48 protein-coding genes and 4 tRNA genes (1 of these 52 running past the window's edge) are annotated in these 57,671 nt (G+C 53.9%); 23 read left to right on the top strand and 29 right to left on the bottom strand.

All coding sequences use genetic code 11. The annotated features are described in order from the left end of the window. The 16 genes from rpsG to INT21_RS18440 all read right to left on the bottom strand — a co-directional run. Nucleotides 1-217: the beginning of a 30S ribosomal protein S7 gene (gene rpsG / locus INT21_RS18515; protein ID WP_018917738.1), read on the bottom strand. 254 nt of this gene lie to the left of the window's left edge; the window shows 217 of its 471 coding nt (coding positions 1-217); its start codon is at nucleotides 215-217; its stop codon lies off the left edge, out of view. 141 nt (nucleotides 218-358) lie between these two features. After that, nucleotides 359-733, bottom strand: coding sequence for a 30S ribosomal protein S12 (rpsL, locus tag INT21_RS18510; RefSeq protein WP_009098973.1), 375 nt, complete (start codon nucleotides 731-733; stop codon nucleotides 359-361). 198 nt (nucleotides 734-931) lie between these two features. Further along, the gene (rpoC, locus tag INT21_RS18505) at nucleotides 932-5,146 is read right to left on the bottom strand and encodes a DNA-directed RNA polymerase subunit beta' (RefSeq protein ID WP_095604371.1); all 4,215 of its coding nucleotides are present in this window, start codon (nucleotides 5,144-5,146) and stop codon (nucleotides 932-934) included. A 10-nt stretch (nucleotides 5,147-5,156) separates the two neighbouring features. Next, complete coding sequence (gene rpoB, locus INT21_RS18500) at nucleotides 5,157-9,233, bottom strand: DNA-directed RNA polymerase subunit beta (protein WP_089040013.1); 4,077 nt, start codon at nucleotides 9,231-9,233, stop codon at nucleotides 5,157-5,159. 351 nt (nucleotides 9,234-9,584) lie between these two features. Continuing rightward, entirely contained in the window at nucleotides 9,585-9,956 is a 372-nt protein-coding gene (gene rplL, locus INT21_RS18495; protein ID WP_038480362.1) for a 50S ribosomal protein L7/L12, read from the bottom strand. 112 nt (nucleotides 9,957-10,068) lie between these two features. Beyond that, nucleotides 10,069-10,572: a 50S ribosomal protein L10 gene (rplJ, locus tag INT21_RS18490; protein ID WP_009723910.1), complete on the bottom strand. Its 504-nt coding sequence runs from the start codon at nucleotides 10,570-10,572 to the stop codon at nucleotides 10,069-10,071. A 298-nt stretch (nucleotides 10,573-10,870) separates the two neighbouring features. Continuing rightward, a complete protein-coding gene (gene rplA, locus INT21_RS18485) occupies nucleotides 10,871-11,563 on the bottom strand; it encodes a 50S ribosomal protein L1 (RefSeq protein WP_030074217.1) in 693 nt (230 codons plus the stop codon). Between the two features lie 2 nt (nucleotides 11,564-11,565). After that, nucleotides 11,566-11,997, bottom strand: a complete 432-nt coding sequence (rplK, locus tag INT21_RS18480; RefSeq protein WP_009098963.1) for a 50S ribosomal protein L11 — start codon at nucleotides 11,995-11,997, stop codon at nucleotides 11,566-11,568. A gap of 123 nt (nucleotides 11,998-12,120) precedes the next feature. Next, nucleotides 12,121-12,654 carry a transcription termination/antitermination protein NusG gene (gene nusG, locus INT21_RS18475; protein ID WP_089040014.1) on the bottom strand — a complete coding sequence of 178 codons (534 nt, stop codon included), beginning with the start codon at nucleotides 12,652-12,654 and terminating at the stop codon, nucleotides 12,121-12,123. An 8-nt stretch (nucleotides 12,655-12,662) separates the two neighbouring features. Next, nucleotides 12,663-13,046 (bottom strand): preprotein translocase subunit SecE, encoded by a 384-nt coding sequence (gene secE / locus INT21_RS18470; RefSeq protein WP_125744928.1) that lies wholly within the window; start codon nucleotides 13,044-13,046, stop codon nucleotides 12,663-12,665. A 73-nt stretch (nucleotides 13,047-13,119) separates the two neighbouring features. After that, nucleotides 13,120-13,195: transfer RNA gene (locus INT21_RS18465), tRNA-Trp, on the bottom strand. 141 nt (nucleotides 13,196-13,336) lie between these two features. Continuing rightward, nucleotides 13,337-13,411, bottom strand: a tRNA-Thr gene (locus INT21_RS18460). Between the two features lie 14 nt (nucleotides 13,412-13,425). Next, nucleotides 13,426-13,499, bottom strand: a tRNA-Gly gene (locus INT21_RS18455). A 105-nt stretch (nucleotides 13,500-13,604) separates the two neighbouring features. Next, a tRNA-Tyr gene (locus INT21_RS18450) sits at nucleotides 13,605-13,688 on the bottom strand. A 138-nt stretch (nucleotides 13,689-13,826) separates the two neighbouring features. Next, on the bottom strand, nucleotides 13,827-14,666 hold the full coding sequence (locus tag INT21_RS18445; protein WP_089040016.1) for a type III pantothenate kinase: 840 nt from the start codon (nucleotides 14,664-14,666) through the stop codon (nucleotides 13,827-13,829). Next, nucleotides 14,663-15,646, bottom strand: a complete 984-nt coding sequence (locus tag INT21_RS18440; protein WP_120385937.1) for a biotin--[acetyl-CoA-carboxylase] ligase — start codon at nucleotides 15,644-15,646, stop codon at nucleotides 14,663-14,665. The genes INT21_RS18445 and INT21_RS18440 overlap by 4 nt, the downstream gene beginning before the upstream one ends. Before the next feature lie 163 nt (nucleotides 15,647-15,809). On the opposite strand from INT21_RS18440, the gene typA reads away from it, so the two are divergent. From typA to INT21_RS18410, 6 genes are all read left to right on the top strand, one after another. After that, nucleotides 15,810-17,636: a translational GTPase TypA gene (gene typA / locus INT21_RS18435; protein ID WP_193061467.1), complete on the top strand. Its 1,827-nt coding sequence runs from the start codon at nucleotides 15,810-15,812 to the stop codon at nucleotides 17,634-17,636. Between the two features lie 306 nt (nucleotides 17,637-17,942). Then, a complete protein-coding gene (locus INT21_RS18430; protein WP_193061466.1) occupies nucleotides 17,943-19,376 on the top strand; it encodes a sodium-dependent transporter in 1,434 nt (477 codons plus the stop codon). 52 nt (nucleotides 19,377-19,428) lie between these two features. After that, the gene (locus INT21_RS18425; RefSeq protein WP_083000439.1) at nucleotides 19,429-20,199 is read left to right on the top strand and encodes an ABC transporter ATP-binding protein; all 771 of its coding nucleotides are present in this window, start codon (nucleotides 19,429-19,431) and stop codon (nucleotides 20,197-20,199) included. An 85-nt stretch (nucleotides 20,200-20,284) separates the two neighbouring features. Then, entirely contained in the window at nucleotides 20,285-21,013 is a 729-nt protein-coding gene (locus INT21_RS18420) for an ABC transporter ATP-binding protein (RefSeq protein ID WP_193067725.1), read from the top strand. Between the two features lie 16 nt (nucleotides 21,014-21,029). Next, the gene (locus INT21_RS18415; protein ID WP_120385940.1) at nucleotides 21,030-22,034 is read left to right on the top strand and encodes a branched-chain amino acid ABC transporter permease; all 1,005 of its coding nucleotides are present in this window, start codon (nucleotides 21,030-21,032) and stop codon (nucleotides 22,032-22,034) included. Beyond that, nucleotides 22,034-23,359: an ABC transporter permease subunit gene (locus INT21_RS18410; protein ID WP_193061464.1), complete on the top strand. Its 1,326-nt coding sequence runs from the start codon at nucleotides 22,034-22,036 to the stop codon at nucleotides 23,357-23,359. The genes INT21_RS18415 and INT21_RS18410 overlap by 1 nt, the downstream gene beginning before the upstream one ends. Before the next feature lie 108 nt (nucleotides 23,360-23,467). On the opposite strand, the gene INT21_RS18405 is transcribed toward INT21_RS18410, so the two are convergent. Continuing rightward, entirely contained in the window at nucleotides 23,468-24,676 is a 1,209-nt protein-coding gene (locus tag INT21_RS18405; protein ID WP_089040022.1) for an ABC transporter substrate-binding protein, read from the bottom strand. 97 nt (nucleotides 24,677-24,773) lie between these two features. Continuing rightward, the gene (locus INT21_RS18400) at nucleotides 24,774-25,019 is read right to left on the bottom strand and encodes a hypothetical protein (protein ID WP_089040023.1); all 246 of its coding nucleotides are present in this window, start codon (nucleotides 25,017-25,019) and stop codon (nucleotides 24,774-24,776) included. Between the two features lie 66 nt (nucleotides 25,020-25,085). On the opposite strand from INT21_RS18400, the gene INT21_RS18395 reads away from it, so the two are divergent. Next, the gene (locus INT21_RS18395) at nucleotides 25,086-25,889 is read left to right on the top strand and encodes a TlpA family protein disulfide reductase (protein ID WP_193061463.1); all 804 of its coding nucleotides are present in this window, start codon (nucleotides 25,086-25,088) and stop codon (nucleotides 25,887-25,889) included. Between the two features lie 114 nt (nucleotides 25,890-26,003). Then, on the top strand, nucleotides 26,004-28,949 hold the full coding sequence (gene rapA, locus INT21_RS18390; protein WP_193061462.1) for an RNA polymerase-associated protein RapA: 2,946 nt from the start codon (nucleotides 26,004-26,006) through the stop codon (nucleotides 28,947-28,949). 10 nt (nucleotides 28,950-28,959) lie between these two features. On the opposite strand, the gene INT21_RS18385 is transcribed toward rapA, so the two are convergent. Then, nucleotides 28,960-29,862, bottom strand: a complete 903-nt coding sequence (locus INT21_RS18385; protein WP_193061461.1) for a TIGR01777 family oxidoreductase — start codon at nucleotides 29,860-29,862, stop codon at nucleotides 28,960-28,962. Here INT21_RS18385 and INT21_RS18380 point away from each other — a divergent pair. The 10 genes from INT21_RS18380 (at nucleotide 29,861) to INT21_RS18335 (ending at nucleotide 38,712) form a co-directional block, all read left to right on the top strand. After that, nucleotides 29,861-30,238, top strand: coding sequence for a hypothetical protein (locus INT21_RS18380; RefSeq protein WP_193061460.1), 378 nt, complete (start codon nucleotides 29,861-29,863; stop codon nucleotides 30,236-30,238). The two genes, INT21_RS18385 and INT21_RS18380, sit on opposite strands and share 2 nt — an antisense overlap. Nucleotides 30,239-30,470: 232 nt before the next feature. Continuing rightward, nucleotides 30,471-30,836, top strand: a complete 366-nt coding sequence (locus tag INT21_RS18375) for a hypothetical protein (protein WP_193061459.1) — start codon at nucleotides 30,471-30,473, stop codon at nucleotides 30,834-30,836. A gap of 221 nt (nucleotides 30,837-31,057) precedes the next feature. Further along, nucleotides 31,058-31,978, top strand: coding sequence for a MerR family transcriptional regulator (locus INT21_RS18370; protein ID WP_193061458.1), 921 nt, complete (start codon nucleotides 31,058-31,060; stop codon nucleotides 31,976-31,978). A gap of 43 nt (nucleotides 31,979-32,021) precedes the next feature. Beyond that, on the top strand, nucleotides 32,022-33,434 hold the full coding sequence (phrB, locus tag INT21_RS18365) for a deoxyribodipyrimidine photo-lyase (protein WP_193061457.1): 1,413 nt from the start codon (nucleotides 32,022-32,024) through the stop codon (nucleotides 33,432-33,434). 105 nt (nucleotides 33,435-33,539) lie between these two features. Next, complete coding sequence (locus tag INT21_RS18360; protein WP_193061456.1) at nucleotides 33,540-33,971, top strand: nuclear transport factor 2 family protein; 432 nt, start codon at nucleotides 33,540-33,542, stop codon at nucleotides 33,969-33,971. Between the two features lie 58 nt (nucleotides 33,972-34,029). Beyond that, nucleotides 34,030-34,815 (top strand): SDR family NAD(P)-dependent oxidoreductase, encoded by a 786-nt coding sequence (locus INT21_RS18355; RefSeq protein ID WP_193061455.1) that lies wholly within the window; start codon nucleotides 34,030-34,032, stop codon nucleotides 34,813-34,815. Next, a complete protein-coding gene (locus INT21_RS18350) occupies nucleotides 34,812-36,167 on the top strand; it encodes an NAD(P)/FAD-dependent oxidoreductase (protein ID WP_193061454.1) in 1,356 nt (451 codons plus the stop codon). The genes INT21_RS18355 and INT21_RS18350 overlap by 4 nt, the downstream gene beginning before the upstream one ends. Beyond that, nucleotides 36,164-36,928 carry a DUF1365 domain-containing protein gene (locus INT21_RS18345; protein ID WP_193061453.1) on the top strand — a complete coding sequence of 255 codons (765 nt, stop codon included), beginning with the start codon at nucleotides 36,164-36,166 and terminating at the stop codon, nucleotides 36,926-36,928. The genes INT21_RS18350 and INT21_RS18345 overlap by 4 nt, the downstream gene beginning before the upstream one ends. Then, nucleotides 36,925-38,193 carry a class I SAM-dependent methyltransferase gene (locus tag INT21_RS18340; RefSeq protein ID WP_193061452.1) on the top strand — a complete coding sequence of 423 codons (1,269 nt, stop codon included), beginning with the start codon at nucleotides 36,925-36,927 and terminating at the stop codon, nucleotides 38,191-38,193. Before INT21_RS18345 ends, INT21_RS18340 begins: the two co-directional genes overlap by 4 nt. Next, entirely contained in the window at nucleotides 38,194-38,712 is a 519-nt protein-coding gene (locus INT21_RS18335; protein ID WP_193061451.1) for a DUF2878 family protein, read from the top strand. A gap of 28 nt (nucleotides 38,713-38,740) precedes the next feature. Here INT21_RS18335 and INT21_RS18330 read toward each other — a convergent pair whose 3' ends face one another. Beyond that, on the bottom strand, nucleotides 38,741-40,582 hold the full coding sequence (locus INT21_RS18330; protein WP_193061450.1) for a putative bifunctional diguanylate cyclase/phosphodiesterase: 1,842 nt from the start codon (nucleotides 40,580-40,582) through the stop codon (nucleotides 38,741-38,743). Nucleotides 40,583-40,858: 276 nt separating this feature from the next. Here INT21_RS18330 and fabA point away from each other — a divergent pair, with 276 nt between their 5' ends. Both fabA and fabB read left to right on the top strand, forming a co-directional pair. After that, nucleotides 40,859-41,374, top strand: coding sequence for a 3-hydroxyacyl-[acyl-carrier-protein] dehydratase FabA (fabA, locus tag INT21_RS18325; protein ID WP_038480285.1), 516 nt, complete (start codon nucleotides 40,859-40,861; stop codon nucleotides 41,372-41,374). Between the two features lie 12 nt (nucleotides 41,375-41,386). Further along, nucleotides 41,387-42,604, top strand: coding sequence for a beta-ketoacyl-ACP synthase I (fabB, locus tag INT21_RS18320; RefSeq protein ID WP_193061449.1), 1,218 nt, complete (start codon nucleotides 41,387-41,389; stop codon nucleotides 42,602-42,604). Between the two features lie 88 nt (nucleotides 42,605-42,692). On the opposite strand, the gene INT21_RS18315 is transcribed toward fabB, so the two are convergent. From INT21_RS18315 to INT21_RS18300, 4 genes are all read right to left on the bottom strand, one after another. Next, nucleotides 42,693-43,427: a lysophospholipid acyltransferase family protein gene (locus INT21_RS18315; RefSeq protein ID WP_193061448.1), complete on the bottom strand. Its 735-nt coding sequence runs from the start codon at nucleotides 43,425-43,427 to the stop codon at nucleotides 42,693-42,695. Continuing rightward, a complete protein-coding gene (locus INT21_RS18310) occupies nucleotides 43,424-44,314 on the bottom strand; it encodes a sugar nucleotide-binding protein (protein ID WP_125744877.1) in 891 nt (296 codons plus the stop codon). Before INT21_RS18310 ends, INT21_RS18315 begins: the two co-directional genes overlap by 4 nt. A gap of 57 nt (nucleotides 44,315-44,371) precedes the next feature. Next, on the bottom strand, nucleotides 44,372-45,031 hold the full coding sequence (ssb, locus tag INT21_RS18305; protein WP_125744875.1) for a single-stranded DNA-binding protein: 660 nt from the start codon (nucleotides 45,029-45,031) through the stop codon (nucleotides 44,372-44,374). A gap of 169 nt (nucleotides 45,032-45,200) precedes the next feature. After that, nucleotides 45,201-46,580: an MFS transporter gene (locus INT21_RS18300; protein ID WP_193061481.1), complete on the bottom strand. Its 1,380-nt coding sequence runs from the start codon at nucleotides 46,578-46,580 to the stop codon at nucleotides 45,201-45,203. A gap of 171 nt (nucleotides 46,581-46,751) precedes the next feature. On the opposite strand from INT21_RS18300, the gene uvrA reads away from it, so the two are divergent. Beyond that, nucleotides 46,752-49,601: an excinuclease ABC subunit UvrA gene (gene uvrA, locus INT21_RS18295; protein ID WP_193061447.1), complete on the top strand. Its 2,850-nt coding sequence runs from the start codon at nucleotides 46,752-46,754 to the stop codon at nucleotides 49,599-49,601. 173 nt (nucleotides 49,602-49,774) lie between these two features. Next, nucleotides 49,775-50,515, top strand: coding sequence for a Crp/Fnr family transcriptional regulator (locus INT21_RS18290; RefSeq protein WP_193061446.1), 741 nt, complete (start codon nucleotides 49,775-49,777; stop codon nucleotides 50,513-50,515). 127 nt (nucleotides 50,516-50,642) lie between these two features. Here INT21_RS18290 and INT21_RS18285 read toward each other — a convergent pair whose 3' ends face one another. Both INT21_RS18285 and INT21_RS18280 read right to left on the bottom strand, forming a co-directional pair. Then, nucleotides 50,643-51,440, bottom strand: a complete 798-nt coding sequence (locus INT21_RS18285; RefSeq protein ID WP_193061445.1) for a ribonucleoside-diphosphate reductase — start codon at nucleotides 51,438-51,440, stop codon at nucleotides 50,643-50,645. Between the two features lie 59 nt (nucleotides 51,441-51,499). Continuing rightward, a complete protein-coding gene (locus INT21_RS18280) occupies nucleotides 51,500-53,611 on the bottom strand; it encodes an adenosylcobalamin-dependent ribonucleoside-diphosphate reductase (protein ID WP_120385953.1) in 2,112 nt (703 codons plus the stop codon). A 208-nt stretch (nucleotides 53,612-53,819) separates the two neighbouring features. On the opposite strand from INT21_RS18280, the gene INT21_RS18275 reads away from it, so the two are divergent. Further along, the gene (locus INT21_RS18275) at nucleotides 53,820-54,377 is read left to right on the top strand and encodes a hypothetical protein (RefSeq protein ID WP_193061444.1); all 558 of its coding nucleotides are present in this window, start codon (nucleotides 53,820-53,822) and stop codon (nucleotides 54,375-54,377) included. Nucleotides 54,378-54,386: 9 nt separating this feature from the next. Here the strand turns inward: INT21_RS18275 and INT21_RS18270 are convergent, their stop codons facing one another. The 3 genes from INT21_RS18270 to INT21_RS18260 all read right to left on the bottom strand — a co-directional run. Continuing rightward, complete coding sequence (locus INT21_RS18270; RefSeq protein ID WP_193061443.1) at nucleotides 54,387-56,426, bottom strand: sensor domain-containing diguanylate cyclase; 2,040 nt, start codon at nucleotides 56,424-56,426, stop codon at nucleotides 54,387-54,389. 23 nt (nucleotides 56,427-56,449) lie between these two features. Further along, nucleotides 56,450-57,121 (bottom strand): OmpA family protein, encoded by a 672-nt coding sequence (locus INT21_RS18265; protein WP_193067723.1) that lies wholly within the window; start codon nucleotides 57,119-57,121, stop codon nucleotides 56,450-56,452. Between the two features lie 4 nt (nucleotides 57,122-57,125). Beyond that, a partial coding sequence (locus INT21_RS18260; protein ID WP_193085575.1) for a motility protein A occupies nucleotides 57,126-57,671 on the bottom strand: 546 nt, incomplete at its 5' end.

The following is a 57,671-nucleotide window of genomic DNA, read 5'->3' as shown; positions in this document are numbered from 1 at the left end:
CCATCGGCTGGATAGTTTCCAGCGCCTTGTCGAAGATTTCCAGCGGCTCTTCACTACTACGCTCGGCAACCTTGTCCAACGCACCGTAAACGATGCGCTCAGCTATGGACTTCTTGCCGCTGACCATCAGGTGGTTCATGAACTTCGCCAGACGCTCACTTCCGAACTTAGGATCCGGCAGGATTTCGCGTTTAGCTACAACTCTTCTTCTAGGCATGATAAGCCCTCAATTAAGGATCCTTCAGGTAAACCCGGGACCAATTGCGCTATTCGCGCCGCCCGACCTTACTCTTATCAGACCGTCATATTCATATTAAGGTAACAACGCCAGCGTCATAAAACGCCGCAACAAGACGCCTTAGGACTTCGGACGCTTGGTACCGTACTTAGAACGACCCTGCTTACGGTTCTGTACGCCAGAGGTGTCAAGGGCGCCACGAACGGTGTGATAACGCACACCTGGCAAATCCTTTACACGACCACCGCGAATCAGAACAACAGAGTGCTCTTGCAGGTTGTGACCTTCACCACCGATGTAAGAAGACACTTCGAAACCGTTGGTAAGGCGCACACGGCAGACCTTACGAAGGGCCGAGTTCGGCTTCTTAGGGGTAGTAGTATAAACGCGCGTACAAACGCCACGTTTCTGCGGGCATGCCTGTAGCGCAGGTACGTCACTCTTAGTGACGGGGCGCTTACGCGGCTTGCGCACTAGCTGATTAATCGTTGCCATGGTGTTTAGCTGACTCCAATGGTTGCCTGGCCTTTCAACAAATACTAACAGCAGGTGCGGGCGCACCCACCCCACTGTTAAAGGCTGCGCATTCTAAAGGCTGACCCTAGGTGGCGTCAAGTCTTGCTGGCGGTTTAACCAGCAAGACTGCGCCATAAGGGCCAGCGACTCGTTGTTACTCGTTTTCCTTACCGTCGATTACAGCTCATCGTCTGAATCAAGGGCGGTTAACTGAGCACCAAGCTCCTGTTCAACTTCGGTAGCCGAGGGATTGAACAGACGCTCAACGTCTTCGCGCTTGCGACGACGCTCTGCGTGGTGAGTCAGACCGGTACCTGCCGGAATCAGACGTCCAACCACCACGTTTTCTTTCAGGCCGCGTAGATAATCGCGCTTGCCGGTTACCGCTGCCTCGGTCAATACACGTGTCGTTTCCTGGAACGACGCCGCTGAAATGAACGACTCAGTGGCCAAGCTGGCCTTAGTGATACCCAGCAGCAAGCGTTGATACTTGGCCGGGAATTTACCTTCTTTCTCGAGACGCGCATTCTGTTCTAGCACGCGGACGAGTTCAGCTTGGTCGCCAGTAATAAAGTCAGAGTCGCCTGAATCAGAGATCTCTACCTTACGCAGCATCTGGCGAACAATAACTTCGATATGCTTATCGTTGATGCCTACACCCTGGAGGCGGTAAACATCTTGCACTTCGGCGGTGATGTATTTGGCCAGTTCCGCCACGCCCAATAACCGCAGGATATCGTGGGGGTTGCTCGGACCATCCGAGATTACTTCACCCTTCTCAACGGTTTCACCCTCGAAGACAGCGATTTGACGCCATTTCGGGATCAACGCTTCAAACGGGTCGCCAGACTCTGGGGTAATCGTCAAGCGACGCTTACCCTTTGTCTCTTTACCGAAACTGACCACACCACTGATTTCAGCCAAGATTGACGACTCTTTCGGCTTGCGCGCCTCAAACAAGTCGGCAACACGCGGCAGACCACCGGTAATATCTTTGTTACCAGACGCCTCTACCGGAATACGTGCAACAACCTCACCTACACCAATGGTAGCGCCATCATCGACGGAGATAATCGAGTTGCCCGGCAGCAGGTACTGTACCGGCGTATTCGATCCAGACACCGACACGTACTCGCCAGCAGCATCTTTCAGCATCACCATCGGGCGCTTATCGCGGCCTGCCATCGGACGGGCTGCCGACTCGATAACCTCAATAGACGACAGACCAGTCATTTCGTCGACGCTACGGTGCATGGTGACACCTTCGTCAAGGTCGATAAACTGCGCCTTACCTTCTACCTCGGCAATGATCGGGTGAGTGTGCGGATCCCACTTCGCGACAATCGCACCGCCATCGACGACATCACCGTCACGAACAGACAGCTCGGCGCCGTAAGGCAGCTTGTAGTACTCACGCTCGCGGCCATGGTCATCAGCAACAGCAAGTGCACTGGAACGAGAGACAACGACCAACTTACCGTCGGCCCGCTCTACATGCTTGATGTTGTGGAGACGTACTTTACCGCCATGCTTGACCTGAACGCTGTCTACTGCCGATGAACGCGACGCCGCACCACCGATGTGGAACGTACGCATGGTCAGCTGGGTACCCGGCTCACCGATGGACTGTGCGGCGATAACACCGACAGACTCACCAATGTTGACCTGATGGCCACGCGCCAAGTCGCGACCATAACAGGAGGCACACACGCCGTGGGCAGTGTCACAAGTAATGGTAGAACGAACAATGATCTCGTCTACGCCCATGGTGTCTAGCGATGCACACCACTTTTCGTCCAGCAATGTGCCGCGCGGAATAAGCACTTCATCATTACTTGGATCAATAACATCAATCGCAACGACACGACCAAGTACACGCTGAGACAGCGGTACAATGATGTCGCCACCTTCGATGATCGGGTGCAGGGTCAAGCCGTTTTCGGTGCCACAATCGGTCTCAGTGATGACCAAGTCCTGGGCAACGTCAACCAGACGACGGGTCAGGTAACCGGAGTTAGCCGTTTTCAGAGCCGTATCCGCAAGACCTTTACGAGCACCGTGGGTCGAGATGAAGTACTGGAGTACGTTCAGACCTTCACGGAAGTTGGCGACGATCGGCGTTTCGATGATCGAGCCATCCGGCTTAGCCATCAAACCACGCATACCCGCCAACTGACGGATCTGGGCGGCAGAACCACGCGCACCGGAGTCAGCCATGATAAAGACGCTGTTGAACGAGTCTTGCTCAACTTCGTTGCCTTCACGGTCGATGACGGTCTCTTTAGAGATACCTACCATCATCGCCTTGGCAACTTTATCGTTGGCCTTCGACCAGATATCGATGACCTTGTTGTACTTCTCACCGGCGGTTACCAGGCCAGAAGAGAACTGATCTTCGATCTCTTTAACTTCCGCTTCTGCAGCGTCGACAATCTCGGTTTTCGCATCAGGAATAACGAAGTCATTAACACCGATAGAGGCGCCCGACCAGGTTGCCAAACGGAAACCGGTGTACATCAGTTGGTCAGCAAAGATAACCGTCGGCTTCAAGCCCGCACGACGGTATACCTCGTTGATCAAGCTAGAGATCGCCTTTTTCTTCATCGGCTGATCGATTAGCGAGAACGGCACACCTTCCGGCAAAATGCGGAACAGTAGCGCACGGCCAACCGTCGTGTCGTAGATGCGGCGATGGAAACTACGCTCGCCGGTCTCTTCTTCGACATCGACTTCGTCCAGACGCACTTTCACGCGAGCGTGCAGCGATACCGACTGCGTGCCGAACGCGCGCTCCACCTCATTAAGGTCAGAGAACACCATGCCTTCGCCTTTGGCGTTGATCTTTTCGCGGGTCATGTAATACAGACCCAGAACAACGTCTTGCGACGGCACGATAATCGGCTCGCCGTTGGCGGGCGACAGCACGTTATTGGTGGCCATCATCAGCGCACGCGCTTCAAGCTGGGCTTCCAGGGTCAGCGGTACGTGTACCGCCATCTGGTCACCGTCAAAGTCGGCGTTGTAGGCGGCACATACCAGCGGGTGCAGCTGGATCGCTTTACCTTCGATCAACAGCGGCTCAAACGCTTGGATACCAAGACGGTGGAGCGTCGGTGCGCGGTTAAGCAGTACCGGGTGCTCACGGATAACATCGGCAAGGATGTCCCACACCTCGGGCAATTCGCGTTCAACCATCTTCTTGGCAGCTTTGATCGTTGAGGCATAGCCCAGCGACTGCAGCTTGGAGTAGATAAACGGCTTGAACAGCTCAAGCGCCATTTTCTTGGGCAGACCACACTGGTGCAGACGCAGCGTCGGACCAACAGTGATTACCGAACGGCCGGAGTAATCGACGCGCTTACCTAGCAAGTTCTGACGGAAACGACCCTGCTTACCTTTGATCATATCGGCAAGGGATTTCAGCGGACGCTTGTTAGAACCCGTAATGGCACGACCACGACGGCCGTTATCCAACAACGCATCAACCGCTTCTTGCAGCATGCGCTTCTCGTTACGCACGATAATATCCGGCGCATTGAGGTCAAGCAGACGCTTCAGACGGTTGTTACGGTTGATAACGCGACGATAAAGGTCGTTCAGGTCTGAGGTCGCGAAGCGGCCGCCGTCCAGCGGTACCAACGGACGAAGATCCGGCGGCAACACGGGCAGCACTTCCATGACCATCCACGCCGGCGCGTTGCCGGAGTGGTAGAACGCTTCAAGTAGCTTCAAGCGCTTTGAAAGCTTCTTAATCTTAGTTTCAGAGTTAGTCTGCGGAATCTCTTCACGCAGGTGATTAATCTCTTCTTCCAGATCAATATCTTTCAGCAGTTCTTGGACAGCTTCGGCACCCATGCGGGCGTCGAAGTCATCACCGAACTCTTCTAGCGCTTCAAAGTACTGCTCATCGTTGAGTAACTGACCACGCTCCAGCGTGGTCATACCGGGATCGATGACTACAAAGCTTTCGAAGTACAGCACGCGCTCGATATCACGCAGGGTCATATCGAGGAACATGCCGATACGCGACGGCAGTGACTTCAAGAACCAAATGTGAGCCACTGGCGATGCCAGTTCGATGTGGCCCATGCGCTCACGGCGCACGGCAGCCTTGGTGACTTCAACGCCACACTTCTCACAAATGATGCCGCGGTGCTTCATGCGCTTATACTTACCGCACAAACACTCGTAGTCTTTGACTGGGCCGAAAATCTTGGCGCAGAACAGACCATCCCGTTCCGGTTTAAAGGTACGGTAGTTGATGGTCTCGGGCTTCTTCACCTCGCCAAACGACCAGGAGCGAATCATGTCCGGCGACGCCAGGGTAATCTTGATCGCGTCAAACTCTTCGGACTGAGATTGCGATTTGAGTACTTTCACCAAATCTTTCATGGGACGGCTCCTAGCTCTCTAACTCGATATCGATGCCCAGCGAGCGGATTTCCTTCACGAGTACGTTGAAGGATTCCGGCATGCCTGCCTGCATGGTGTGGTCGCCATCCACGATGTTTTTATACATCTTGGTGCGGCCTTCGACGTCGTCCGACTTGACGGTGAGCATCTCTTGCAGCGTATACGCGGCACCGTAAGCTTCCAGCGCCCACACTTCCATCTCACCAAAGCGCTGACCACCGAACTGCGCCTTACCACCCAGCGGCTGCTGAGTCACTAGCGAGTAAGAACCGGTAGAGCGCGCGTGCATCTTGTCGTCTACCAAGTGGTTCAGCTTGAGCATATACATGTAGCCAACGGTCACCGAGCGGTCAAACGCATCGCCAGTACGGCCATCGTACAGCGTCATCTGGCCAGACTCAGGAATGTCAGCAAGCTTCAGCAGGTGTTTGATCTCGTGCTCTTTAGCACCATCGAACACCGGCGTTGCCATAGGCACACCGCCTTTGAGGTTTTTCGCTAGCGCAATGATTTCTTCATCGCTTAACGAATCGATATCCTCAACACGGGTTCCCGGCGTGTTATATATCTGGCCCAGGAAGTCGCGAATTTCAGCAACTTGCTGACCACGGGCATCACGTAACATCGCGTCGATTTTGACACCCAAACCACGGGCAGCCATACCCAAGTGCGTTTCCAGGATCTGACCAACGTTCATCCGCGACGGTACACCCAGCGGGTTCAACACCACATCAACCGGCTCGCCCTTCTCATCGAACGGCATATCTTCGATGGGCATGATCGCCGAGATAACACCTTTGTTACCGTGACGGCCTGCCATCTTGTCGCCAGGCTGAATGCGACGCTTAACCGCCATGTAAACCTTGACGATTTTAAGCACACCCGGTGCGAGGTCATCGCCCTGGGTCAGCTTGCGCTTCTTATCTTCAAAGCGCTCGTCCATCTCTTTACGACGGTTTTCGAGCTGCTCATCGGCCTGGGCCAACAGTTCGTTGTAAGCCTCATCCTGCATGCGCAGCTTGAACCACTGCTGACGCGGTAGCTCGTCGAGGTAAGCCTCATCAAGCACATCGCCTTTCTTCAGGTTCGGGCCGCCATTAACAGCCTGGCCTTCCAACGTACGCTGCAGACGCTCAAAAGTAGCGTCTTCAGCAATACGATAGGTTTCCTGAAGATCTTTACGCACTTCGTCCAGCTGCATCTGTTCGATAGCAAGTGCACGAGAGTCTTTTTCAACGCCGTCACGGGTAAATACCTGGACGTCGATGACAGTACCCTTCATGCCGGTCGGCGCACGCAGCGAGGTATCTTTAACGTCAGATGCTTTCTCACCGAAGATAGCGCGTAGCAGCTTCTCTTCCGGCGTCAGCTGGGTTTCACCTTTCGGTGTTACCTTACCGACCAGAATATCGCCGGGGCCAACTTCAGCACCGATGTAAACAACACCTGCTTCGTCCAATTTACCCAGCGCGGACTCACCAACGTTGGGAATATCGGCGGTGATCTCTTCCGGCCCTAACTTGGTATCGCGAGATACACAGGTCAGTTCCTGAATATGAATCGTGGTAAAGCGGTCTTCTTGAACCACCCGCTCAGACAGCAGGATAGAGTCCTCGAAGTTGTAACCATTCCAGGGCATGAACGCGATGCGCATGTTCTGGCCTAGCGCCAAATCACCCATATCAACAGACGGGCCGTCGGCAAGGATATCGCCACGGGCCACACTGTCGCCAGGCCGCACAATGGGGCGCTGGTTCATACAGGTGTTCTGGTTTGAACGGGTGTACTTGGTCAGGTTGTAGATATCAACACCGGCTTCACCGCCGATAATCTCATCTTCATGCACCCGTACCACGACACGACGTGCGTCAACGGAGTCGATCACACCACCACGACGTGCCACGGCACAAACACCGGAGTCGCGCGCAACGAAACGCTCCATGCCAGTACCTACTAGCGGCTTGTCAGCGCGCAAGGTGGGTACCGCCTGACGCTGCATGTTCGCACCCATCAAGGCACGGTTAGCATCATCGTGCTCCAGGAACGGAATCAGTGCGGCCGCGACCGAAACAACCTGGCGCGGAGACACGTCCATCAAGGTGACCTGCTCAGGACGCATAAACGTGGTTTCACCACGATGACGCACCTGAACCAAGTCGTCACTCAGCCTGTTGGACTCATCCACAGCGGCAGACGCCTGGGCAATAACGAAATCACCCTCTTCGATCGCCGACAGGTGAACGATATCGTCCGTCACTTGACAGGAGTTGACCTTGCGGTACGGCGTTTCGAGGAAGCCGTAGCTGTTGGTGTGACTGTACGTCGCCAACGAGTTGATCAGACCGATGTTCGGGCCTTCCGGCGTTTCGATCGGACACAAGCGACCGTAGTGCGTAGCGTGTACGTCGCGCACTTCGAAACCGGCGCGCTCACGGGTCAAACCACCTGGGCCGAGTGCAGACACACGACGCTTGTGAGTAACCTCAGAAAGCGGGTTGTTCTGATCCATAAACTGGGACAGCTGGCTAGAACCGAAGAACTCTTTCACCGCTGCCGCTACCGGCTTAGCGTTGATCAGATCTTGCGGCATCAGGCCTTCGCTTTCCGCCATGGAAAGACGCTCTTTCACTGCACGCTCTACGCGAACCAAGCCAACGCGGAACTGGTTTTCAGCCATTTCGCCAACACAGCGAATACGGCGGTTACCCAGGTGATCGATATCGTCAACGTCGCCAAAGCCGTTACGGATATTGATCAGCTCGCGCAGAACATCAAGGATGTCTTTGCGATCCAGTACACCAGAGCCCGTGTCGGTATCACGACGCAGGCGGCGGTTGAACTTCATACGACCGACGCCTGACAGGTCGTAGCGATCTTCGCTGAAGAACAAGTTATTAAACAGCGTCTCAGCAGCTTCTTTGGTGGGCGGCTCACCAGGGCGCATCATGCGATAAATTTCGACCAACGCTTCAAGCGCGGAGCCGGTGGCATCCAGCTTAAGCGTATCGGAAATAAACGAACCACAGTCCAGGTCGTTGGTGTAGAGCGTTTCGATGTGGGTGATGCCACCCTGCGCCATACGCTCAAGCACTTCTGGCGTAATTTCGGTATTACACGGACAGATCAGCTCGCCAGTTTTAGTATCGATCTGATCTTTGGCCAACGTTTTACCAAACAGGTACTCCATCGGTATTTCCAGACGCTCCAGGCCGGCTTTTTCAAGCTGACGGATGTGCTTCTGGGTAATACGGCGCCCTTCTTCAACAATGACATTACCTTCGCCATCTTTAATGTCGAAAGTCGCGGTTTCACCGCGCAGGCGTGACGGTACCAGCTCTACGAAGAAGCCAGTTTTTTCAATGCTAAACTTGCTGGTCTCGAAAAACTCTTCAAGGATCTCTTCAGTGCTCATTCCCAGGGCACGCATCAACACCGACGCTGGTAGTTTCCGGCGACGGTCAATACGTACAAAGACGTTGTCTTTAGGATCGAACTCGAAGTCCAGCCAGGAACCACGATAAGGAATCACTCGGGCAGAATAGAGCAGTTTACCAGAGGAGTGACTCTTGCCTTTATCGTGATCGAAGAACACACCGGGCGAACGGTGGAGCTGAGAAACGATAACCCGCTCAGTACCATTGATGACAAAGGTACCATTCTCGGTCATCAGGGGGATTTCCCCCATGTAGACTTCCTGCTCTTTAATATCCTTGATTGCCTTGTTCGAGGAGTCGCGATCATAGATGATCAAGCGAACCTTGACACGCAGCGGGGCGGAATAGGTCACGCCACGCAGCTGACACTCCTTTACATCGAACGCCGGCGTGCCGAAACGGTAGCTGACATACTCCAGCGCCGCATTCCCAGAGAAGCTTTCAATCGGAAACACGGACTTAAACGCCGCGTGCAGACCAATCTCGTGGCGCTCGTCGGGCGAACGATCCTGCTGGAGAAAGTCGTAGTAGGAATCAAGCTGGATGGCCAGCAAGTAAGGCACATCCATCACTTGGGGCAGTTTGCCGAAATCCTTGCGGATGCGTTTTTTCTCAGTATATGAGTAAGCCATCTGTATTCCCCAGCTTGTTCACCATGGGTGACCGATGCGTGGTCATCTGCCCCGCGGGCGTTTCAGACGCAGACAGCAAGCTCCTAAATCGGTAGCTCGCCGTCAAAAATCTTGATAGATAACAGTGTTACAGTAGTGCTGCTAGCGCTTCGTTATCACTCGCGCTTCACAACTTACGCTTCACAACTTACGCTTCACAACAACGGTCTTACTGTTTTGCTGCTTCTTACCGCAGCCTTCCTGCTGTAATGCTGCCGAGCAACATGATACAACAGAAAAAGGCCGGCAGCGGGATAAGCCCGCCGCCAGCCGTGGAAGCTTACGCAGCGCGTAAAGCCGTCAGCACAAGAATTACTTGAGCTCGACGCTTGCGCCCGCTTCTTCCAGCTTGGTTTTAGCTGCTTCAGCGTCTTCTTTAGACATTGCTTCTTTGATGGTAGCCGGCGCGCCATCAACTGCACCTTTGGCTTCTTTCAGGCCAAGACCAGTGATTTCACGAACTGCTTTGATGACGTTAACTTTCTTGTCACCAGCAGAGGTCAGTACCAGATCAAATTCAGTCTGTTCTTCAGCAGCTGCTTCGCCGCCGCCAGCCGGACCAGCCATTACGGCTGCTGCAGCAGAAACGCCGAATTTCTCTTCCATTGCTTCGATCAGCTCGACAACTTCCATTACGGACATGTCGGCTACAGCATTGATGATATCGTCTTTGGTCAGTGCCATTGTCTCATTCCTAACTTTGCGGGAGCCTCGGTCTACCGAGTGCTCAGGATTCATTGCATGGTTCAAGCAGCGCCCTGCTTATGCAGCGCAGACTGCTTGCAAAAAGGCCTGCTTATGCAGCTTCTTCTTGCTTCTGGTCGCGCAGAGCGGCCAGAGTACGAACCAGCTTGCCAGCGGAGGCTTCTTTCATTACCGACATCAACTTGGCAATTGCTTCGTCGTAAGTCGGTAGGGTTGCCAGACGATCGATGTCAGCAGCCGGAATCAGCTCACCTTCGTAGGCCAGCGCCTTCACTTCGAAGTTCTGATCTTGCTTCGCGAACTCTTTGAACAAACGAGCGGCAGCGCCCGGGTGCTCAGTAGAGAAAGCCAGCAGAGTAGGACCAACAAAGCTCTCGTTCAGGCACTCCCACTGAGTACCTTCGAGGGCGCGGCGTGCCAGAGTGTTGCGAACAACACGCAGCTGGACGCCATTCTCACGCGCTTGCTTACGCAGGTCGGTCATTTTACCGACTGTAACGCCGCGAGAATCGGCAACTACGACGGAGAGTGCGCCCTTGGCCGCTTCACTGACCTCGGCAACAATCGCTTTCTTGCCTTCAAGTGCTAGTGGCACAGTGATCACTCCTTCGTGCCGGAACCCACAACAGGCTCCGGTGGTTACCATCTCTTCCAGACGATAAATAAATAACGCTGGAAGCCTTGGGGGATGGTGCTCACCAGAAAGCGGTTTGGCTAAAAACCTCAACCAACTGGCGGCCACACCATCTGCGCAGGCGCTTTAAGGGCGATTAAGCCGCACCTCTAAAAGATGCGGCACCTGCGGTCTTTGACGATGCCCTGCCTGGCTTACGCATTAACAGGGGACCGCAAAGTTCTTGCTCGGTTCTTACAAAAATCTTACGACTACCTGCTTATACCAACGCAGAGTGGTCGATAGTCAAGCCTGGGCCCATGGTAGTGGACAGGGTGACTTTCTTAAAGTAGATACCTTTAGAAGAGCTCGGCTTGAGCCTCTTAAGGTCAGCAACCAGCGCTTCCAGGTTACCCAGAACAGCGGATGCTTCAAAATCAGCTTTACCCAACGTTGTGTGGATAATGCCATTTTTGTCGGTACGGAAACGCACCTGGCCTGCCTTAGCATTTTTAACCGCAGTGGCAACGTCAGGTGTAACGGTACCAACTTTCGGGTTAGGCATCAGGCCGCGCGGACCAAGAATCTGACCCAGCTGACCGACAACACGCATAGCATCGGGAGAGGCAATCACGACGTCAAAATCCATCACGCCTTTTTTGACTTGCTCAGCCAAATCTTCCATACCTACGATGTCAGCGCCTGCTTCTTTAGCAGCATCGGCGTTAGCACCCTGGGTGAAGACCGCTACGCGTACGTCTTTGCCAGTACCGTTAGGCATGACAGTAGCGCCACGTACAACTTGGTCAGATTTACGCGGATCAACACCAAGATTGATCGCCACATCCAAGGACTCTTTGAATTTAACGGTGGACAGCTCAGCGAGCAGCGCAACCGCTTCTTCAAGAGAGTAAGCTTTGTTCGGGTCTACTTTCTCGCGAATAACTTTCGCGCGCTTAGTTAGTTTAGCCATGATCAGAGACCCTCCACGTTTAGGCCCATGCTACGAGCGCTGCCAGCGATGGTGCGCACCGCGGCATCGAGATCAGAAGCCGTCATATCGGGCTCTTTGGTCTTAGCGATCTCTTCGAGCTGTTCACGCGTAACGGTACCAACTTTCTTCTTGTTCGGCTCACCAGAACCAGACTTGATGCCCGCTGCTTTTTTCAGCAGTACGGCAGCAGGCGGCGTCTTGGTGACGAACGTGAAGCTACGGTCAGAGTAAACGGTGATCACGACAGGCGTCGGCAGACCTGGCTCAATTTCTTGAGTAGCCGCGTTGAACGCCTTACAGAATTCCATGATGTTCACGCCGTGCTGACCCAGCGCGGGGCCGACGGGCGGACTAGGATTGGCTTTACCTGCAGCAACCTGCAGCTTGATATAAGCCTGTACTTTCTTGGCCATGCTAAATACTCCAGTTGGGTGATAGCGCCTTACGGCTCCCCGGTACACATAAAGCAGCGCTTAGCTGCTTCACATAATGCAAGGATGGCGTGCAATGCACACCATCCCGCTACTTAATTAAACTCACTCTTTCTCTACCTGAGAGAACTCAAGTTCCACAGGCGTTGCCCGCCCGAAGATCAGCACGCTGACCTGCAAACGGCTCTTGTCATAGTTCACTTCTTCAACGACGCCGTTAAAGTCAGCAAACGGACCATCAATAACGCGAACCGACTGACCCGGCTCAAACATGGTTTTGGGCCGCGGCTTATCAGTACCGTCTTTCACGCGACGCAAAATAGCATCGGCTTCACGCGAAGTAATAGGTGCAGGCTTCTCTTTCGTGCCACCAATAAACCCCATTACACGCGGAGTTTCATTGACGAGATGCCAGGTTTCATCGGCCATTTCCATCTCGACCAGCACGTAGCCTGGATAGAATTTGCGCTCACTCTTACGGCGCTTTCCGTCACGCACTTCAACGACTTCTTCCGTCGGCACGAGAATTTCGCCAAAGCGATCTTCCATGCCATACATTTTCACGCGCTCGATAAGCGAACGCATGACATGCTTTTCAAAGCCGGAATAAGCGTGGACGACATACCAACGTTTGGACATGAAAGCTCCTAACCAATGACGCCGGACATCGCCCAGCCAAGAAGAGTATCAATCAACCACAGCATCAAACCCACCACCACAACAGCCGCCAGCACAATGGCTGTGGTCTGAATGGTTTCGGGGCGAGTCGGCCATACAACGCGCTGTATCTCTTTCTTGGCGCTGACGGCAAGCTCTACTAAATCGCGACCTTTAGCAGTGGTCAGCGCGATCAAACCCGCAATCACACACAACACCACCACACCTAATACGCGGTAGAGCAGGCCAATATCAGCGAAATAGGTATTACCAACAACTGCAACAACAAGCAGCGCCACAACCGCCGCCCACTTGAGCCCGTCATGGCGCGACTGTTGCACCTCTTCGCCATGTTTTACGGAACTAGGCTTCATAAAAACGAGACTCCCAAGGGTGCAGCGAGCGACAAAGGAATTCTAGAAAAAGACATACCAACCTGGGGAAGGCTGGCAGGCCAGGAGGGAATCGAACCCCCAACCTGCGGTTTTGGAGACCGCTGCTCTGCCAATTGAGCTACTGGCCTGTATCGTCATGTGCGCAAACAAATGCCTACGCAACAGCGGGCGCCATAATAGCGGATAACTTTCCGCCTGACAACCCTCAACACTTATCAAACTGACAAGTGAAAACAAAAAAAGCGAGCTTGGCTCGCTTTTATGCAATATGGAGCTCATGGACGGAATTGAACCGTCGACCTCACCCTTACCAAGGGTGTGCTCTACCCCTGAGCTACATGAGCTAAATACATCAAACTGGAGCGGGCGGCGGGAATCGAACCCGCACCATCAGCTTGGAAGGCTGAGGTTCTACCATTGAACTACGCCCGCCGAACTTGCCTATGGAATGACAACCCGTTGCACGAGATACAGTAGCTAAGCCCGCTTACCGGCCTTTCATTCCCAAGCAACGACTCAGTCACTGCTCGATAAAACTGGTGGAGAGGGAAGGATTCGAACCTTCGAAGCTTTCGCGGCAGATTTACAGTCTGCTCCCTTTGGCCACTCGGGAACCTCTCCAGCTGTGGCGGCACATTATGCCAGCCTCCAAAGCCATGTCAAGCTTACAAACTCTTTATTTATCAAAGCTTGTGAACTTACCAACACTTGCGCACTAATATTTAAAGTGGCTTATGCCTTGGAACGCGCTGCATTCTGTCAAAGCAGCATTGAGAATGCAAGACCTGCGCGAATTTTTTCTAACGAAACAGGCTCAGGCACCCCTGGTGCGCCTGACATTTTTCCAGCACGCTCCGCAAAGGTCAGCGGAAAGCAGGCTTCCAGCCCACCGTAGACCATATCCGGCCATACCGCATGGGGCACTTGAACACCACGGGAAACCACTCTGGCATCACCACCCGTCAACAGCACTGGCAATGCAATCCCCTGCTGATCGCAGACTTCACTGTAAATTCTATTAATCGCACTGACCGCCGCCATATAGATACCGTGATTGACAGCATCTACCGTGCGCCTCCCCGGCTCCAATAACGCATCAGCTTCACTTTCTGGATCAATGGCTACGTTGCGGGTGCCTAATTTAAGGCTCTCTTTCATTAATCGTAACCCGGGGACGATAAATCCGCCGAGATGGACACCACCCGGCAATACAAAATCAATGGTGATCGCACTACCACAATCGACTGCACAGCAACCGCCCGCCAATTGGTAGCCTGCCAGCGCCCCCATCCAACGATCGACGCCCAGTCGCCCAGGCTCTTCATACCCGTTGACAACACCCAGTGCTTCAGGAGTTGAGCGTGCAACATACACTTGGCGCACTTGGCGACGCAGCAAGGCAACGGTCTCCTCCAGCACGGCAGCTCTAGCGACACTGGAAATGCGCACCGCCTCGACGACATCAAGATTCGGAATATCTGACCCAGGCCGCCACTCCTCCCGTGTCCACACAGCACCTCGTGAACGTATTTCACTACTTTCGGCATCTTTTAAACGCCATTTCGATAGCGTATTGCCGATATCCAAATCCAAAATCATAGGCGCCTGCGTACACTGATCTCACCGCCGGACAGGCGTCGCGAGTGATCATTTTCGGTAACCCAAAGATTACCACTCTCATCTACCTCTCTAGCCACTGCATCACTTGAGCGCTCACCCTGAATAATACGGATCGGCAACCCTGCATAGGCATGGCGACTATTCCATTCATCTCGCCAAGGGGCAAACCCTTCGCTTTCGAAACCTGCCAGCATATCCAATAGCTCAGACACCATATCCGCGGCTAACTGATTGCGCGAAATACCCGCTTTTGCATCAAACAGCGCTGCCACAGGCTGATCAATAGCGGCACGCAAGCTATCGGGTAGCGATAGATTCATACCAATGCCAATGACCACTTCACATGGGCCCGCTGCATCCCCAGTGACTTCAATCAAAATACCGGCCAGCTTGCCAAGCTCACTACCTTTCTCTGCCAGCAGTATATCGTTAGGCCATTTTAATTTTGGTGAAACCCCATACTGCTCCAGCACTTGCGCAACCACCACGCCAACCGCAAGACTCAACCCCTCCAGCGCATTAACTCCTGATTCAAAACGCCAGCCAAGCGAGAGCATCAAGCTTTGCCCCCAAGGCGTAGACCATACGCGCCCGCGACGGCCACGACCTGCGGTTTGTAGCTCAGCGAAGCATACCTCACCGTGCCCGGCCCCCTGCGCAAAGCGTTCGCGCACATATTCATTGCTCGATGGCAACTGGTCTTCAATGAATAGTCTGGTTAAGAGGTGGCGAGCACTAGCGGGCAAACGCTCTACAATTTTTGCCCCATCAAGCGGCTCTAGCGGATAGGCAAGTCGATACCCTCGACCTTTCACAGCCACCAATTCAACGCCCAGTGCGTCTAACTTTTTTAGTTGTTTCCATACGGCGGCTCGAGAAACGCCCAGCGCTTCACCTAATTGTTCACCGGAATGAACCTCGCCATCGCTCAACAAACGCATCAGGTTACCGATGGTCATGTGCTTGCCCCAACTGGGAAAACGCCTATCTTAACGGAAGCACCGCTGGAGCGAAAACTGCCATGTTTAGGTTATTGACTTGCACCTTTATTTAAGACAGCACTGGTAGTGGACCGCGCCCAGACCCTATAATGCCGCCCTATTTTTCTAGCAGGATCGCGTCGTGATCGAGAATCTTCGCAACATTGCCATCATCGCCCACGTTGACCACGGTAAAACTACCTTGGTAGACAAGCTGTTAAGCCAGTCCGGAACGCTCGACCGCAAGGCCGAAGGCCAAGAGCGCATCATGGACTCCAATGACCAGGAAAAAGAGCGCGGTATTACCATCCTGGCCAAAAACACTGCTATTCAGTGGCAAGATGGCAATGGTAAGGATTACCACATCAACATCGTGGACACCCCTGGACACGCCGACTTTGGTGGCGAAGTTGAGCGGGTTATGTCCATGGTGGACTCGGTACTGCTTCTGGTAGACGCGGTTGACGGCCCTATGCCGCAGACTCGCTTCGTTACCCAGAAAGCATTTGCCCAGGGTCTGAAGCCGATCGTCGTCGTCAATAAAATTGACCGCCCTGGCGCACGCCCGGACTGGGTTATCGACCAGATCTTTGATCTGTTTGACAACCTAGGGGCTTCTGATGACCAGCTCGACTTCCCGATTATCTACTGCTCGGCGCTAAACGGCATTGCTGGCATGGACCCTGAAGAGCTGGCCGACAACATGGATCCCATGTTCCAGGCGATTGTCGATATCGTTGAGCCGCCCGCGGTTGAAATCGATGGTCCATTCCAGATGCAAATCTCCGCACTGGATTACAACAGCTACGTTGGCGTTATCGGCCTTGGCCGCATCAAGCGTGGCTCGGTGAAGCCTAACCAGCAAATCTCGGTCATCAGCGTTGATGGCTCTACCCGTAAGGGTAAGATCGGCCAGGTCATGACTCATATGGGTCTTGAGCGCGTCCAGACAACGGAAGCGACAGCAGGTGATATCGTCTGCGTTACTGGCATTGAAGATCTATCAATTTCTGACACGCTGTGCGATCCGAGCGCCGTTGAAGCGCTGCCGCCGCTGTCTGTTGACGAGCCGACCGTTTCGATGACGTTCCAGGTCAATGACTCACCGTTCGCCGGAAAAGAAGGTAAGTTCGTCACCAGCCGTAATATTAAAGATCGCCTGGAACAAGAGCTTATCCACAACGTGGCGCTACGCGTTGAGCAGGGCGAAACCCCTGAGAAGTTCAAGGTTTCTGGCCGTGGTGAGCTTCACTTATCAGTGTTGATTGAAACCATGCGTCGCGAAGGCTTCGAGCTGGCGGTTGGCCGCCCAGAAGTCATCATTAAAGAGATCGACGGCGTTAAGCAAGAGCCCTACGAAGAAGTCATCATCGACTGTGAAGAGCAGCATCAAGGCTCGATCATGGAAGAGCTTGGCTACCGCAAGGGTGAAATGACCAATATGAACCCCGATGGTAAGGGCCGTGTGCGTCTCGACTTCATCATCCCGGCGCGCGGTTTGATTGGTTTCCGTGGTCAATTCTTAACCTTGACCTCCGGCACCGGCATCCTGACCAGCCGCTTTGATCACTACGGCCCGCTAAAGCCCGATGCTTCCATCGAGCGTCGCAATGGCGTACTGGTCTCAATGGTTGGCGGCAAAGCCCTTGCTTATGCACTCTACGCCCTGCAAGAGCGCGGCAAGCTGATTATCGATCACGCCACTGAAGTATACGAAGGTATGCTGATTGGTATTAATAATCGTGCCAATGACATGGTCGTTAACCCGACCAAAGGTAAGAAACTCGATAACATGCGCTCAACGGGTAACGATGAAAACATCGTGTTGACGCCGCCGATCAAGTTTACTCTTGAGCAGGCTATCGAATTCTTGGATTCCGATGAACTGGTTGAAGTTACTCCCAGCCATATTCGTCTACGCAAGAAGCACCTGACCGAAAACGAGCGCAAGCGTGCTAGCAAGAAGTAAGCTCTCACCAGTCCATGCTCGATAGTAAGTACCCCAAAGCCCGCCATGTGCGGGCTTCTTTTTTAGCTTCGGCTAACGATCACCCCTCGCTCATTTCCCGTCTCCGTATTACCCCACACGCCCCGCCCCCTGCGCCAAGTGGCTTCGTAAACGCAGCCTTAACGCTAGTAGGCTGGTAAGCGTAAGCGTTCTATCGCACAGTAACGCTACTATCAGTGCGTCCCTAGGCCGCTGGCAATCTACAATTCATACAAGTGTTTGGATAGTTACCCTCATCCTTCCACTACCACACGGACACTCCTCCACATGAGCGGTCATAACGTCTGGACTCACAAAGGCACGTTTTTGCTGGCGGCGGTAGGTTCAGCCGTCGGCTTGGGCAATCTCTGGCGCTTCCCCTATCTCACCGGTGAAAATGGTGGCGGCGCGTTTATTTTAATTTATGCACTGACCATCTTTGCTGTCGGCATCCCCATTTTAATTGCCGAAACAATGCTTGGCCGTACCAGTCGTCAAAGCCCTATTATGGGGATGCGCCATTTAACTAAAACACACAAGACCTCCCGTGCCTGGGAATCGATTGGCTGGCTGGGCGCTGCTTCCGCTTTTTTAATTTTAAGCTTTTATTCCGTCATCGCTGGCTGGGCACTGCACTACACGTGGCTGATGCTAACCGGCTCACTCGTGGGTGCCGATGCAGCAACGATTAGCGCTGGCTTTGATGCGTTGCTGGCGTCTCCGGGTCTGATGACGCTTTATCACACGCTGTTTATCGCCTTCTCGGCATTAATTGTCGGCATGGGGATTCATAAAGGGATAGAGTCAGGGCTGCGCATCATGATGCCAGCGCTGTTTGTTATTCTCATCGTGGTGCTTATCTACGGCGTCATCAATGGTGACGTGAGAGCGGCAGCCAGCTTTCTGTTTACGTTCAATATTGCCGATCTCAGCTTAGAAGGCTGGTTACAAGCGATGGGGCAATCCTTCTTCACCCTGAGCCTTGGAATGGGGGCCATCATGGCCTACGGCGCTTATATGTCCAGCGAAGCCTCTCTAACCCGTACCGCTATCGCCGTGGCATTTGTAGATACTGCAGTTGCCATGGTGGCAGGGCTAGCAATTTTCTCGCTGGTATTTGGTGCGGAACTCGAAACCGGCCAAGGCCCGGGACTGATGTTTGTCACTCTGCCGCTAGCATTTGCTGACATGCCGTTTGGTGCTCTGGTGGGCGGGGTCTTTTTTATTCTGGTGCTAGGAGCCGCGATTAGCTCGTCTATTTCATTGATAGAGCCGGTCGCTGCCTTCCTGGTTGAGCGTTTTGATATGACGCGCCCTCAGGCAGTCACCATCATGGTCGTCGCGGCTTGGGCGATGGGCTTACTGACAGTGGTGAGCTTCAATATATGGGCCGAAGGGACGCTTTTCCACGCTCTATTTGGACGCAGCGCTTTTGAATTCATTGAGCTGTTGACCAATATCTTTATGCCGCTGGGCGGGCTAATGATCGCTCTATTCGCGGGCTGGGCACTGACTCAAAACGAAGTCATGAAAGAGCTTGGCACCAACATCACTTGGTTTAAAACCTGGCGCTTCCTGGTGCGCTTTGTTGGCCCTGCTGCGGTGTCGTTTGTATTTTTACGCACTATTCCACAGGTGGAAGGCTACGTTGTCCCAACCCTCGGCGCACTGCTCATTGTGGGTATATTTGCCTTGAGTCAGCGACTGCGTAAGTCTGCTTAATATAATTCTAATAACGCGGGTGGACAAAGGTCGCCTGCGGCGCGAGGACACGATGACTCCCCTTATTGAGGTACAACACGTCAACAAAGCCTTCGGCGGGCTGCACGTTATCAATGACTGCTCAATCCGGGTTGAAAAGGGTTCGATTACCGGCATGATCGGCCCCAATGGGGCAGGTAAGTCGACGCTTTTCAATTTAATTGCGGGCGCACTTACGCCAGATAGTGGCCGCATTCTGCTGGACGGTGAAGACATTACGTCGCTAAGCGCTGATCAACGTTTCCACAAAGGGTTACTGCGCACCTTCCAAATCGCCCATGAGTTCAGCCAAATGAGCGCGCTGGAAAACTTGATGATGGTGCCACCCAACCAAGCAGGGGAACGTCTATTCAACACCTGGTTCAAGCCTGCTCTGGTCCGCAGCCAGGAGGCAGAGGTACGCCGCCGCGCACTGGAAGTCATTGAGTTTGTTGGCTTGCATCATGTACGTAACGAGCTTGCGGGCAACTTATCGGGTGGTCAGAAAAAACTGCTAGAGCTTGGCCGCACGATGATGACCGATGCCAAAGTCGTGCTGTTAGACGAAATTGCCGCCGGTGTAAACCGCACGCTACTCGGCGACTTAATGGGCAACATCGAACGTTTAAATCGCGAAATGGGCTATACCTTTCTGGTGATTGAGCACGATATGGATATGATTTCGCGGCTCTGCGATCCAGTGATTGTACTGGCACAAGGCAGCGTTATGGTTGAGGGTTCAATTGAAGAAATACAAAACAATCCGGCCGTTATAGAAGCCTATTTCGGTACTGATGCCGCTTGATAGCGCTGAGTTTGTCACCTAAACAATAGCCACAACAACATGGTCGCCATTGTTCACCGCAGTGCGGCCCAGCTGAGACGCGTTTATGTCATCCACACCGTCATCCCCACAGCCACTGCTCGAGGCACGCGATGTGCACGGCGGCTATGGCAGTATGAATATCCTTAACGGGGTCAATATGACCCTGTATTCCGATGAAGTCGGTGTCATTGTTGGCCCTAACGGGGCTGGCAAATCCACTATGCTAAAAGCAGTATTTGGGCTGCTGAACGTTAATCAAGGCGAGATTTTGCTTAACGGGCAGCCGATCCATAACCTGCCGCCGAATCAGTTGGTTGAGCGTGGCATGGGGTTTGTCCCCCAGGAGAAAAACGTTTTCCCCAGCCTGACGGTGAAAGAAAACCTGGAAATGGGCGCCTATCTAAAACCGCAAAACGTAAGGCGCATGCTGGAGCAGGTTTACGACTTCTTCCCCCCTCTCGTTGAGAAGCGCCACCAGCCTGCAGGAGAGCTTTCCGGTGGCCAGCGCCAAATGGTCGCCATGGGTCGTGCGCTAATGGCTGAACCTAGTCTGCTGCTGCTGGATGAGCCAACCGCTGGCTTGTCGCCCCTTTACATGAATGAAATTTTTGACCGGGTTAAAAAAATTAACGCTGCCGGCGTGGGCATTTTGATGGTGGAACAGAACGCTAAACAGGCCTTAGCCATTGCCGATAAAGGCTTTGTGCTGGCGGCGGGACAAAACCGCTTTACAGACACGGGGGCTGCGTTACTGGCTGACCCTGACGTCGCCAAAAGCTTTTTGGGCGGCTAGCCCGGGGGAGAAACGCGTGAACGAACTGGTCTTTTTTATCAATAACGTGGTGATTGCAGGTAGCGTCACTGGCTCTATTTATGCCATTGGCGCCATTGGCGTCACGCTCATTTTTAGCATTATGCGCTTTGCCCACTTTGCCCATGCCGACATCATGACGTTTGGTGCCTTCATGGTGCTGCTCCTGACGACCGCCTTCCCAGCGGTGGGCGCCAGTATTGGGGTGCCGACGGCGCTCATCATGCTGCCGCTAGCGATGCTGCTTACTGCAGCGCTGGCAGTAGGCATTGATAAAGCGTTTTATAAGCCGCTACGCGCCCATGGCGTCAAGCCTATCGTGATGGTGATTGGCTCGCTGGGCGTGACACTTATGCTCCAAGGGCTTATCCGGCTATTCTCAGGCACCGGCGGTCAGAGCTTATACGTCGACGACCGCAAAGAAATCTTCCGTCTCGCGCTGCCTTTCGAGGGAGTTAGAGCTCCCATCGTGATTACCGAACCACAGATTTATCTGTTTGTGATTACGCTAGTGGCCGTGGTCGCCCTACACCTATTCCTCAATCGCTCGCGACTTGGCAAAGCCATGCGCGCCATGTCAGACAACCCCGAGCTTGCCCAGGCATCTGGCATTAATACCAACACCATCGTAGCCGTCACTTGGGTGATTGCTGGCGCACTGGCGGCAATTGCGGGCACCCTGTTGTCATTAGACGTCACGTTTAAACCTGACCTAAGTTTCTTCCTGCTACTGCCTATTTTCGCGGCGGCCATTGTCGGCGGCGTAGGCCACCCCTACGGGGCCATTGCAGGAGGATTTGTCGTCGGCTTTGCAGAAACCCTGGCAGTATTTAATTGGAATGTTCTCCTGCGTCCTTTCCGCGACAGTCTACCTACCTGGCTAGAGCTCCCCTCCAACCTCGCCTTTGTAGGCACTGAGTACAAAATTGTGGTGCCGTTCTTTATTTTGGTGGCCATCTTAGTGTGGCGTCCTACCGGCCTGTTTAAAGGCAAGGTGATCTAATGAGCCATTCCACAAAAAACCGTAATCCTGCTTACACGCCCAAAGATGCCACTCCTGAACGGCGCTTTCCGTTGCGCGAACTGGTGCTGTTTGGCGCTCTATTAGCTGCCGTGCTAGCGGTCTACGCGATAATGGGAGCGGCCTACAGCACGCGTATGCTGGTAGAGGCTGCTTGTTACGCCATTCTTGCCCTGGGCCTAACGATTCAATGGGGCTATGCCGGGCAGTTTAATGCTGGCGTCATGGGCTTCGTCGCGCTCGGCGGCTTCTGCGCCATGCTATTTAGCGTCCCGGTGAATGACGCATTCTGGGGTACCGAACTGCCGGGAGAACTCGGCCAAGTTCTGCTGTATGGCATTGCGGCAACCTTGATCGTCGTCGGAGTGACAAAGCTTGACCGATTCGGCGTGCCGAAAAAGCTACGCACCGTGCTCGCCATCGTGATCGGGATCGTACTCTATTTGATTGTCATCAGCCTGCTGCGCGAAGTGACCAGCCAAATACAGTCTCAAGCGGGCTTTATTGGCGGATTTGGCTTGCCGGCCTGGGTGGGCTGGATTGTAGGTGGCGCGCTGGCTGGCGGCGTTGGCTACTTTATTGGCCACGTTTGCCTTGGCCTACGCAGTGACTACCTCGCCATTGCCACCCTGGGTATCGCGGAAATCATCAAAGCTTTTTTGAAAAATTCCGACTGGCTGACGCGTGGCACGGCCACGGTATCACCTCTTCCTTGGCCGACCCCCGGCCCGGCGGAACTCGGCTTTACGCTTTCCCGAGCGATTTATCTCTCAGTGACAGCTGTCGTGATCGCAGTGATTTTCTTTTTACTCCATAGGGCTTACCACGCCCCCTGGGGAAGAATGATTCGTGCGATTCGCGATAACGAAGTCTCGTCAGCGGCCATGGGTAAAAATATCAATAAGCGGCGCTTGGAGATTTTCGTATTAGGCTGCATTTTGATGGGCCTTGGCGGCGGCATGCTGGGCACCTTTAACAGCCTGTTTGATCCTCAAGGCTACTTGCCTCTCAACCACACCTTCCTGGTGCTGGTCATGGTTATTTTAGGTGGCCCAGGTAATAACCTTGGCACCATTTTTGGGGCGGTCGCGGTTTATATCATTTGGATTATGTCAGAGCCGTTGGCGCTATTTTTAATGCAACTAGCGGTCACGCTGGGGGAAAACGCCTTCGGCTGGGAAGCGCCTAGCAATATGGATAGCCGGGCACTGCAAGCGCGGGTTCTAGTAATCGGTATGCTGATTACCCTGGTACTACGCTTTGCTCCGAAAGGTCTGTTGCCAGAGAAAATTAAAACCCTCGGTTAACGTCCTCACAGTGCTAAAAACTCACAGTGTTAAAAACTTACAGTGCTAAAAAAACGCCCCAGGCTCGCCTGGGGCGTTTCGGTTATTGCTTAAAGAACGTCATTTTGACTAGAGGTCAACCAAGCCCTTGCCGGTGAACGAGCCGTCTTCTACCACCATTTCCACAACAACCCCAGGCACGTCGCCGTTTTCATCAAATTCATGAGAGCCAGAGGCGCCTTCGTAGTTGATCTCGGTACCCGCTGCGATCAGCTCAAGCGCTTTTTCCCACTCACCCGGCAGTATCACTTCGCCTGGCGCACTGGAAACACTGCGTAGCGCTTCAGAAAGCCCTTCACGCTCGGCACTGCCATTTTGCTCAATAGCCAACGCTACTAGGAAAGCCGCGTCATAAGCCTGGGCAGCAAACACGGCACTAGGATCAATATCTGCCGCAGTTGCCGCTTCATTAAAGATGTCCGTGCCGGGGAGATCAGGGCTACCAGGCCGTGTGGCGATCATGCCGTCTAGCACGTCTGCGCCAATCGCTTCTATTAAGCTATCCCCCACCATGCCATCGGCGCCCACATACTGGGTGAACATGCCGCTTTCGTAGGCTTGGCGCAGTACCGTCTGGCCGGAGGTATCGGCATAGGCCAGCACGACCAGCGTGTCTGCGCCACTCGAAGACAGCGAGCCAAGCTCAGAGCGATAGTCGGCACGGTTATCTTCATGTGCGAGGTTTTCGGCTATTTCGCCACCGCCCGCTTCAAAGGCGCCACTGAAGGCATCCGATAAGCCACGGCCATAGTCGTTGTTAACGTAGGTCACCGCGACAAAGTCGATACCTTTATCAAGCAGTAGCTTAGCAAGCATTTCGCCCTGGAAGGCATCCGATGGCACGGTACGGAAAACTAAGTCGTTGTCGTCTAACTCAGAGACAGCGGGGGCCGTTGACGCAGGTGAGACCATCAACACACCACCGGGAACCGCGGCGTTATTAGCAGCGGCAACCGTCGCCCCAGTACATAAAGCGCCGACAATCGCGGTGACTTGCTCAGAGTTCACCATACGATCTGCGGCGTTAGACGCAGCCGATGCATCCGAGCAGGTGGTATCCCCGGAAGGCATTTCCAATGTTTGCCCACCCAAGATACCGCCCTGCTCATTTATCTGCGCAACGGCAAGCTGAGCACCTGCAAAAATGGGTGGCGTCAGGCTTTCAATTCCCCCGGTAAAGCCGCCCAAGAAGCCAACTTTGACCTCCGCCTGGGCCATGCCCGCTAAAGCGAGTGATGAGGCCGCAACGGCGGTGGCTAATGTGCGCTTATTAATCATATTATTGGTCGCTCCCAGTATATTAAGTGCCCCGACTGTCCAGCGCGGGACTTCTCTTAATCTGGAACCGTAACGCCAAAAACACAAGCAACGCTTTCTAACGCTCCTCCTCTTCATCCGCATTTTGGCGACGCTCAGCCATCTGTTTTTGGTAACGCTTATTTTGGTACAGTCGCACCAGCGCAATCGTAAGCGCCGACGCGACCATGACAGCCAGCACACCCCCTTGCCAGGGGCGCGCAGCATCGCCCATTACGGTTTCCAGCGTAATAATCAGCATTAAACCCAGCGCCTGCGACCCAATGGCCAGCGCCCGCAGTATGTCGAAAGCGGGTTGCGGCATAGACATCTCCGTAATGTTTAACGTGCGTGGTATGGTTCACCAGTGTACCTGCTTAACGGAAAAATCATGAATGCGATTGCCATTGGACCACTGCTGATCTCCACCCCTAGGCTATATGCCCTCGGCTGCGCCCTACTGCTGTTATTGGCTAGCCGCTATCTGTTGGGATTAACGTCTTCTCAGCATGGGCGCTGGTTCAACGGGCTACTGGTGGTATGGCTACTGGCGGCTCGAATTGTTTTTGTCGTGCTCAACTGGGAAAGCTACAGCGCAGAACCGCTCGAGGCGCTCAAGCTATGGCAACCCGGTTACAACGCGCTGGGTGGCCTAATCGCGGGGTTAATTTGGACAGCCTGGACACTGCGCAAGCGGCTGCTGTCGCTTATCGGCGGCCTTGCCCTGTTGGTTGGCACGACAAGCCTGTGGCTGGTCTTGGTAACGCTTGCCCCCTTAGGCAATGAATTTGCTATTGATGCGTTGCCGGAGGTGACGTTGGACGATGTGGACGGCAACGCAGTGCATCTCCCTTCGCTGGCTGAGAGCGGTGACCTTATTATCGTTAATCTATGGGCGACCTGGTGCCCACCCTGCCTGCGGGAGATGCCGCTGCTTGAAGAGGCAGCCAAGCGTGACGATGTCAGTGTGGTAATCGCGAACCAAGGCGAGGACTTACTGCCCGTCGTGCGCTATTTAGACGAGCAAGGACTGGATTTTCGCTACGCGCTGCGTGACCCAAGCCAAACGCTAATGGCGCAATTTCAAGCGCCAGGCCTACCCACCACGGTACTTTTTGATCGCCAGGGCAACACGCAGGATGTCCACGTTGGCGAGTTAACCCGAGCCCAGCTGGAACGCTGGTTAAAAGATTGACCACGATAGACCTTAATCCCCCCGCCGCTTTGCGTTAGAATCCCCCGCCCTGTTGCCACCGGAAACCTGCCCCGGTGGCGTACAACCTGTTTCTGTAGACTTCCTCGAGGCATCATGAGCGATTTTTCTCCCGGCCAGCGTTGGATTAGCGACGGCGAGGCTGAGCTTGGACTCGGCACCGTGCTTAACTGCGACGCCCGTAGCGTTACCATTTTGTTCAGTGCCAGCCAGGAAACCCGTACGTACAACACTCGCCAAGCCCCCTTAACTCGCGTCATGTTCGGCGGTGGCGACCGCGTGATTTCTGCTGATGGCTGGCAGATGATCGTAGACGATAGCAAAGAGACCCACGGCTTAATCACCTATATTGGCGAAGATAGCGATGGCAACCCTCGAGAACTATCTGAGGCAAAGCTCGCCGACACTATGCAGTTTGATCAGGCACGCGACCGACTGCTAACTGGCCAGGTTGATCGCAATGATTGGTTCGATCTGCGCTTTCGCACGCTGCACCATTATCAGCGCATCGAGCAGCACAGCGCCCTGGGCTTTGCTGGGCCGCGTATCGACCTGATTCCCCACCAGCTTTATATCGCTGACGAAGTGGCAGGCCGCCATGCGCCACGTGTCCTGCTTGCGGATGAGGTTGGGCTGGGTAAAACGATTGAGGCTGGGCTGGTTCTACACCGCCTACTGCTGGCTGGCCGAGTAGAACGCGCATTAATTTTGGTGCCTGACAGCCTTACTCACCAATGGCTTGTAGAGCTTTTACGCCGTTTCTCACTCAAGGTAAGTTTGCTAGATGAGCAGCAAAGTCTCGCCCACGGTAGCGCCAACCCATTTGAAAGCGCCCAAATAGTACTGGCCAGTCAAGGTTGGCTATTCGCCAACACGCATCGTCAAGAACAGGCCCTGGCGAGCCACTTTGACCTGCTGATCGTCGATGAAGCCCATCACCTCGACTGGAGCCCTGATGGCAGTGGCCCAGGCTATCAGTGCGTTGAGCAGCTCGCTGCTGATATCCCTGGCTTATTACTGCTGACGGCTACGCCAGAACAGATGGGGGTTGAGAGCCATTTCGCTCGCCTGCGCTTGTTAGATGCCGAGCGTTACCACGACATCGAACGCTTTAAAGACGAAGAGCATCATTACATCGCTGTCGCTCAAGCCATTGATGCCTTGGATGAGCTTCCCAATACCGTCGAGGCACGTGAACGGGTCAATAATGTAGCAGACGACCGCGACAGCCAGGCGCTGCTAGCAACGTTATGCAACCTTGAAGCAAGTACCGAACAGCAGAATGCTGCTCGCGCTCAGTTACGCGATGCTCTGCTTGATCGTCACGGTACCGGGCGCGTCATGTTCCGCAACAGCCGCCGTCATGTGGGAGGATTCCCAGAACGTCGCCTGCACCTAGCTCAGTTGGAACTCCCATCGGCCTATCGGCGCGTGCTGCGTCGCTTGGAGCGCGATGATGACTACCTGGACGAGTTGCTGATTGAAACGGGCATGGATCATCCGGACGTGTTGATCTATCCAGACACTATGTATCGCGAGCTTAGCAACGACCCGCTTAACACTGAATCCTGGTGGCATATCGACCCACGGGTAAACTGGCTGCTGGAAAAGCTTAGCGACGATAGCGACAGCGGCTTTGCCAACGACAAAGTACTGATTATTGCTCACCACAGAGAAACCGCTGAAGGACTTGCCGAGGGACTGCGCGTGCTAGGTGGCTATCACGCACCGGTGTTCCACGAAGGGCTATCGCTGGTCGAACGTGACCGGGCCGCAGCGGCATTTGCCGATGAAGAAGACGGTTGCCAAGTGCTGGTGTGTTCTGAAATCGGTTCGGAAGGCCGCAACTTTCAGTTCTGCCGCCACTTAGTGATGTTTGATATGCCCCAGCATCCCGACCAGCTGGAGCAGCGTATCGGCCGCCTCGACCGGATAGGGCAGCGCCACACCATTGAGCTCCATGCTCCCACCTTCACTGGCAGCCCAGGTGAGCGTCTGCTGCGCTGGTATCACGAAGGCATGGATGCTTTTAGCGCGCCTCACGGCATTGGCAGCGACCTCTTTGATGCGTTTGGCGATGCCCTGGCCGATGCGTTACTCGATGATGAAATGCTCAATGAGATCATCGAAGAAACCCGTGAAATGTTCACCGCCAAGTTGGCTGAACGGGACGCAGGTCGTAACCGACTGCTAGAGCTAAATGCCTGCCGCCCTGCCCGTGCTCAGCAGGTAATTGATGCGGTGCGTGAGTTGGATGAAGACCCAGCGTTGCCGCGTTTTGTAGAGCGCGCCCTGGATATTTTTGGTGTAGACAGTCAAGAGATTGGCAATGGCTTGCTTTATTTGCAGCCTAGCCAACACATGCTGGATGGGCTCCCCGGGCTAGTGAAAGGTGAAGAGGGCTTCTCGGCTACTTACAGCCGTTCGTTAGCGCTTGCACGAGACGATATTCAGCGACTCTCTTGGGAACACCCGCTGCTACGCGAAATGATGGAGCGCATCTTAGATGGCACGATGGGAAACACCGCGTTGGCGCTATTACGCCATCCCGCCATTCCCAGCGGCCGTTTAATGGCTGAACTGGTGTTCCGCACCCATTGCCCTGCACCTAAGTCGCTACATCTCAACCGCTTCCTACCGCCTACGGCAGTGCGCGTCCTACTTGATGAGTCAGGCGCAAACTTAACCCGCAAGATCTCCTTCACTGGCCTTGGCAAGAATCTACAGAAAGTGAACAAATCACTGGCACGAGATTTGATCAAAAGCCGCCATGACCAGCTGCGTGCGCTCCTCATTCAGGGGGAAGGTGAAGCCGAACGTGAACTGCCCAGCATCGTAGAAAGCGCTGAAACACGTATGCGAGCTCAGTTAGATGCCGAACTAGCCCGCTTGACTGCCCTGGCAGAGCATAATCCAGCTGTTCGTAGTGAAGAACTTGAGGCGCTGAAGCAAGAGCGCCAAGCGCTCAGCGACGCAATAGAAAACACCCGCTTACGGCTTGATTCCGTACGAGTGATAATCACCGTCGATCCCAACGCCTAACGCGGAAAGACTAAAGAATCGCCGCTAACGCCTTATCGAGTGTCGGGTACTGAAAGGTAAACCCAGCCTCGGTCAGGCGTGCAGGGCGCATATCGGCCCCGGTCAGCAACAGCTGCGACATTTCTCCGAAGCCCGCTTTTAGTACAAAAGCGGGCACGGGGAAAATCGCCGGCCGGTGAAGCTGCTTAGCTAACGTTTTTGTGAACTCAGCATTTGTCACCGGGTGCGGTGCACTGCCATTAAATGCGCCTGAAAGCGTTGATTCGTTCATCAAAAACATAATCGCTGCCACAAGATCATCACGATGAATCCAGGGCATAAACTGTGCGCCACTGCCAAAACGCCCCCCAAGTCCGAGCTTAAAGGGTGGCAGCATCTTCTGCAGCGTACCGCCTCCCGCTTCAAGCACTAAACCAATCCGCAGTATCGCTAAGCGAACGCCCATCGCCTCAATCGGTTTTGCCGCCGCTTCCCATTGCGCACAAAGCTGATGAGCAAACTCATCGCTTGGCGACGTTGTTTCATCCACCACTTTGTCGCCTTGATCGCCGTAATAGCCCATCGCAGAGCCGCTAATCATCGCGCTGGGTAACGCTTGCCCGTTGGCTTTGAGCTGTTCACAAAGCGTCATCAGTTGCTGCGTACTGTCGATACGAGAGCGAATTAGTGTCTCTTTTTGGCTGTTACTCCAGCGCTTTGCAGCAATCGACTCACCGGCAAGGTTCACCAACACCGCCGGAGGGGTGTCCATAAATGCCTGAGCGCTATCACGAATATCGCAGGCTTTTGGCAACCTACCACGCACCTGATACGGGGCCCGGGAAACCACCTGCACATCATGCCCCTGGGTGAGGAGTTGCTGGCAGAGCCGCTGACCAACAAAGCCGCTACCTCCGGTGATTAATACCCGCATGGTGTCACTCCTATGGTTTGTTGAGGTGGCGTTGTTTGATAAAGCGCGTAACCCCGGCAGTCGTATGTCAAGTAAACGACGTCCCTCAACGGCACTGAAGCTAGGTGTTCAAGCGTTCACTGTACGCAATCAACGATTCGCCAATAAAGTAGCCGAGTGGCAGGCCGCTGGTTGTGTCGCTAGTTGGCCCACATCTCGTTATCAGGCTAGTGCATCCGGCTGGCAAACACACAATGACGCTCAGCTACGCTATACCGGCACGCCCTGTATGAGCGTAATCACCCGCCATCTAGCCGATACGCTTAACGCCTTACCGAATGCCTCCATGACGCTTGAAACCCACATTACAACGCTTGATAAGATGGCTGCGGGCTGACAGCTCCAGGATACTCGCGGATCAATTCACGGGCCTTTTGACGTGGTGGTTATCAGTGCCCCGCCGCTTCAGGCCAAGGCATTATTAGCAGAGTGGGAACCGAACACTGGCAACTGCCTGTGAGGCCAAACCCCAGTAGGGATGCTGAACAGGTTGAGTTATTTTCGAGGAGCCATTACCCCCCATAGCGAAGGTAGCATCAGCGTGGCACACCGTTCACACACAGCATCCGGTGCTTCGTCTAGCGTCACGCAATCACACCAAGCCTGGCCGTGAACATCAGCCGGAAAGCATTAGCTTGCTTGCTCAGCTGGATTGGAGCGATGCACATATTGAGAGTGACAGCGACAGTGTCGCCCAACAGTTGCTAGCAGCATTTGTATCGCTACTGCCCGATGATATAGAGCTACCGAATGTCATTGAACTCGGGGCACACCGCTGGCGCTATGCTCAGCCAGCACAGGCAGGTCATCAGCCATACTTATACAGTACAAGTGGCCTAGCACTCTGTGGTGATAGCTTTAAAGGTAGTCGTGTCGAGGATGCTTGGTTATCAGGTGATGAACTGGGCCAGGCCCTATTAGGCCGGCCTGTCTGAAATTAGAAACTAAACTTAACTTTTCCGCACCTACAGGAAAGGTTGTACCCAGAAGCCACAAGTTGTACAAAGGTGGCTATAATAGCGTTTAGCTATCTATACGATTAATAACGACCCGATTATGTGGCCAAACCGCCAGTCAGGCGCTGAAGCATCGCCACGACAATTATTGACAGATCCCTGCACGCTTATTTGCAGGCAACCAAGAGGCAATGGCGCCCATGAGCATCAAGGCGACCCACCCACCCGATACCCCGCTTTATCCGATTAGGGAAGTTTCCCGCCTGACGGGTGTGAACTCGGTCACTCTTCGTGCCTGGGAGCGTCGCTACGGTTTAATTCGTCCACAACGCACCCCCAAGGGCCATCGTCTATACGCGCAAGACGATATCACTCGCATTGAGCGTATTTTACAATGGCTAAACCGCGGCGTTCCGGTTAGCCAAGTGGTTGATTTACTTGATCAACCTGAAACGGTAGAAACACCATCGCCGAATACTGGCGACTGGGCCAGCCAACGACAGTTGTTGCAGTCCACCATAGAAGCGGTTGACCTTCCCAAGCTGGAAGCGCTGTACCACCAGAGTCTGGCGCTATATCCCTTAAGCGTCGCGATTAATGAGCTCTGGCAGCCCGTTATTCTTACCCTTGAAGCCAAATGGGCCAGCCAGCCCGATGACCTTGTGCGCCGCACCTTTGAAGCCTTTCTGCGTAGCCAGGTAGGCATTCGCCTGCACTATGCCAATCAGGCAACGCGCGGCCCGTTAATCCTGCTAAGTGCGATGCCTGATGACCCCGGCCCGCTATGGGTTTTAATGTGTGCGCTCATGGCCAGCGAACAGGGCTACCGCGTACAACTGTTTGACCGCTCATTAGCGCTGGAGGACCTTCCTCAAGCCGTATCCCGATTGCACTCATCGATGGTACTGCTTTCCAGTGGCCAGCGAGAAAGCGACGACTACATTGGTCGCGCACTTCCCCAGGCCACAGAAGCGTTAAATGTTCCTATTGGGGTGTGTGGGGAAGTGGCGCGATTAAGAGAAAATGAGCTGCGTGACGGTCCGGTGCAGATGTTAGGCGACGACCTGCCGCAAGCCATTTCACGACTTCGCCCCTTGTTGCGCGAATCGGGAATTCTCTGAGGTATCGGATGCTAGTTAACGTTACCGATGATAAGGATATCGCATGAATCTGCAGCTCGTTTGGCTGCGTAGCGACTTACGCATTCACGATAACTCCGCGCTTGCCGCTGCGGCTGCCAACGGCCCCGTGGTGGCCGTTTTCTTACGCAGCGTGGCTCAATGGCAAACACATGGCCACGGGGCGACTAAGCTCGACTTCTGGGCACGCAGTGTTGCGGCGATCAAAGCGTCGCTTAACGGGCTTAATATTCCACTTTTGCATCGTGATATTGATCACTATGACGAAGCGGCTCAGGTGTTGCTTGATATCGCCCACGAGCACCAGATTACTCAACTCCACTTTAACTATGAGTATGCGCTGAACGAGCAACATCGCGATCAATCGGTGCTTGATGCTTTTAAACAAGCAGGGATCACCGCTCAGGGTCACCATGACGCCGTCGCCTTCGCCCCTGGCAGTTTATTGACCGGAAAAGGCGATTATTACGGCGTATTTACACCGTTTTCGAAAGCTTGGCACAAGCAGGTGACTGCACAGCAGCTTGCCTTACGTGATACCCCAGGCGTGCAATCTCCGCTAGAGATCAATAGCGACCCACTGCCCGCGCTTCCATCGCTGGATAATGACCCCGTTGATAAACGCCTCTGGCCTGCTGGAGAAGAGGCGGCTAGTGACAATCTCGAACGTTTTTTACGCTTTCGTGGACGGCACTATAAGCAGCAGCGAGACTTTCCAAACGTTCGCGGCACCAGCGAACTTTCGCCCTATCTAGCGCTGGGTATGATCTCCTATCGCCAATGCCTTCAAGCCGTGATGAGCGAAAATGGTGGCCACTTGGCCGATGGAGATGAGGGGCTGACCAGCTGGGTGAATGAGCTTATTTGGCGTGAATTTTATCAGCACGTCGCGGTAGGCTTTCCCCAGGTTTGCCGTCACCAACCTTTTCAAGAGCACACCAAGCAGCTCCGCTGGCGTGACGACGATAAAGGCTTTCAAGCGTGGTGTGAGGGCCGTACCGGCTATCCGATTGTCGATGCGGCCATGCGCCAGCTAGTGACTACGGGCTGGATGCACAACCGCCTGCGCATGATCACCGCGATGTTTTTAAGTAAGCACTTACTGATTGACTGGCGGCGCGGTGAGGCATTTTTTATGCGCCATTTAATCGACGGTGAGTTTTGCGCCAATAACGGCGGCTGGCAGTGGGCGGCATCAACAGGCACGGATGCAGCGCCCTATTTTCGTATTTTTAACCCCACTACCCAGTCAACGCGCTTTGATCCAGAGGGTGAATTTATTACCCATTGGCTGCCCGAGTTAAAACCACTGCCTAAAAAAGCTCGCCATGCGCCGCCCCAGGACATGCTGAACCCAACGGATTACCCAGCCCCCATCGTTGACCATAAAGCAGCGCGCCAGCGTGCCCTGGATGCCTTTAAAGCGCTCTCGAAATAACTCCTCTCTTTTGCATCGCCTGCGCTGCGGTGATGCAAATCGATCGACTGCTTTCTCCTCGCTTCATCGTTTGCTGATTTTTCTTAACCACCACAGGACTGCGTGATGCCTAACGACCAAGCTTTGGCGAATTTCTGCGCCTTTTTTAATAAACTAGACAATACCTGTACAGAAAAACTATACGAGGTATATACTGAGGAAGTTATCTTCAATGATCCGCTACATCACATTGAAGGGCGATCGGCGCTAAAGCGCTATTTCGCCACCATGTACGAAAACGTTGAACGTTGCCAATTTACTTATCACACGCAACAACAGGTGGCTAATCAAGCATTTGTAACCTGGACAATGGAGTTCATTCACCCCCGATTAGCCCAGGGCAAACCGATCCGTGTCGCGGGATGCAGTGCCCTAACATTTGCAGAGGATGGTCGGGTTTCAAAGCACCGCGACTATTTCGATGCAGGCGCCATGTTGTATGAACACTTACCAGTCATGGGACGTGTCATACGTTGGTTAAAACGGCGCATTAGCTGATATATGCCGTTTATTTGCATACAGGTTGCATGCTAACAGGCCATTACAGGAGAGCATGATGAGCACATGGAAAACGCCCCAACGCATTTGGCTCACTGGTGCCACGTCAGGCATTGGTGAAGCGCTTGCCACAAAGCTCATCGCCCAAGGTCACCATGTTGTGCTGAGTGCTCGAAACCAAGAGGCGCTCGATGATTTATGTGCTGGTCATCCCAATGCTTATTCGCTCCCCGTTGATATCAGCGACCACCAAGCGGTGATTGCGGCGGGTGAACAGATCAGCACATGGCTGGGCGCACTGGATATTGCCTTATTCAATGCAGGCACCTGCGAATATCTAGACGCGCAGCATTTTGATATGGCGCTGATTGAGCGGGTTTTCACCCCAAACCTGTTTGGCACCCTGTATGGCGTGGAGGCAGCCCTGCCGTTATTAAGAGCTGCCCGCAAAGAGGGTAAACCTGCTCGCCTAGCCGCCACCTCTAGTGCATCTGCCTATTTACCGCTGCCCAGAGCCGAAGCCTATGGCGCCTCAAAAGCGGCTGTCAGTTACTTTTTGGAGTCATTACGTCTCGACCTCGATCAAGAAGGCATTGATGTCAGCGTCATTCACCCAGGTTTTGTTAAAACCCCGTTGACCGATCGCAATGATTTTCCAATGCCCATGCAAGTCACCGCGGAACAAGCGGCCGATGCCATCATTGCCGGTCTTGTCAAAGGAAGGCTGGATATTCACTTTCCGCGTCGCTTCACCTATCTGGTGAAATGTTTAGGAATTTTACCGCCTGCGCTGCGTCGTCATATCGGCCTACGTATGACAAGGCGCCAAGAGGTACAGCAATGAGCAACATGGCTTCACAGCGTATCGCCATTATCGGCAGCGGTATTAGCGGCATGGCAGCGGGTTGGTACTTATCCTCCCAACATGAAGTCACTCTGTTTGAAGCAGACGGGCGTCTTGGTGGGCACACGGCCACGATGGACGTGGAGGTCGGGGGGCAGTCCTACGCTATCGACACGGGCTTTATTGTTTTCAATGATTGGACCTACCCGCATTTCCAACGCTTACTAGAAACACTCGAAGTGCCTAGCCAAGCCACCGAAATGAGTTTTTCGGTGCATGAAACTGATGTTGATTTTGAATATAACGGCCATACGCTAGGCTCGCTGTTTGCCCAGCGGCGCAACTTACTTAGCCCCGCTTTTTATCGTCTATTACGCGACATCTTGCGCTTTAACAAACAAGCAACGGCTGACTTAGAGGCCAAGCGCCTTCCTAGCAACACAACGCTAGGCGAATACCTTGACCAACATGGCTACGGTGACGCTTTTCAGCGACGTTATCTGCTGCCCATGGGGGCCGCTATTTGGTCTGCGAGTATTGGCGATCTACGCGCCTTTCCGCTGACGTTCTTCGTGCGTTTTTTTCGCAATCACGGCTTGCTGTCGGTTAACCACCGCCCTCAATGGCACACCTTAGTTGGCGGCTCGAAACGCTATATTCCCAGCATGACAGCGCCATACGCAGCGCGCATTCATCTGAATACGCCTGTCACGCGCATTGAGCGAAATGCCACCGGCGTAATGATCACCACGGCACAAGGCACACAACGCTTTGATCATGTGGTGCTGGCTTGCCACGCCGATCAGGCACTAGCGATGCTCGGCGACCCGACACCCGCTGAACAAGACATTCTTGCCGCCATGCCTTATCAAGATAACGAGGTCGTGCTGCATACCGACACATCGCTGCTGCCCCGGCGGCAGCGCGCCTGGGCTAGCTGGAACTACCGTTTAGATGGTCGAGGAGCAGACGAGCGGGTGTCTGTTACCTACAACATGAATATTCTGCAGCGATTGAAAGAGGCCGAGACTACTTTTTGCGTCACGCTTAACGATTCCAATAGCATTGACCCTGCGAAAGTGCTCGGACGTTATACCTATGCCCACCCACAGTTCACACTGGCAGGACAGGCAGCGCAAATGCGCCATGACGAGATATCCTCGGTTGCTCGGCGCACTCACTTCTGCGGCGCTTACTGGCGCAATGGCTTTCACGAAGATGGGGTATGGAGCGCGCTGCGGGTTGCCCAAGCACTAGGTTGTGATGAAGCCGCTGCGCCGCCAACAACGCCCACAGCACTCCCGGCTCATGACCTGATGCCCACTAACAGCGTTGGGGAGGGGCTCGGATGATTACCGTGCCTCGCTCGCGTATTTACCGCGGCACCTTGCGCCATCGTCGCTTCACTCCTAAGGAGCACGCTTTCAGTTACCGCGTTTGGATGGCGTGGCTCGACTTGGATGAGTTGCCGAGCCTATTTGACAATGTGCCTTGCTTTAGCGCCCGAAGGCCGGCACTAGCACGCTTTCGTCGCGAAGATTATCTCGGCCCTACTGATAAGCCATTGCGTACAGCGGTACGCGAAGAGCTAATTCGTCAGCTGGGTAGTGCCCCCAATGGCAAGATTTACGTACTGACCCAATTGCGCACCTTTGGCACGGTCTTCAATCCTGTTTCGATGTACTACGCCTATGACCATCTTGGCAGGCTGGCGGCTGTCGTTGGTGAAGTCACTAATATGCCCTGGAAAGAGCGTACCTGCTATGCCTGTCGGATCGATCCAACTCGTCATAGCCATCATGCAAGCTTTGATAAAGCCATGCATGTGTCGCCGTTTAACCCCATGGAAATGACCTACCGCTGGAAGCTCAACGCACCCGGCGATCAGCTCTATCTACACATGGAAAACTGGCAAAGCGGGCAGCGCCATTTCGACGCCACGCTTACCTTAGAGGCTGCGCCAGCGACACGCGGCGTTCTATTAGCAACCCTTGCACGCCAGCCTTGGATGAGCCTGAAAACCGTGGCGGGAATTCATTTTGAAGCGTTTCGCCTCTGGCTGAAGCGCATCCCCGTTTATAACCACCCTAAGCGCAAGGAAACTTCAAAATGACGACCCTGCGTTCTACGCCCCCTGACATACAACCGGTTAACCAGGATCGTTTGACTCGCTGGTTGAAGCCTCGCCTGATGGCTCAATTAGATGCCTTCCAGGGTGGCCGTATCACCTTAATTGAAGGCAATCAGTGTCACCACCTGGGTCAAGAAGGGCCGCTTCAAGTGACCGTTGTGATTCGTCACTCCCGCGCCTGGAAAAGGCTCGCGTTTGGCGGCACAGTGGGCGCAGCTGAATCCTATATGGATGGCGACTGGGATGCTGATGACTTAGTGGCCTTGGTGCGTTTGTTTGCGGCCAATCTGGATCACGTAAACGGTAAAATGGAAAACGGAAGCGCCCGTTTCACCCGCTGGCTGCTTGGCGCTGCCTATCGCTTCCAACGTAATAGCCTTTCCGGTTCAAAGCGTAATATCTCGGCACACTACGATATTGGCAATGACCTGTTTGCCACGTTTCTTGATCAACGCCACTGGATGTACTCGAGCGCTGTATTCCCTTATCCAGAAGCCAGCCTGGAAGAAGCGTCTACCTACAAACTCGACATCATGCTCGAAAAGCTAGATGTACGCCCAGAACACCACTTGCTAGAAATTGGTACTGGCTGGGGTGGTCTTGCAATACACGCCGCCAAAACCCGTGGCTGCCATGTCACTACCACCACCATTTCTGAAGAGCAGTACGCCCATACCGCCCGGCGCATTCAAGAAGAGGGGCTTGACGATAAAATCACCCTGCTAAAGCAGGATTATCGTGAGCTGACAGGTCGCTACGATCGACTGATCTCTGTTGAGATGATTGAAGCCGTCGGCCACCAGTATTTGAACACCTACCTTGAAAAGGTCGACAGCCTGCTGAGCGACGATGGCCAGGCTATGCTGCAAGCCATCACTATCCGAGACCAACGGTTTGAAGAAGCCAAGCGGGAGATGGACTTTATTAAGCGCTATATTTTCCCCGGTGGTTTTTTGCCGTCTCATCACGCCATGCTAACCAGCGTGATGCGCAAAACCTCACTGAACGTGGTAGCGCTTGATGAAATTGGCCAGCACTATGCCCGCACTCTACGCGAGTGGCGCCATCGCTTTGAAACCAGCCTAGAGCAGATAAGGCAGCAAGGCTACGACGAACGGTTTATTCGTATGTGGCGTTACTATTTGTGCTACTGCGAGGGGGGCTTTATTGAGCGCTCTATTGGTACGTGCCACTTATTGCTAGCCAAACCAGCCGCCAAACCCGCACCGTTAACGGGCGCGCTATAAATGGCTAGCCCACGCTGGCACGGCTTGCTGTTCAATGCACTACGCTTCGAAGCGGGCTGGTTGCTGTGCGTTTTGGGGGGATCATGGGTAGCTGCCATTATAGGGAGTGCGCTGCTAGGCTGGCATTTCTGGCACTGCGCCAAACCCGGCGAATGGCGTTTTATTGGTGTGTTTGCGCTATTGGGGTTAGCGTTGGACGGAGGCCTTCATTTGGCAGGAGGTTTCGACTTCGGTGAACACACCTTGGTGGCTGGTTTACTGCCACTGTGGCTTTGGATGCTGTGGCCGCTGTTTGCAACGCTGGTATTTCACTCGCTTGCTTGGCTGTGGCAGTACCCAATGATTGCGGCGGTTTGCGGTGCGGTCAGCGGGCCACTGTCCTATGTTGGCGGCGCAGCGCTCACTGGCGTTAGCTTAGCCCCCTGGTTACTGCCAGCACAGGCCATTATTTGGGCAGTGCTATGTGTGTGTATCAGTCGTTACGCTAACCACAAGGTCGCTGCTTCTGGCGTTCATTAACACTTGCTTCTAGCATGGCGTTTAGCATTCACGAGGGCACTGATTCAGCCAGTATGCGCGGCGCCCAACGCTGTTCAAGCTCCGCAGCAGGTAAGGGCCTCGCAAAATAGAATCCTTGCACTAACGTACAGCCGGCGTTAACCAGAAACTGACACTGCTCCTGAGTTTCTACGCCTTCGGCGACCACTTCCAGTCCCATCCCCTCTGCCATCGCCAACACGGCCGTTACAATAGCGGCATCCGCTTGGTCATGAGGCAGTTCACGAATAAACGCACGATCTAGCTTAATTTTATCTACCGGCAGTCGTTTCAAATAACCAAGCGATGAATAGCCAGTACCAAAATCATCGATGGCAATCGCATAGCCCTGGTTACGCAGCGCCTGCAGGCGAGGCCCCATATCCCCGGCACGCTCGTCCAGCAAAACAGATTCTGTCAATTCCAAGCCAATTTGCGACGTTTTTAGCTGGTAGCGTTCTAAACAACTAGACAGCTGAGTTTCCAGGTCTCCCTGAAAAAGCTGCAGCGCAGAAATATTGACCCATACCGTCACTTTTGGCATACCGCTGTATTGCCAATGCGCCTGCTGGGCACAGGCTTTTTCGATCACCCAACTACCGAGTTCGGCCATCAGTCCATGACGTTCAGCAAGCGGTATAAAGTCGCCTGGCGAGATCATGCCATCCTCAGGGTGACGCCAGCGCAGCAGCGCTTCCATACCCACTAAATCGCCAGTTCCTGGGTGATGCTGCGTTTGGTAATGCAGCTCCAACTGGTCACCGGATATCAACGCGGCCCGCAAATCGCTGACCAGAGCAAGCTGGGGGTTATCTTGTTTATCCAGCGCGGGGCGAAACCGCTGGCTGAGATTACGCCCTAAGCGCTTGGCACTATATAAGGCAGACTCTAGCCGCTGAAAAAGCACGCCGGAATCATTGCCATCTTCAGGGGCGCGACAGCTACCTATCGTTAACCCCAGACGTAGCGATTGATCTTTTATTTCGAATGGTCGGCTCATGTGCTCACGCAAGGTCGCTACCCACTGATCATGGTCGTCGAAGGTGGTCGTGCGAATCACCATAAATTCATCACCACCCAACCTACCCACTACGCTGCCAGCCATATAACCCGTTAATCGTTGGGCAAAGCGCGCTAACAAGCGGTCACCCTGCTCGACCTCTAAGCTGTCATTCACCGACTTGAGCCCGTCAATATCAATCAACGCCATATCCAAGCTTTCACCTGCACGCAGATGGCGCAGCCGAGAGGACATCAGATCGTGTAAGCGGCGCCGGTTTGGCAACCCCGTTAGCGGGTCTTCATAACCAATTCGGCGCAAATCACGCTCGCGGGCTTTTTGGGAGGAAATATCGGTAAAGAGACTGATGAAGTGAGTAATTTTGCCGCGTTTGTCGGTAACCGCACGGACCTTTAGCCACTCGGGATACTCATCACCGTGCTTGCGGCGATTCCACATCTCGCCCTCCCAACGGCCAGTCGCCTTTAGCGTGCTCCAAAACGTCCGATAAAACGCTTTATCGTGACGCTGAGCCGCTAACGTCTCTAGCTTACGGCCAATCATTTCCTGACTTTCGAAGCCGGTAATTTGAGTAAAGGCCGGATTGACCGTCAAGACGCGATTATGCACATCGCTGATGACAATGGCGTCACTCGCCAACCCTATGGCATCTTGCGAAAGGCGTAGCCGTAAATATTGTTGGCGTATTTGGTTCCAAGCATCCCACATACCAAATGCAACCAAGCTGGCCGCCACCATACGTAACGCCGAGTCAGGCACCCACACACAAGCGGGCAGCGCTATTAACGCCATCCATACCAGCGGACGATTAAGAGAAACAGGCAGCCACATGGCGGTTTAGTGTGTCCTATAAATGAGCCAAACAGGGCATGGGTTACAGATCTGGCATCATGCCGCTTAACAAAAAAACATGGATACACCATATTACGTCAATAGGGCGTTTATTGTGCAGAATCGCGTATTTGAAATAACGAAATACTAACAACCTCTATCGGCAGGCAGGTAAAAAGCTGTAGAGAAAACACGATAAGTGCCCAACAACGTGCATTCAGAGGTTTCGGGAAGTAGACTAGACCCAACTACCATCTTGATACTCGGAACGATTCAGTGACCAAGCAACATTCCTTTGATCGCGAAGAACTGCTGGCCTGCTCGCGCGGCGAGCTATTCGGCCCAGGCAACGCACAGCTTCCGGCTCCCAATATGCTGATGCTTGACCGCATCATGCACATTCACGAAGAAGGTGGTGTGCATGGTAAAGGCGAGCTAATTGCCGAACTGGACATCACCCCGGACCTGTGGTTTTTTGATTGCCACTTCCCCGGCGACCCAGTCATGCCAGGCTGTTTGGGGCTAGATGCCATGTGGCAGCTTGTGGGTTTCTACCTGGGTTGGCTTGGCCACCCAGGCCGTGGACGTGCACTGGGCTGTGGCGACGTAAAATTCAGCGGCCAAATTCTACCCGACGCGAAAAAAGTGACATATCACATTAATGTGAAGCGCATTATTACCCGTCGGCTTATTCTAGGCATCGCCGACGGCACTGTATCCGTCGACGGACGCGATATATACCAGGCTAATGATTTGCGCGTTGGCCTATTCACCTCCACTGCGAATTTCTGACAGGAGGCTCCCATGCGACGAGTGGTAGTCACCGGCCTTGGCATCGTATCGTGCTTAGGCAACGACCAGCAACAGGTCTTAGACGCGCTCAAAAACGGGCGCAGCGGTATTCGTTTTAAGGAAAAGTACGCCGAACGCGGCTTCCGTAGCCATGTAGCGGGTAGCGTCGACATCGACCTTGATTCCCTCATTGACCGCAAACTTCGCCGATTTATGGGCGACGCGGCAGCGTATGCCTATGTGTCTATGGCACAAGCCATTGACGATTCGGGGCTCTCTGAAGAGCAGGTGTCCAACGAACGGACTGGGCTTATAGCCGGGTCTGGCGGGGCATCCAGCGCGAATCAGGTAGAAGCCGCCGATGTCATGCGCGAAAAAGGCCTACGTCGTGTGGGGCCATACCGTGTTACCCGCACGATGGGCAGCACCGTGTCGGCATGCTTGGCAACGCCATTTAAGATTAAAGGCGTTAATTTCTCTATCTCATCCGCCTGCGCGACGTCTGCTCACTGCATTGGTAGTGCGATGGAACAAATCCAGCTTGGTAAGCAGGATATCGTGTTTGCCGGTGGTGGCGAAGAAGAGCACTGGACCCTTTCTTGCTTATTTGATGCGATGGGTGCCCTTTCAACTCATTACAACGATACGCCTGAGAAAGCCTCTCGCCCTTATGATCAAGCGCGCGATGGGTTTGTCATTGCTGGTGGCGGTGGCATGTTAGTGCTTGAAGAGCTGGAGCATGCTAAAGCCCGCGGCGCCAAGATATACGGCGAATTGGTGGGCTACGGCGCCACCTCCGACGGCCACGATATGGTTGCCCCTTCCGGGGAAGGTGCGACGCGTTGCATGCGTCAGGCCATGGCGACGGTTGAGGGTGATATTGATTATATTAACACCCACGGCACGTCTACGCCGGTCGGCGATGTGGCTGAACTGAAGGCGATCCGTGAGGTGTTTGGCAATACCACACCTGCTATGAGCTCAACCAAGTCGCTTACCGGCCACTCGTTAGGCGCAACCGGCGTTCAAGAAGCGATTTATTCGCTGCTAATGATGCAAAATGACTTCGTCGCTGCCTCAGCTAATATCGAGCATCTTGATGAGCAGGCGGATGGGTTCGACATCGTTAGAGAGCGACGTGATGGCGTTACCATCGACCGTGTGCTTTCCAACAGCTTTGGGTTTGGCGGCACTAACGCTTGCTTGGTATTTCAGCGCTTTGATGGCTAATTCCTAGTCATGCAGTGCATGTGCAGTACGCTATAAAAAACGGCGCCTTAAGGCGCCGTTTTTTATAGTCATCGAAAGATTGCTGATCTTAACGAGACGTAGGCCGCGGCACCTCTGAAATCTCTTGCAGCTGCCCCTCTATCCAGGCTTCAACATCCATCAGCACCTCATCGGGTGTCCGGCCTGCCGTCTCGATAGGCGCACCAATACGCACCCGAAGAACACCGGGACGCTTTACCCAATGGCGTCCAGGCCAGCGTTCACCAGCATTATGCGCCACTGGCAGCACTGGCACGCCTGCTCGGCAGGCCACCACGCTACCGCTCTTGTTGTAGCGCTTTCGAACCCCTGGGTCGACACGCGTTCCCTCTGGAAAAATAAGCACTGACAGCCCAGTTCCCAGTCGCGCGACGCCCTGGGTCAACACCTGCTTCATAGCGCGGGCAGGCTTAGAGCGGTCCAGACTAATCGGTCGCAACAAGCGTAACCCCCAACCAAATATAGGCAGTCGCAACAACTCCTGCTTTAATACCGTGCAAACGGGTGGCTTCATCACCTGCAGAAACACCGTTTCCCACTCGCATTGATGGTTGGCCTGGATCACACAAGGGCCCGCTGGAATATTTTCTCGCCCCTGAATGTCGTAGCGCACGCCACACGCAATTTTGAACCACGCTATCAAAAAATGGTTATAGAGGTTTAGCAAACGATAACGGGCAGCCAAAGGCAAAAACGGCGCAATTGGCAAAAAAAGAATGCCAATCAACAGCATGGCAGAAAAATATCCCACATAAAAAACCAAGCTGCGAACCAGATTGATCAAGCCAACTCTCCTGTCCCTTCACCCTGCTGTTGTTCCCGCATCAAACACCACGCATCCAGCATTCGCCCTACCTCCAGCCGCCATGGCTTTTGATGGACACCAAACACATCAAGCACACGGCGGCAATTAAGGACTCGCCGCAGCTTGGCATCATGGTGATGGTTAAGTGCTTGTACTTCACCAAGGGCTACGCTTTCACCGCGGCCTTCCAGATGGGTTGCCAGTTGGGTGCGAACCATTGAGGTAAACGTAAACGCACTAACCGGCTCGGTGCCCGCTAAGTGGTAAGCCCCCCAAGCATCGGCACCACAGACTTGCTGCTGTAGCATGCCAATCAACGCCATGGCGACAGCGTCGGCAGACGTCGGGCAAAAAATAACATCTTCAGCGGCGCGAGCAGGCTGGCCAATCATCAAGCTATCGATTATCTCGTTTAGCCACGCATGGCTGCCTTCCAGCGCAAACAAGGGACCTAAGCGAACAATGAGATGCCGGTGATACCCAGCACGAATACGGTCACCCGCTTGCACTAAGCGGCGCAGGCTTTCATCCCGAGGGGCAGGCACCACATGTTCATCGATGGGAATTTCAAAACCATCTTCGTAAAGTTGGTCTGAAACACACCACACCAGCGCAATGCCTTGTGCTTGGCAGGCATCGACGCAGGCATCAACGGCATCGGCATGTGCCATTACATCGGCAGGCGCCATACTGAGCGGGTGCGCTAATGGGGGGATAATCACCGCATCAGGTGTAATCGCTTGGAGTTGAGCAGAGGTAATCGTGGTCCCCTGCTCAATAACAAGCTCTGTATCCGTTCGACGACTGGCTTCCCGGGCTAATGCCAAACTTAAGCAGTGCCCCGCATCTAGTATCAGCAGCTTCAAAACAGAACCTCCCCCTCACCTAACCCCTGGAATGTAGCGAACTATTCAGTTCAGGCGCTAGAACGGAATTTCGTCGTCAAAATCATCGAAGTTGCCTGGATCCGGAGCCCCATAATTGCTGTTTTGATTGGCGGGAGCTGGCTGACTGTGTTGTGGCCCACGAGCAGGCTGGGGCGCGCCGCCATAGTTACCTTGAGGAGCACCGCCCTGGGGAGGGTAACCACCCTGCTGAGGCATACCGCCACCCTGATGCCCCTGAGAGGCCGAATGCTGAGGAGCGGGGTGCTGCGGCGCGTGTTGCTGCTGGGCTGGTGCGCCTTGTGCAGGGTTATTTTGTGCGTAACCACCTTGAGGTGCTCCGCCACCCTGGAAATCGCCGCCACGACTATCTAGCATCTGCATGTCGTTGGCCACAATTTCCGTGCTGTAGCGATCTTGACCGTTTTGGTCTTGCCACTTACGGGTTTGTAGACGACCTTCAATGTAGACCTTAGAGCCCTTTTTCAGGTACTGCTGGGCAATCTCAGCGGTCTTATTGAACAACACAATGCGGTGCCACTCGGTACGCTCTTGGCGCTGTCCACTTTGGCGGTCCATCCAGGTGTCAGACGTCGCCAAATTCAGGTTTGCTACCGCCGTTCCGGAGGGCGTAAAGCGTACTTCAGGGTCTTGGCCCAGATTACCAATCAAAATGACTTTGTTAATACCGCGCGCCATAGGTCGCTCCTTTCAATAATCGGTCATATATCAATACCAGTGCCCTCAAGGGTATCACTGATACGGCTGACAGGCCTGAATGCCATGCAGCAAATGTGTGTAAAAGCTTCGGTATGTGTTTAAACCTGGAGGTGTAAACGCTTGCTGTACCAATAATCAGAAATGGTCGTTACGTCTTAGGTGGTGATAGCAACCTGCTCAGCGCTGCTTGATCGAGTTCTTTGCGGTTCACTTTTAGGTACATCAAGCGCTCTTCCGGCACCACCATCACATCTTCCACACCCACGACATCGGCTAGATGCTCCATCAACAGATTTAATGCATCAGGCTGTGTATCGTGTAGTGCTACGACCTCACTGGAGAGAGGCGGTGGTGACGGCATGCGCCACATTGCCAGCCACCATAGCAGCGCCAGCCCTGCACAGCCGAAGAACACCGCATCAAGCCCCCATAGGTTCGACAACAAGCCACCCAGCGTGCCTCCTAAAAAAGCGCCCAAAAACTGACTGGTCGAGTACACCCCCATCGCCGTGCCTTTAGCACCCGCGGGAGCCAGCTTACTGAGCATTGACGGCAGCGTGGCTTCGAGCAAGTTAAATCCTGTAAAAAAAACAAATAGCCATGCGAATAGCCAGCTCTCTTGGGAGAATGGCAGCCCCAGGCTGCCCAAGCTAATGACGATGGCGCCGATTGCCAGCAGGCATATTAATTTCATGCGCTGGTATTTCTCTGCCACGATCACCAGCGGCACCATGGCAATAAATGACAGCGCCATAATCGCTAGGTAAGCCAGCCCGTGATACTCAATCGCAACGCCTGCATTTAACAGGCGGAAAGGAACAGCAACAAAAATCGCCATTAACACCAGATGCAGCGAAAAAATCGACAGATCTAGCCGCCATAAATCGGGGCGCGTAATAACACTTTTAAACTGCTGGCGATCCATCCCCACATCGCGGTGGCGCAAACGGCGGGGGGCGGGTGGCACCCATCGCCAAAGCACCACTAAACCGACCAGCGTTAACAGCGCCGTAAACCAAAAAACGCCCGCCAGACCCGCCCAGGCCGCCAGCCAGGGGCCAAGAACCATGGCGATAGCAAACGATACGCCAATGGAGAGCCCAATCGTGGCCATCGCCGCCGTTCGCACCTGCTCACGGGTTTGGTCTGCTAATAGCGCCATAATCGCTGCAGCAACGGCTCCACAGCCCTGCAACGCACGGCCCAAAATAATCCCGCCAATGGAGTCGGCCACCGCAGCGACCACGCTTCCTACGGCGAAGATCAGTAGGCCCATGGCAATAACGCGTTTACGACCAATGCGGTCTGACAGCAGGCCAAAGGGAATCTGTAGCGTTGCCTGAGTTAGCCCATAGACACCTAATGCGACACCAATTAGCAGGGGGGTAGCGCCACTTAAGGTGTCGGCATATAGCGCCAACACCGGCAGCACCATAAACAGCCCCAGCATACGAGACGCATAAAGCCCGGCTAAGCCGCTGATTGCACGGCGTTCAGTGGCCAGCAGCAGTGCGGAAACCTTGCGCATAATACCCTTGTGGTCAATAAAGAGGCTGAACAGCCCGAGATAACCGTCCATTCTAGCGCTTTGTATCCACGCTGGAAACGCCAAGCGCTGACAGCATATCGATATGGAGCTTTGCCGGAAGGGGGACAGCAAACGTATAATTACGCTTTTGCCACGCGATTCGAGGTGTTGATGGACAGCATTCTGGTCAGGGGTGCACGCACCCACAACCTCAAGCAGATCGATGTGGAGCTGCCCCGCGACAAACTTATCGTCATTACCGGCCTTTCTGGCTCAGGTAAGTCGTCGCTGGCGTTCGATACGCTCTACGCTGAGGGACAACGCCGCTATGTGGAGTCACTTTCCACCTATGCGCGTCAGTTCCTTTCGATGATGGAAAAACCCGATGTAGATCACATCGAAGGGCTTTCACCTGCGATCTCTATTGAGCAGAAATCCACTTCCCACAACCCACGCTCTACCGTCGGCACAATTACCGAGATTTACGACTACCTGCGTCTACTGTTCGCCCGGGCAGGCACACCACGCTGTCCAGAGCACGGCGAAGAACTGGAAGCACAAACCATTTCCCAAATGGTCGACCAAGTCATGAATCTGGCCGAAGGCACCAGGCTAATGCTGCTGGCGCCGGTGGTGAAAGGCCGTAAAGGGGAGCACCTGCAACTGCTGGCAGAATTGCGGGCTCAAGGCTTCGTTCGGGTACAGATTGATGGCCAAGTGCTAGAGCTTGACGATATTGCCCCGCTCGACAAGCGCAAGAAACACGATATCAGCGTAGTGGTTGACCGTTTTAAAGTACGCGATGATATTGCCCAGCGTCTGGCAGAATCGTTTGAAACCGCCATTAATCTCGCCGACGGCACGGCGATGATCCACTTTATGGATGGCGACCAGCAAGATCTTGCCTTTTCGGCACGCTTTGCCTGCCCGGTATGTGGCTATTCGCTTTCTGAACTTGAGCCGCGGATGTTTTCGTTCAACAACCCAGCGGGGGCTTGCCCCACCTGTGATGGCTTAGGCGTTCAGCAATATTTTGACCCCGACAAGTTGATTAGCCATCCGGAACTTTCGCTAGCAGAAGGCGTGATTAAGGGCTGGGATCGGCGCAATATTTATTACTTTACCCAGCTCCAGGCGCTGGCTAAACATTACCAGTTTGAGCTTGAAACGCCATGGATTGAGCTGGCCAGCCATGAGCGTGAGATTATTTTAAATGGCAGTGGCAGCGAACAAATTCCCTTTGTCTATGTGGGGGACCGTGGCCGCAAGGTGACGCGCGAGCACGCCTTTGAAGGCGTATTACCCAATATGCAGCGCCGCTATCGGGAAACCGAATCCAACATGGTGCGTGACGATCTGGCCAAGTATATCGCCGTGCAGCCCTGCGCTACCTGTGGCGGCTCGCGGCTGCGCAAGGAGTCACGCCATGTGTTTGTCGATGACCATAACATTGCCGATATTGTGCATTTACCTATCGGCGAAGCGTGGCGCTACTTTGCCGAGCTTTCCCTACCGGGCCGCAAAGGCGAAATTGCCGACAAAATCGTTAACGAAATTCATGCCCGCCTAGAGTTTTTGGTCAATGTCGGGCTGGATTATCTGAACCTTGAGCGCAGTGCTGACACGCTCTCAGGCGGTGAAGCCCAACGGATTCGTCTTGCCAGCCAAATTGGCGCGGGGCTAGTAGGGGTCATGTATATTCTTGACGAGCCTTCTATCGGCCTTCACCAGCGGGATAACGACCGCTTATTGAAAACCTTGGAGCGCCTGCGGGATTTGGGTAATACGGTGATTGTCGTCGAGCATGACGAAGACGCGATCCGTGCGGCTGACCATGTCCTGGATATCGGCCCAGGTGCAGGTGTCCATGGCGGTGAAATCGTCGCCCAGGGCACCCCTCAAGACGTGATGGACAACCCCAATTCGCTGACGGGCCAGTACTTATCGGGAACACGGGAAATTGCCGTTCCCCCCTATCGCATTCCTGGCAACCCTGAAAAACAGTTGGTGGTGCGCGGCGCGACTGGCAACAACTTGCAGGACGTCACCATCAGCCTCCCGTTGGGGCTGTTTATTGCCGTCACGGGGGTTTCCGGCTCGGGCAAGTCGACGCTGATCAACGGCACCCTGATGCCGATTGCGGCCCGCGAGCTTAACCGCGCGACTACCTTGACCCCGGCTCCCTATGAGAAAGTAGAGGGGCTTGATCAGCTTGATAAAGTGATCGATATTGACCAGAGTCCTATCGGTCGTACGCCGCGCTCAAACCCAGCCACCTATACCGGTATTTTCACCCCGATTCGTGAGCTGTTTGCGGGCACTCAGGAAGCGCGTTCGCGGGGCTACAAGCCAGGCCGCTTCAGCTTTAACGTTAAAGGCGGCCGCTGCGAAGCATGCCAGGGCGAAGGTATGATTAAGGTAGAGATGCACTTCCTGCCGGATATTTATGTGCCTTGCGATGTGTGTAAAGGCAAGCGCTATAACCGCGAAACGTTGGATATCCACTACAAAGGCAAAACAATCCACGAAGTGCTGGCCATGACGGTAGAAGATGCTCTGGAGTTCTTCAGCCCAGTGCCTGCTATCGCTCGTCGTTTACAAACCCTGTTGGATGTAGGCCTTTCCTATATTCGCCTAGGACAAAGTGCCACCACCTTGTCTGGCGGTGAAGCGCAGCGTGTCAAACTGGCCCGTGAGCTAGCCAAACGTGACACCGGAAAAACACTTTATATCTTAGATGAGCCAACCACCGGCCTACATTTTGAGGACATCCGTCAGCTACTCACGGTACTCCATCGCCTGCGCGACCACGGCAATACTATTGTGGTGATCGAGCACAACCTGGATGTGATCAAAACGGCCGACTGGATTATTGATCTTGGCCCAGAAGGTGGCTCTGGCGGTGGGCAAATTATTGCCGAAGGAACCCCAGAGCAGATTGCCAAGCAGAGCGTTTCCCATACCGGGCATTTCCTGGCACCATTGTTAAAACGCGGTAATCGTGTCAAAAAAACCGCCTAGAGCCACTTCCAGGGTGGGTTGATACTCACCCTGGAAAATGACAGCGATACGCTTGCCCCTCCCCCTAGGACGACAAGAGAGCAGAAAAGACCAAGCAACATAGGACGGCTCTGTTTATATTAAACAACAACGCGGCTTGTTAATCGTTGCTAATCTTTCAGGAGAAGGAAGCTGTGGATCAGGATAACAGCTGCATTATTAGTCACTTCAGTCACTACTGCTCACTCACTGAAGCAGAAAAAGCACTATTAATCGAATTGGAAGAGAGCCCTACTGATATCAAAGCAGGTTCACTGCTGTGGGAAGTTGACGCCCCCGCGAATGAGTTTTGCACCTTGCGCAGTGGCTGGGCTTACTCCTATCGACATTTAGAAAACGGCGATCGGCAAATTCTGGAAGTATTTTTACCTGGCGATATTATCGGTTTGCGAGAGTTTGCGTTTTCCAGGCGGCTGGAAAACGTGCGCATGATTACTGACGGCGTGGTCTGTCATTTCCCCCATAAGCGCATGTTAGAGCTGTTTCGTCAGTCACTAACGCTGACCTCGGTGATGTTTGCTATTGGCAGTCGCCACCAGGCTCTACTCACGGAACGGCTGATCAACTTAGCGCGGCGTAGCGCTAGACAAAAAATGGCCCACTTTCTCCATGAAATGTATCTACGCTTACGCCAAACCAACCATGACATCAGCGGACAGTTCCGCTTGCCACTTTCTCAAGAGCAGTTAGCCGACATTCTGGGCTTAAGCCCTGTTCATGTGAGCCGCACGTTTAGTGCATTGAGTGAAGATAGCTTGGTATTCCGTGACCGTCATAACGTCACTATTCCCGATTTAAAGGCCTTGGCTACCGAGGGGGAATTCGACGACTGTTATTTAACCGATAACGTCAGGCCGCTACTTATTAGCGCCTGAGCCTTAGCGCCTAAATCAGCGGCAGGTTTTCTGTTCTTAAAACTTTTTGTTCTCAAAACAAGCAACGCCGCGTGGTTCTCTAGACCACGCGGCGTTGTTCGTTAGCGTTCTAGTGGGCTTATCTGGCTTAGCCGCACTTAGACCAACCGCAGCCTGCGTAGCAGGTTGGACAGCCATCCATCATAATAAGCTCACCGCGACACTCAGGACAGTTACCCACGGTTGCAGGGCCACTGCCTTCAGGCTTTTTTACGGCGTTTTCTTGCTGCTCAGCGGCACCGCCCAGCGACTCCACGGCTCCAATCGCCGGGCTTGTGTCTGGCTCGTCGGCCGGTGGCTGCCAAGCATGGCCATGCTGCATACGGTGCGCATAACGCTCTACCAGCAACTCTACCGGTACTTGGTTACCATCCTGATCCAAGAAACCGCGCCGATAAAGAATCTGCTGGATCGACCAAGCAATCGCCGCCACTTCGGAATCGTGGAACATAGGCTTGTTCCAACGGTTCATACCACAGCGCACTAAGCCTTTATCCCACGCCACTTTGCGTAAGTCAGCCACCGCTTGGGTGACATAGCCCCCACGCGCAGCAAGGGAAAGACTACGCATCGTCGCCGTAATCCACTGATGTTCGCTGGAAAGCTGTCCTGATGGGAAAAAGAACTCGACCGGGCGCTCAATCACCACACGTCGGCCACCTACCACGCCTTCTACCGGCATAAAAGAGACCAGCAGGTAAACTTTTTTGCGGCCTTCCGCACCCACGTAAGAGATCTTTTCGGATACCGCTTCTAACGTTCCCTCTGGACGCGAGGGGATCCTGACCGTTAGCGGGTCTTCTTCCGGTAGCTCAGGGGCTGGCGTTGTTTGCTCCTGCTGCTTGATACGGTAACCAACGATTTTTGAGGTAATTTCTACAGCCATGGTGTTCTCCACTTAGCAAAGGGTGTCGGGCGATGTTCGTAGCAAGGCGTAGCCCGCCCTTACCATTTGCCGTAGGTGCCCTCTTTTAAGGCATCAAACAGGTTGGCGGCGTTATGCTCTTCACCGTCATAAACCACCGTTTCATCGCCGGCCAGCTCTAAGGTTTCGCCATTTTCCAGTTCAAACACGTAGGTGGTATTTTTTAAATCATCTTCGCGTACCAGAACGCCCTGAAATGCCTCTGGGTTGAAGCGGAACGTGGTGCAGCCTTTTAAGCGACTCTCATACGCCTGGAGGTAGAGATCCTGGAATTTCTCAAACGGGAACTCTGTCGGCACGTTAACTGTTTTAGAGATTGCCGAGTCAATCCACTGCTGAGCGGCCGCCTGCACGGCCACATGCTGCTCAGGCGACACTGAGTCTGCGGTAATAAAGTAGTCGGGTAAATCGCTTTCCACCGCATCGGCGGCAATAAAGTGACGATAAGCGGCTAACTCAAACGAGACAACCTCAACCTGCTCTTTGGTTTTCTTACCCGATTGAATGATATTGCGGAAATAACGGTGCGAGAACGAGGGTTCAATGCCGTTAGAGGCATTATTACCCATCGATAGCGAAATCGTACCAGTGGGCGCAATAGAGCTGTGGTGGGTGAACCGTGCACCATGTTCCGCCAACTGTGTGACCAACTCAGGATCGAGCTCAGCCACTTTCGCCATATACTGGCTATAGCGGGCATGCAGAATACGTCCTGGTACTTTATCACCCACTTCATAACCATCGGCAGCGAGTTGGGGGCGCTCACGCATCATCTTCGGTGTAATCGTATGCTCTTGCTCAAGCACAGGCGCCATGCCTTTCTCTTTAGACAGCTCTAGCGCTTGCTTCCAGCCTTCCAGCGCGAGGTGGCGGCTAACTTCTTCGGTAAAGGCCAGCGACGCTTGAGAGCCATAGGGTATTTTAAGCATGGTCATCGTTGAACCAAGCCCCAAAAAGCCCATGCCGTGGCGGCGCTTGGCTTCAATCTCACGCTGTTGCTGCGGCAGTGGCAAGCCAGCAATTTCCACGACGTTATCGAGCATGCGAGTGAAGATCGCTACCACCTTGCGATAGCGTTCCCAATCAAAGCGTGGCTTGTCACTAAACGGCTCAATCACAAACTTGGTCAGGTTGACCGATCCCAGCAGACAAGCGCCTTCTGGCGGCAGCGGCTGCTCGCCACATGGGTTGGTCGCGCGGATATCTTCGCAGAACCAGTTATTGTTCATGCGATTGACTTGATCAATCAGAATAAACCCAGGTTCAGCGTAGTCATAGGTCGAGGACATAATGGTGTCCCACAACTCGCGCGCTTTAATGACTTCAACGACACGGCAAGCCACGCGGCCTTCATCGTCGACCGTATAGCCCTCTTCAATGACGGGCCAGTCGCGATAAATCAAATCACCCGCTTTGACATCGTCTTTTTCACCAGGGTGCAATGGAAACGCCAGCGGCCAGTCGGCGTTGTGCTTCACTGCTTCCATAAATTCGTCGGTAATCAACAGGCTAAGGTTGAACTGGCGCAGACGACCAGCTTCTCGCTTAGCTTGGATAAACTCACGAACATCAGGATGACCAACGTCGAAGGTGCCCATCTGAGCGCCTCGACGTCCACCTGCGGATGCCACGGTGAAACACATCTTGTCGTAGATATCCATAAACGCCAGCGGCCCGTTAGTGCCAGCACCAGCGCCAAACACAAACGCTCCCTTATGGCGCAGCGTCGAAAAGTCGTAGCCAATACCGGCGCCAGACTTCAACGTCATGCCAGCATCAACGACGGAGTCGAGAATATCGCGCATAGAGTCGCGAATAGTGCGCGAAACCGTGCAGTTAATCAGGCTGACCGCAGGTTTGTAGGCTTCAGCGCCCGCATTGGAAAGGATTCGTCCGGCAGGAATAGCGCCGTTTTCTAACGCCCAGCGGAATTTTGGCAGCCACTCGTTAGCATTGTCACCTTCAACCGCCGCTAACGCTCGCGCGACACGCTCAAAGGTAGCACCCACATCCTGATCAACAGGTTGGCTATGGCGATCTTTTAACCGATATTTAGCATCCCAGATATCTTTTGAGGGAACCTGTAGTGGGACGTCATTCGAAGTCTTCATAGCCTTTGCTGCGGTGCTCATGTCGCGAAACTCCTTCACAACGGGGTGAAATTAGCGCTCAAAACGGTGCGATTATACGTTCTGCGACTATGAAGTATAGACTTGACTTTACACTATATGCGGCATTTTTCTTGTTAAAGACTACTACATATAGAAAAATCAGCGCGTTACCTTTTGCTTATCTTCAACAAACGATAGGCTAATGTTTTTCTTGTGCGATGCCACCCCTATGCCTACTTTAAAGCCTTTTGCGTTAGCGGCCTTCAGCGCCCTACTTTCCAGCACTGCGCTGCCTAGCATGGCAGCAACGTTCAATATTGATGCCGAACAGCCCCACGATCATTGGCAGTCAATGGCGTTAACGTTAGGCAGTGAGCGGCACTTTCGCGCCGTGGAAACTCATAGCTATTCGGATGCCACCTTGAGTTTGAACGCAACCCAAGGTGTTTGCGACTTACCATGGCTGGAAATGCGGGTCACGCTGGCTGAACAGCAAGGCGAAAGTCGCGCGGTTAACTTAGTGCCTACCAGGATCCGGGTGGATGATACGCCTATCATTGATACCATGGCCGAGTTTATTACCGAGCGTGGCGATGATGGGTTTTATGCGCACTTCTACCTAAGCGACCTGCAAACATTAATGGCGCAAATGAGCCAGGGAGAGCAGCTGTTTATTGGTTTCGATCAACAGGATAGCGACCCTTGGTATATGACCTTTAGTCTTGACGGTGCTGATGATGCCATAGCGAGAATACAGCGCTTATGCGACCGCGCCGACGACCAATGATAGCGCGTGTCACTGCACGCTTTTGTCAGCGATTTCAACGCGGTTACGCCCATTATGTTTAGCTCGGTACATCGCAGCATCGGCCCGGGCGATGATAGTCTTGCAGCTATCATCGGGCTGCCATACTGCGACACCGATGCTGACCGTTATCGGTTGGCCCAAGCCCTTCACCTGCAGTGTTGCCACTAGCCCACGTAATCGTTCAGCAAGCCCTTCGGCGGCTTCAATACTGGAGTGGGTCGCCAATACCACAAACTCTTCCCCTCCCCAGCGCCCCAAATGATCACAGCCCCGCAGTGAACTTTCCACCATGCGTGCTAGCGAAATCAGCACATCATCGCCCACGCTATGGCCGAGGGTGTCATTGATCTGTTTAAAATGGTCGACGTCAAATAACAACAGCGCGAAAGCCGCCCCATAGCGTTTTGCTGCTACCAGCTCTGCATCAATAGCCTGCTCGATGCGGTAGCGGTTCCACACCTGAGTGAGCGGGTCAAAATGTGCCAACTGCTCTAACCGCTGATTCGCTTCTGCCAGCGCTTTACGCTCGCGCTCCAGATGCATATTGAGCGTGCTGATCTCATAAGCAGAAATGGCCAGCGTTAAATCTTCTCCTAAATCTATCGCGGCTAGCCGCTCAACCCGTTGCCAGGCTTCGCTTTTTCCTGTGACCTCCTCGCACCACGCGTCAGAAGGCGACATCATCATAGGTGGCAGGGATGCTGAAGAGGGCTGCATCGCCCAGTAGAGCGTTTCCACTTGCTCAGGACGAAAAAACATCAGCCAGCCGCGCTGAGCAGGATCGGTAGGCAGCGGCACGGCGAGTACTCCACTCTGCTCTAGCATGTCTAAAGAGCATGTTAGCGGCTCTTTGGCTGTCTCTTGGGTACACCATGGGCCACTATGGATATGGGATTTTTCAATCCGCGTGACCAGTTGGCCGATCGTTTCCGGCTTGGGCGTATTGCCTGATTGATAGATACTGCCTTTCACCCATAACGCAACGCCATTGGCACGAAAGAGCGACTTCCATGTCTCGGCATGCTCCGCAAACAGCTGATAAGGCCCCTGAGGCTTTAAGCGATTATTACTTGAAAGCACCAGGCTATCTTGTACGCGCTGCAAATAGCGCGCCTCTTGGCGAGCTCTCAGCAGTAACAGCCGCTGCGTAGCCATTTGCACCAAGGTGCGTACCGCATCTCGTACGGGCGGCGCTACGGGGTAAGGCGCTGCCGAGTGGCAGAATAGCAGCCCCCAAAGGCCGGTATCTCCCTGCATGGCCACGCTTAATGCGCCGCGCACGCCAAGTCGCTGTAAGTACTGTTGACGCTCAGGGGCAGGGGCACGCAAGAAGCTGTCACTTACATCTACCACCACACTCGCTGGCAGTAAGTGCTCGTAGGGTGCTGCGACATCTTGGATCAGCCGCACCGGATGGCGCTCATAGGCACGCCGTAATGCAATGGGGAAGTCTTTGGCGGGAAAGCGTTGCCCTAACAAGGCAGGCAAACGAACCGCCGCTAATTCGACACTCGACTGAGCGCGCCCTTTAGCTAACGACTCGGCTACGATCAAACCATGCCAGTCACTATCGAAATGGCATACAGACACCCGGTCATGCCCGGTTAATTCTTGTACCGACATCACTAGGTAATCAAGTAGCTCTTCTTGATGGGTCGCTTCCGCTAAGCGCATCAGGCGTTCGTTCACCGTGCCAAGCAGACGCTGCTTACCGAGGGAATGAAGGGGTTCTATCTCAACTAACACATGCGCACCGGCACGGTAAGCATGTAACTGGAAACGGTTTGATCGAGCGGGACACTTAAAGGTGAGAGGCCCCGGCAAACGCTGCTGACCTTGGAGCTCATAGCGTACGCGCTGGCTTAAGCGCTTGCCTAGAACGCTGGAGAGCGTTGCGAGACGCCCTTCAGGAAGGCTTACTCTCAGCAATTCAACAAAGTTGCTACTAAATGCCTGTATGCGCCGACAGTCAGCATCGAGCACCAGTAATGCACCGAACGACTGTAGTAGCGAGTGATGCTTCGACACAGAGATGGCCTCAAGAAATCTCTTTACCCCTCAGTCTGCTGCCTTAGCAACAGTTCAACGCGCCGGTTGGCGGATCTACCTTCCGGCGTTGCGTTACTTTCCATGGGTTGGGTATCGGCGTAACCGACTGCCCGCATACGTGAAATAGCAACTCCCTGGCGCTCAAGATACTGGACCACCGCAATGGCGCGCCCTACCGAGAGATCCCAATTTGAGGGGAAGCGAGAGGTAGCAATGGGAACATTATCCGTATGCCCTTCTACTGAAATTTGCCCCTCAAAGGATGCTAACACTGCCAGAAGGCTTTCTAACACATCTTGCCCCTGGGGCGTTAGTACGGCATCACCGCTAGGGAAAAGCAAGCTGTCGTCGATGCGCAGCGTAACACCTTCTTCACCTTGAGAGACACTAACCCCGGGGATATTAAGCTCAGTCATTCGCGGCTTGAGCCCGCTGTGCCGAGGATGGATACCGGTTGCTAAGCTGGCCAACGGCAGCGAGGTGATAGCACTTACAGAATGCATTCTATCGCGGTCAAAGGCTTCCCCTCCCCCCGGCGGGGTCAATGCAAGCAGTAAGACAAACAGCGTGATTAACAGCGTTAATACGTCTAAATAGCTCGTTAGCCAACCTTCATCGCCCTCCCCTGACACAGTGGGCAATTCCAGTGCGTGCCGTGAATCACGATCTAGCATAGCGCTATCCTTTTGCCGCAGAACTAACTGTTGGCCGCGGTTTTACAGAGGCATCACGGATCTCGTCATGATAATTAGCCACAAAGGAGTTGAGCGTTTCTTCAATAAAAGAAGGCAGCCGCCGTTTAGTAATTAGCGAAATGCCCTCCAGCACCATGTTCATGGTGATAAGTCGCTCTTCCGTGCGCCGCTCTAGCTTGACGGCAATCGGTTTGAACACCAGGTTGGCGAGCAGAATACCGTAGAACGTTGTCAACAGAGCCACCGCCATGCGCGGGCCAATAACGTCAAGATCGCCCGCATCCATCACTTCCAGCATATTGACCAAGCCCACCAAGGTACCGATCATGCCAAACGCGGGCGCATAGGTAGCCATAGTACGAAATATCTGCGCCTCAGCATGCTCCCGTGCTTTTAATCGTGCGATGCGCCAGCGCAGCATATCGAAAATTTCGTCCTCTTTCGTGTTAGCAATCACCAGTTGAATCCCGGTGCGCAAAAAGGGGTGATCTTGCCCAGTAACGATGGACATCTCAAGAATGTAATACAC

The sequence above is a fragment of the Halomonas sp. 3F2F genome (assembly GCF_014897805.1).
GTDB lineage: Bacteria > Pseudomonadota > Gammaproteobacteria > Pseudomonadales > Halomonadaceae > Vreelandella.
This window is presented reverse-complemented; position numbering and strand designations above follow the sequence as displayed.

What these genes read in the sequence shown, in the direction of transcription:
- rpoB (WP_089040013.1), bottom strand. Translation starts at nt 9,233, where the DNA reads ATGGCTTACTCATATACTGAGAAAAAACGCATCCGCAAGGATTTCGGC.
- INT21_RS18395 (WP_193061463.1), top strand. Translation starts at nt 25,086, where the DNA reads ATGAATGCGATTGCCATTGGACCACTGCTGATCTCCACCCCTAGGCTA.
- INT21_RS18335 (WP_193061451.1), top strand. Translation starts at nt 38,194, where the DNA reads ATGGCTAGCCCACGCTGGCACGGCTTGCTGTTCAATGCACTACGCTTC.
- INT21_RS18410 (WP_193061464.1), top strand. Translation starts at nt 22,034, where the DNA reads ATGAGCCATTCCACAAAAAACCGTAATCCTGCTTACACGCCCAAAGAT.
- rplK (WP_009098963.1), bottom strand. Translation starts at nt 11,997, where the DNA reads ATGGCCAAGAAAGTACAGGCTTATATCAAGCTGCAGGTTGCTGCAGGT.
- nusG (WP_089040014.1), bottom strand. Translation starts at nt 12,654, where the DNA reads ATGTCCAAACGTTGGTATGTCGTCCACGCTTATTCCGGCTTTGAAAAG.
- INT21_RS18275 (WP_193061444.1), top strand. Translation starts at nt 53,820, where the DNA reads ATGCCTACTTTAAAGCCTTTTGCGTTAGCGGCCTTCAGCGCCCTACTT.
- uvrA (WP_193061447.1), top strand. Translation starts at nt 46,752, where the DNA reads ATGGACAGCATTCTGGTCAGGGGTGCACGCACCCACAACCTCAAGCAG.
- INT21_RS18285 (WP_193061445.1), bottom strand. Translation starts at nt 51,440, where the DNA reads ATGGCTGTAGAAATTACCTCAAAAATCGTTGGTTACCGTATCAAGCAG.
- fabB (WP_193061449.1), top strand. Translation starts at nt 41,387, where the DNA reads ATGCGACGAGTGGTAGTCACCGGCCTTGGCATCGTATCGTGCTTAGGC.
- rplL (WP_038480362.1), bottom strand. Translation starts at nt 9,956, where the DNA reads ATGGCACTGACCAAAGACGATATCATCAATGCTGTAGCCGACATGTCC.
- INT21_RS18300 (WP_193061481.1), bottom strand. Translation starts at nt 46,580, where the DNA reads ATGCGCAAGGTTTCCGCACTGCTGCTGGCCACTGAACGCCGTGCAATC.
- rapA (WP_193061462.1), top strand. Translation starts at nt 26,004, where the DNA reads ATGAGCGATTTTTCTCCCGGCCAGCGTTGGATTAGCGACGGCGAGGCT.
- INT21_RS18345 (WP_193061453.1), top strand. Translation starts at nt 36,164, where the DNA reads ATGATTACCGTGCCTCGCTCGCGTATTTACCGCGGCACCTTGCGCCAT.
- INT21_RS18420 (WP_193067725.1), top strand. Translation starts at nt 20,285, where the DNA reads ATGTCATCCACACCGTCATCCCCACAGCCACTGCTCGAGGCACGCGAT.
- phrB (WP_193061457.1), top strand. Translation starts at nt 32,022, where the DNA reads ATGAATCTGCAGCTCGTTTGGCTGCGTAGCGACTTACGCATTCACGAT.
- INT21_RS18425 (WP_083000439.1), top strand. Translation starts at nt 19,429, where the DNA reads ATGACTCCCCTTATTGAGGTACAACACGTCAACAAAGCCTTCGGCGGG.
- INT21_RS18355 (WP_193061455.1), top strand. Translation starts at nt 34,030, where the DNA reads ATGAGCACATGGAAAACGCCCCAACGCATTTGGCTCACTGGTGCCACG.
- INT21_RS18445 (WP_089040016.1), bottom strand. Translation starts at nt 14,666, where the DNA reads ATGATTTTGGATTTGGATATCGGCAATACGCTATCGAAATGGCGTTTA.
- INT21_RS18440 (WP_120385937.1), bottom strand. Translation starts at nt 15,646, where the DNA reads ATGACCATCGGTAACCTGATGCGTTTGTTGAGCGATGGCGAGGTTCAT.
- INT21_RS18340 (WP_193061452.1), top strand. Translation starts at nt 36,925, where the DNA reads ATGACGACCCTGCGTTCTACGCCCCCTGACATACAACCGGTTAACCAG.
- INT21_RS18280 (WP_120385953.1), bottom strand. Translation starts at nt 53,611, where the DNA reads ATGAGCACCGCAGCAAAGGCTATGAAGACTTCGAATGACGTCCCACTA.
- rplA (WP_030074217.1), bottom strand. Translation starts at nt 11,563, where the DNA reads ATGGCTAAACTAACTAAGCGCGCGAAAGTTATTCGCGAGAAAGTAGAC.
- INT21_RS18380 (WP_193061460.1), top strand. Translation starts at nt 29,861, where the DNA reads ATGGTGTCACTCCTATGGTTTGTTGAGGTGGCGTTGTTTGATAAAGCG.
- rpoC (WP_095604371.1), bottom strand. Translation starts at nt 5,146, where the DNA reads ATGAAAGATTTGGTGAAAGTACTCAAATCGCAATCTCAGTCCGAAGAG.
- INT21_RS18385 (WP_193061461.1), bottom strand. Translation starts at nt 29,862, where the DNA reads ATGCGGGTATTAATCACCGGAGGTAGCGGCTTTGTTGGTCAGCGGCTC.
- INT21_RS18330 (WP_193061450.1), bottom strand. Translation starts at nt 40,582, where the DNA reads ATGTGGCTGCCTGTTTCTCTTAATCGTCCGCTGGTATGGATGGCGTTA.
- secE (WP_125744928.1), bottom strand. Translation starts at nt 13,046, where the DNA reads ATGAAGCCTAGTTCCGTAAAACATGGCGAAGAGGTGCAACAGTCGCGC.
- INT21_RS18350 (WP_193061454.1), top strand. Translation starts at nt 34,812, where the DNA reads ATGAGCAACATGGCTTCACAGCGTATCGCCATTATCGGCAGCGGTATT.
- INT21_RS18360 (WP_193061456.1), top strand. Translation starts at nt 33,540, where the DNA reads ATGCCTAACGACCAAGCTTTGGCGAATTTCTGCGCCTTTTTTAATAAA.
- INT21_RS18405 (WP_089040022.1), bottom strand. Translation starts at nt 24,676, where the DNA reads ATGATTAATAAGCGCACATTAGCCACCGCCGTTGCGGCCTCATCACTC.
- ssb (WP_125744875.1), bottom strand. Translation starts at nt 45,031, where the DNA reads ATGGCGCGCGGTATTAACAAAGTCATTTTGATTGGTAATCTGGGCCAA.
- INT21_RS18400 (WP_089040023.1), bottom strand. Translation starts at nt 25,019, where the DNA reads ATGCCGCAACCCGCTTTCGACATACTGCGGGCGCTGGCCATTGGGTCG.
- INT21_RS18265 (WP_193067723.1), bottom strand. Translation starts at nt 57,121, where the DNA reads ATGCTAGATCGTGATTCACGGCACGCACTGGAATTGCCCACTGTGTCA.
- INT21_RS18430 (WP_193061466.1), top strand. Translation starts at nt 17,943, where the DNA reads ATGAGCGGTCATAACGTCTGGACTCACAAAGGCACGTTTTTGCTGGCG.
- rpsL (WP_009098973.1), bottom strand. Translation starts at nt 733, where the DNA reads ATGGCAACGATTAATCAGCTAGTGCGCAAGCCGCGTAAGCGCCCCGTC.
- INT21_RS18370 (WP_193061458.1), top strand. Translation starts at nt 31,058, where the DNA reads ATGAGCATCAAGGCGACCCACCCACCCGATACCCCGCTTTATCCGATT.